Origin of the sequence: Vibrio intestinalis (assembly GCF_025195085.2) — a bacterium.
Lineage (GTDB): Bacteria > Pseudomonadota > Gammaproteobacteria > Enterobacterales > Vibrionaceae > Vibrio > Vibrio intestinalis.
The window spans coordinates 1-57,212 of the sequence record NZ_JANAVY020000005.1; the positions used below are offsets into that span (position 1 = coordinate 1).

General features: G+C 43.1%; 64 protein-coding genes and 2 pseudogenes (1 of these 66 running past the window's edge). 18 read left to right on the top strand and 48 right to left on the bottom strand.

Annotated features, from left to right (window positions below; genetic code table 11):
• Positions 1-689 precede the first annotated feature (689 nt).
• The 7 genes from phaC to MU515_RS09425 form a co-directional block, all read right to left on the bottom strand.
• Complete coding sequence (phaC, locus tag MU515_RS09395) at positions 690-2,495, bottom strand: class I poly(R)-hydroxyalkanoic acid synthase (protein WP_260260169.1); 1,806 nt, start codon at positions 2,493-2,495, stop codon at positions 690-692.
• Positions 2,496-2,561: 66 nt separating this feature from the next.
• Positions 2,562-2,909, bottom strand: a complete 348-nt coding sequence (locus tag MU515_RS09400; RefSeq protein WP_260260170.1) for a phasin family protein — start codon at positions 2,907-2,909, stop codon at positions 2,562-2,564.
• Positions 2,910-2,934: 25 nt separating this feature from the next.
• On the bottom strand, positions 2,935-4,149 hold the full coding sequence (locus MU515_RS09405) for an acetyl-CoA C-acetyltransferase (protein ID WP_260260171.1): 1,215 nt from the start codon (positions 4,147-4,149) through the stop codon (positions 2,935-2,937).
• A 10-nt stretch (positions 4,150-4,159) separates the two neighbouring features.
• A complete protein-coding gene (locus tag MU515_RS09410; protein ID WP_260260172.1) occupies positions 4,160-4,900 on the bottom strand; it encodes an SDR family oxidoreductase in 741 nt (246 codons plus the stop codon).
• Between the two features lie 585 nt (positions 4,901-5,485).
• Positions 5,486-8,542, bottom strand: a complete 3,057-nt coding sequence (locus MU515_RS09415; protein WP_260260173.1) for an efflux RND transporter permease subunit — start codon at positions 8,540-8,542, stop codon at positions 5,486-5,488.
• The gene (locus MU515_RS09420) at positions 8,539-9,591 is read right to left on the bottom strand and encodes an efflux RND transporter periplasmic adaptor subunit (RefSeq protein ID WP_279257151.1); all 1,053 of its coding nucleotides are present in this window, start codon (positions 9,589-9,591) and stop codon (positions 8,539-8,541) included. The genes MU515_RS09415 and MU515_RS09420 overlap by 4 nt, the downstream gene beginning before the upstream one ends.
• Before the next feature lie 2 nt (positions 9,592-9,593).
• Positions 9,594-10,670, bottom strand: coding sequence for an efflux RND transporter periplasmic adaptor subunit (locus tag MU515_RS09425; RefSeq protein WP_260260174.1), 1,077 nt, complete (start codon positions 10,668-10,670; stop codon positions 9,594-9,596).
• 159 nt (positions 10,671-10,829) lie between these two features.
• Here MU515_RS09425 and MU515_RS09430 point away from each other — a divergent pair, with 159 nt between their 5' ends.
• Positions 10,830-11,543, top strand: a complete 714-nt coding sequence (locus MU515_RS09430; protein WP_260260175.1) for a TetR/AcrR family transcriptional regulator — start codon at positions 10,830-10,832, stop codon at positions 11,541-11,543.
• 33 nt (positions 11,544-11,576) lie between these two features.
• On the opposite strand, the gene MU515_RS09435 is transcribed toward MU515_RS09430, so the two are convergent.
• Both MU515_RS09435 and MU515_RS09440 read right to left on the bottom strand, forming a co-directional pair.
• Positions 11,577-12,836 (bottom strand): DEAD/DEAH box helicase, encoded by a 1,260-nt coding sequence (locus MU515_RS09435; RefSeq protein WP_260260176.1) that lies wholly within the window; start codon positions 12,834-12,836, stop codon positions 11,577-11,579.
• Between the two features lie 56 nt (positions 12,837-12,892).
• A complete protein-coding gene (locus MU515_RS09440; RefSeq protein WP_260260177.1) occupies positions 12,893-13,486 on the bottom strand; it encodes an acyl carrier protein phosphodiesterase in 594 nt (197 codons plus the stop codon).
• A 495-nt stretch (positions 13,487-13,981) separates the two neighbouring features.
• On the opposite strand from MU515_RS09440, the gene MU515_RS09445 reads away from it, so the two are divergent.
• The 5 genes from MU515_RS09445 (at position 13,982) to MU515_RS09465 (ending at position 21,523) form a co-directional block, all read left to right on the top strand.
• Positions 13,982-15,196, top strand: a complete 1,215-nt coding sequence (locus MU515_RS09445) for an aromatic amino acid transport family protein (protein WP_260260178.1) — start codon at positions 13,982-13,984, stop codon at positions 15,194-15,196.
• 325 nt (positions 15,197-15,521) lie between these two features.
• Positions 15,522-16,952 carry a methyl-accepting chemotaxis protein gene (locus MU515_RS09450; protein WP_260260179.1) on the top strand — a complete coding sequence of 477 codons (1,431 nt, stop codon included), beginning with the start codon at positions 15,522-15,524 and terminating at the stop codon, positions 16,950-16,952.
• A 142-nt stretch (positions 16,953-17,094) separates the two neighbouring features.
• Positions 17,095-18,984 carry a DUF294 nucleotidyltransferase-like domain-containing protein gene (locus MU515_RS09455; protein WP_260260180.1) on the top strand — a complete coding sequence of 630 codons (1,890 nt, stop codon included), beginning with the start codon at positions 17,095-17,097 and terminating at the stop codon, positions 18,982-18,984.
• A gap of 7 nt (positions 18,985-18,991) precedes the next feature.
• Complete coding sequence (locus MU515_RS09460; RefSeq protein WP_260260181.1) at positions 18,992-19,711, top strand: 3'-5' exonuclease; 720 nt, start codon at positions 18,992-18,994, stop codon at positions 19,709-19,711.
• Between the two features lie 219 nt (positions 19,712-19,930).
• The gene (locus MU515_RS09465; protein ID WP_260260182.1) at positions 19,931-21,523 is read left to right on the top strand and encodes a BCCT family transporter; all 1,593 of its coding nucleotides are present in this window, start codon (positions 19,931-19,933) and stop codon (positions 21,521-21,523) included.
• A 114-nt stretch (positions 21,524-21,637) separates the two neighbouring features.
• On the opposite strand, the gene MU515_RS09470 is transcribed toward MU515_RS09465, so the two are convergent.
• The 9 genes from MU515_RS09470 to MU515_RS09515 all read right to left on the bottom strand — a co-directional run bounded on the left by MU515_RS09470 (position 21,638) and on the right by MU515_RS09515 (position 26,697).
• Positions 21,638-22,252, bottom strand: coding sequence for a chloramphenicol phosphotransferase CPT family protein (locus tag MU515_RS09470; RefSeq protein WP_260260183.1), 615 nt, complete (start codon positions 22,250-22,252; stop codon positions 21,638-21,640).
• A gap of 57 nt (positions 22,253-22,309) precedes the next feature.
• Positions 22,310-22,993: a rhomboid family intramembrane serine protease gene (locus tag MU515_RS09475; RefSeq protein ID WP_279257153.1), complete on the bottom strand. Its 684-nt coding sequence runs from the start codon at positions 22,991-22,993 to the stop codon at positions 22,310-22,312.
• Positions 22,990-23,397: a PH domain-containing protein gene (locus tag MU515_RS09480; RefSeq protein ID WP_260260185.1), complete on the bottom strand. Its 408-nt coding sequence runs from the start codon at positions 23,395-23,397 to the stop codon at positions 22,990-22,992. Before MU515_RS09480 ends, MU515_RS09475 begins: the two co-directional genes overlap by 4 nt.
• A gap of 41 nt (positions 23,398-23,438) precedes the next feature.
• Positions 23,439-23,987, bottom strand: a complete 549-nt coding sequence (locus tag MU515_RS09485; RefSeq protein WP_260260186.1) for a GNAT family N-acetyltransferase — start codon at positions 23,985-23,987, stop codon at positions 23,439-23,441.
• Positions 23,980-24,552: a GNAT family N-acetyltransferase gene (locus tag MU515_RS09490; RefSeq protein WP_260260187.1), complete on the bottom strand. Its 573-nt coding sequence runs from the start codon at positions 24,550-24,552 to the stop codon at positions 23,980-23,982. Before MU515_RS09490 ends, MU515_RS09485 begins: the two co-directional genes overlap by 8 nt.
• 28 nt (positions 24,553-24,580) lie before the next feature.
• The gene (locus tag MU515_RS09495) at positions 24,581-24,928 is read right to left on the bottom strand and encodes a hypothetical protein (RefSeq protein ID WP_260260188.1); all 348 of its coding nucleotides are present in this window, start codon (positions 24,926-24,928) and stop codon (positions 24,581-24,583) included.
• Positions 24,929-25,074: 146 nt separating this feature from the next.
• Complete coding sequence (locus MU515_RS09500; protein ID WP_260260189.1) at positions 25,075-25,524, bottom strand: GNAT family N-acetyltransferase; 450 nt, start codon at positions 25,522-25,524, stop codon at positions 25,075-25,077.
• Between the two features lie 132 nt (positions 25,525-25,656).
• On the bottom strand, positions 25,657-26,064 hold the full coding sequence (locus MU515_RS09505; protein WP_260260190.1) for a GNAT family N-acetyltransferase: 408 nt from the start codon (positions 26,062-26,064) through the stop codon (positions 25,657-25,659).
• Positions 26,065-26,199: 135 nt separating this feature from the next.
• The gene (locus MU515_RS09515; RefSeq protein WP_260260191.1) at positions 26,200-26,697 is read right to left on the bottom strand and encodes a hypothetical protein; all 498 of its coding nucleotides are present in this window, start codon (positions 26,695-26,697) and stop codon (positions 26,200-26,202) included.
• Between the two features lie 334 nt (positions 26,698-27,031).
• Here MU515_RS09515 and MU515_RS09520 point away from each other — a divergent pair, with 334 nt between their 5' ends.
• Positions 27,032-27,319, top strand: coding sequence for a 2TM domain-containing protein (locus MU515_RS09520; RefSeq protein WP_260260192.1), 288 nt, complete (start codon positions 27,032-27,034; stop codon positions 27,317-27,319).
• Positions 27,320-27,440: 121 nt separating this feature from the next.
• Here the strand turns inward: MU515_RS09520 and MU515_RS09525 are convergent, their stop codons facing one another.
• The 6 genes from MU515_RS09525 to MU515_RS09560 form a co-directional block, all read right to left on the bottom strand.
• Positions 27,441-28,193 carry an SDR family oxidoreductase gene (locus tag MU515_RS09525; protein ID WP_260260193.1) on the bottom strand — a complete coding sequence of 251 codons (753 nt, stop codon included), beginning with the start codon at positions 28,191-28,193 and terminating at the stop codon, positions 27,441-27,443.
• Positions 28,194-28,351: 158 nt separating this feature from the next.
• Positions 28,352-28,969 carry a LysE family translocator gene (locus MU515_RS09535; RefSeq protein WP_260260194.1) on the bottom strand — a complete coding sequence of 206 codons (618 nt, stop codon included), beginning with the start codon at positions 28,967-28,969 and terminating at the stop codon, positions 28,352-28,354.
• A 79-nt stretch (positions 28,970-29,048) separates the two neighbouring features.
• On the bottom strand, positions 29,049-29,414 hold the full coding sequence (locus MU515_RS09545) for a phosphopantetheine-binding protein (RefSeq protein WP_260260195.1): 366 nt from the start codon (positions 29,412-29,414) through the stop codon (positions 29,049-29,051).
• A 128-nt stretch (positions 29,415-29,542) separates the two neighbouring features.
• Positions 29,543-30,145 (bottom strand): rhomboid family intramembrane serine protease, encoded by a 603-nt coding sequence (locus tag MU515_RS09550; RefSeq protein ID WP_260260196.1) that lies wholly within the window; start codon positions 30,143-30,145, stop codon positions 29,543-29,545.
• 123 nt (positions 30,146-30,268) lie between these two features.
• Entirely contained in the window at positions 30,269-30,832 is a 564-nt protein-coding gene (locus MU515_RS09555; RefSeq protein ID WP_260260197.1) for a class IV adenylate cyclase, read from the bottom strand.
• Between the two features lie 282 nt (positions 30,833-31,114).
• Positions 31,115-31,468 carry a MerR family transcriptional regulator gene (locus MU515_RS09560; protein WP_260260198.1) on the bottom strand — a complete coding sequence of 118 codons (354 nt, stop codon included), beginning with the start codon at positions 31,466-31,468 and terminating at the stop codon, positions 31,115-31,117.
• Between the two features lie 79 nt (positions 31,469-31,547).
• Between MU515_RS09560 and MU515_RS09565 the strand changes: the two genes are divergently transcribed.
• Positions 31,548-32,378, top strand: coding sequence for an aminotransferase class IV family protein (locus tag MU515_RS09565; protein WP_260260199.1), 831 nt, complete (start codon positions 31,548-31,550; stop codon positions 32,376-32,378).
• A gap of 237 nt (positions 32,379-32,615) precedes the next feature.
• Here the strand turns inward: MU515_RS09565 and MU515_RS09575 are convergent, their stop codons facing one another.
• From MU515_RS09575 to MU515_RS09650, 15 genes and pseudogenes are all read right to left on the bottom strand, one after another.
• A complete protein-coding gene (locus tag MU515_RS09575; RefSeq protein WP_260260201.1) occupies positions 32,616-32,999 on the bottom strand; it encodes a lysozyme inhibitor LprI family protein in 384 nt (127 codons plus the stop codon).
• A 148-nt stretch (positions 33,000-33,147) separates the two neighbouring features.
• Positions 33,148-33,541, bottom strand: a pseudogene (locus MU515_RS09580) (ASCH domain-containing protein).
• Positions 33,542-33,688: 147 nt separating this feature from the next.
• Complete coding sequence (locus MU515_RS09585) at positions 33,689-34,291, bottom strand: hypothetical protein (RefSeq protein WP_260260203.1); 603 nt, start codon at positions 34,289-34,291, stop codon at positions 33,689-33,691.
• An 83-nt stretch (positions 34,292-34,374) separates the two neighbouring features.
• Positions 34,375-34,794 carry a GFA family protein gene (locus MU515_RS09590; protein WP_260260204.1) on the bottom strand — a complete coding sequence of 140 codons (420 nt, stop codon included), beginning with the start codon at positions 34,792-34,794 and terminating at the stop codon, positions 34,375-34,377.
• 90 nt (positions 34,795-34,884) lie between these two features.
• Positions 34,885-35,196 carry an antibiotic biosynthesis monooxygenase family protein gene (locus MU515_RS09595; protein ID WP_260260205.1) on the bottom strand — a complete coding sequence of 104 codons (312 nt, stop codon included), beginning with the start codon at positions 35,194-35,196 and terminating at the stop codon, positions 34,885-34,887.
• Positions 35,197-35,337: 141 nt separating this feature from the next.
• Entirely contained in the window at positions 35,338-35,784 is a 447-nt protein-coding gene (locus MU515_RS09600; RefSeq protein WP_260260206.1) for a hypothetical protein, read from the bottom strand.
• 117 nt (positions 35,785-35,901) lie between these two features.
• Positions 35,902-35,988 (bottom strand): annotated as a pseudogene (locus MU515_RS20075) (GNAT family N-acetyltransferase); the annotation flags it as partial.
• A 127-nt stretch (positions 35,989-36,115) separates the two neighbouring features.
• Positions 36,116-36,565, bottom strand: a complete 450-nt coding sequence (locus MU515_RS09605; RefSeq protein ID WP_260260207.1) for a GNAT family N-acetyltransferase — start codon at positions 36,563-36,565, stop codon at positions 36,116-36,118.
• 174 nt (positions 36,566-36,739) lie between these two features.
• Entirely contained in the window at positions 36,740-37,141 is a 402-nt protein-coding gene (locus MU515_RS09610; protein ID WP_260260208.1) for a hypothetical protein, read from the bottom strand.
• 152 nt (positions 37,142-37,293) lie between these two features.
• Positions 37,294-37,560, bottom strand: coding sequence for a hypothetical protein (locus tag MU515_RS20045; protein ID WP_349775432.1), 267 nt, complete (start codon positions 37,558-37,560; stop codon positions 37,294-37,296).
• Between the two features lie 124 nt (positions 37,561-37,684).
• Positions 37,685-38,005, bottom strand: coding sequence for a DUF2834 domain-containing protein (locus MU515_RS09620; RefSeq protein ID WP_260260209.1), 321 nt, complete (start codon positions 38,003-38,005; stop codon positions 37,685-37,687).
• A 121-nt stretch (positions 38,006-38,126) separates the two neighbouring features.
• Positions 38,127-38,579 (bottom strand): NUDIX hydrolase, encoded by a 453-nt coding sequence (locus MU515_RS09625; RefSeq protein WP_260260210.1) that lies wholly within the window; start codon positions 38,577-38,579, stop codon positions 38,127-38,129.
• Positions 38,580-38,869: 290 nt separating this feature from the next.
• Complete coding sequence (locus MU515_RS09635; RefSeq protein ID WP_260260212.1) at positions 38,870-39,535, bottom strand: hypothetical protein; 666 nt, start codon at positions 39,533-39,535, stop codon at positions 38,870-38,872.
• A 149-nt stretch (positions 39,536-39,684) separates the two neighbouring features.
• Complete coding sequence (locus tag MU515_RS09645; RefSeq protein WP_171341893.1) at positions 39,685-40,050, bottom strand: hypothetical protein; 366 nt, start codon at positions 40,048-40,050, stop codon at positions 39,685-39,687.
• 306 nt (positions 40,051-40,356) lie between these two features.
• On the bottom strand, positions 40,357-40,974 hold the full coding sequence (locus MU515_RS09650) for a hypothetical protein (protein ID WP_260260213.1): 618 nt from the start codon (positions 40,972-40,974) through the stop codon (positions 40,357-40,359).
• Positions 40,975-41,155: 181 nt separating this feature from the next.
• Between MU515_RS09650 and MU515_RS09655 the strand changes: the two genes are divergently transcribed.
• The gene (locus MU515_RS09655; RefSeq protein WP_260260214.1) at positions 41,156-41,710 is read left to right on the top strand and encodes a TetR/AcrR family transcriptional regulator; all 555 of its coding nucleotides are present in this window, start codon (positions 41,156-41,158) and stop codon (positions 41,708-41,710) included.
• Between the two features lie 168 nt (positions 41,711-41,878).
• Here the strand turns inward: MU515_RS09655 and MU515_RS09660 are convergent, their stop codons facing one another.
• Entirely contained in the window at positions 41,879-43,453 is a 1,575-nt protein-coding gene (locus tag MU515_RS09660; protein ID WP_260260215.1) for a BCCT family transporter, read from the bottom strand.
• A gap of 323 nt (positions 43,454-43,776) precedes the next feature.
• On the opposite strand from MU515_RS09660, the gene MU515_RS09665 reads away from it, so the two are divergent.
• The gene (locus tag MU515_RS09665) at positions 43,777-44,262 is read left to right on the top strand and encodes a MarR family winged helix-turn-helix transcriptional regulator (RefSeq protein ID WP_260260216.1); all 486 of its coding nucleotides are present in this window, start codon (positions 43,777-43,779) and stop codon (positions 44,260-44,262) included.
• On the opposite strand, the gene MU515_RS09670 is transcribed toward MU515_RS09665, so the two are convergent.
• A complete protein-coding gene (locus MU515_RS09670) occupies positions 44,254-44,466 on the bottom strand; it encodes a hypothetical protein (protein WP_260260217.1) in 213 nt (70 codons plus the stop codon). The two genes, MU515_RS09665 and MU515_RS09670, sit on opposite strands and share 9 nt — an antisense overlap.
• A 143-nt stretch (positions 44,467-44,609) precedes the next feature.
• Between MU515_RS09670 and MU515_RS09675 the strand changes: the two genes are divergently transcribed.
• Both MU515_RS09675 and emrD read left to right on the top strand, forming a co-directional pair.
• Positions 44,610-44,918 carry a DUF1289 domain-containing protein gene (locus tag MU515_RS09675; protein WP_260260218.1) on the top strand — a complete coding sequence of 103 codons (309 nt, stop codon included), beginning with the start codon at positions 44,610-44,612 and terminating at the stop codon, positions 44,916-44,918.
• A gap of 196 nt (positions 44,919-45,114) precedes the next feature.
• Complete coding sequence (gene emrD / locus MU515_RS09680) at positions 45,115-46,320, top strand: multidrug efflux MFS transporter EmrD (RefSeq protein ID WP_260260219.1); 1,206 nt, start codon at positions 45,115-45,117, stop codon at positions 46,318-46,320.
• Between the two features lie 55 nt (positions 46,321-46,375).
• Here the strand turns inward: emrD and MU515_RS09685 are convergent, their stop codons facing one another.
• Together MU515_RS09685 and MU515_RS09690 are read right to left on the bottom strand one after the other, a co-directional pair.
• Positions 46,376-46,720, bottom strand: coding sequence for a HopJ type III effector protein (locus tag MU515_RS09685; RefSeq protein ID WP_260260220.1), 345 nt, complete (start codon positions 46,718-46,720; stop codon positions 46,376-46,378).
• A gap of 61 nt (positions 46,721-46,781) precedes the next feature.
• A complete protein-coding gene (locus tag MU515_RS09690; RefSeq protein ID WP_260260221.1) occupies positions 46,782-47,633 on the bottom strand; it encodes an AraC family transcriptional regulator in 852 nt (283 codons plus the stop codon).
• A 95-nt stretch (positions 47,634-47,728) separates the two neighbouring features.
• On the opposite strand from MU515_RS09690, the gene MU515_RS09695 reads away from it, so the two are divergent.
• Positions 47,729-49,114 carry an MATE family efflux transporter gene (locus MU515_RS09695; RefSeq protein ID WP_260260222.1) on the top strand — a complete coding sequence of 462 codons (1,386 nt, stop codon included), beginning with the start codon at positions 47,729-47,731 and terminating at the stop codon, positions 49,112-49,114.
• Between the two features lie 88 nt (positions 49,115-49,202).
• On the opposite strand, the gene MU515_RS09700 is transcribed toward MU515_RS09695, so the two are convergent.
• The 3 genes from MU515_RS09700 to MU515_RS09710 all read right to left on the bottom strand — a co-directional run bounded on the left by MU515_RS09700 (position 49,203) and on the right by MU515_RS09710 (position 50,951).
• Entirely contained in the window at positions 49,203-49,457 is a 255-nt protein-coding gene (locus MU515_RS09700; protein WP_260260223.1) for a DUF4282 domain-containing protein, read from the bottom strand.
• 193 nt (positions 49,458-49,650) lie between these two features.
• Positions 49,651-50,130, bottom strand: coding sequence for a hypothetical protein (locus MU515_RS09705; protein ID WP_260260224.1), 480 nt, complete (start codon positions 50,128-50,130; stop codon positions 49,651-49,653).
• Between the two features lie 170 nt (positions 50,131-50,300).
• Positions 50,301-50,951, bottom strand: a complete 651-nt coding sequence (locus MU515_RS09710; RefSeq protein ID WP_260260225.1) for a Qnr family pentapeptide repeat protein — start codon at positions 50,949-50,951, stop codon at positions 50,301-50,303.
• Between the two features lie 387 nt (positions 50,952-51,338).
• Between MU515_RS09710 and nikA the strand changes: the two genes are divergently transcribed.
• The 5 genes from nikA to MU515_RS09735 are packed head-to-tail and all read left to right on the top strand — an operon-like array spanning position 51,339 to position 56,340.
• The gene (nikA, locus tag MU515_RS09715; RefSeq protein ID WP_260260226.1) at positions 51,339-52,889 is read left to right on the top strand and encodes a nickel ABC transporter substrate-binding protein; all 1,551 of its coding nucleotides are present in this window, start codon (positions 51,339-51,341) and stop codon (positions 52,887-52,889) included.
• Positions 52,890-52,930: 41 nt separating this feature from the next.
• Positions 52,931-53,875 carry a nickel ABC transporter permease subunit NikB gene (nikB, locus tag MU515_RS09720; RefSeq protein WP_260260227.1) on the top strand — a complete coding sequence of 315 codons (945 nt, stop codon included), beginning with the start codon at positions 52,931-52,933 and terminating at the stop codon, positions 53,873-53,875.
• Positions 53,866-54,693 (top strand): nickel ABC transporter permease subunit NikC, encoded by an 828-nt coding sequence (gene nikC / locus MU515_RS09725; protein WP_260260228.1) that lies wholly within the window; start codon positions 53,866-53,868, stop codon positions 54,691-54,693. The genes nikB and nikC overlap by 10 nt, the downstream gene beginning before the upstream one ends.
• Positions 54,690-55,448 carry an ATP-binding cassette domain-containing protein gene (locus MU515_RS09730; RefSeq protein WP_260260229.1) on the top strand — a complete coding sequence of 253 codons (759 nt, stop codon included), beginning with the start codon at positions 54,690-54,692 and terminating at the stop codon, positions 55,446-55,448. Before nikC ends, MU515_RS09730 begins: the two co-directional genes overlap by 4 nt.
• The gene (locus MU515_RS09735) at positions 55,441-56,340 is read left to right on the top strand and encodes an ATP-binding cassette domain-containing protein (RefSeq protein WP_260260230.1); all 900 of its coding nucleotides are present in this window, start codon (positions 55,441-55,443) and stop codon (positions 56,338-56,340) included. Before MU515_RS09730 ends, MU515_RS09735 begins: the two co-directional genes overlap by 8 nt.
• An 82-nt stretch (positions 56,341-56,422) precedes the next feature.
• On the opposite strand, the gene MU515_RS09740 is transcribed toward MU515_RS09735, so the two are convergent.
• A complete protein-coding gene (locus MU515_RS09740; protein WP_260260231.1) occupies positions 56,423-56,824 on the bottom strand; it encodes an NUDIX hydrolase in 402 nt (133 codons plus the stop codon).
• Between the two features lie 2 nt (positions 56,825-56,826).
• Positions 56,827-57,212: the 3' portion of a GNAT family N-acetyltransferase gene (locus MU515_RS09745; RefSeq protein ID WP_260260232.1), read on the bottom strand. It continues 55 nt past the right edge of the window; the window shows 386 of its 441 coding nt (coding positions 56-441); its start codon lies beyond the right edge, outside the window; it ends in the stop codon at positions 56,827-56,829.

Below are 57,212 nucleotides of genomic sequence, written 5' to 3' on the forward strand. Positions count from 1 at the left end.
TGATAATCATGCACGAGTTTCTCATATTTTTAACTTCATGATCAGATCGTGATTACCTTGAAAAGTTCCCAATAAAATAAAGTCTTTTATTTTCAGTGGTTAAAGTTCGATCCCACCCTTGCCAAGTATCATCTTGAGTTTCTCCTTAAAACCTCTTTGATAATTTCGCAATCACTCTAGATGAAACATTTTTTGTATAAAATATAGGCAGCAAAAAAGTGTGATGATAAAACAACCTGCACATTATGAATATTATCCTAACTTTAATCACCAAAATGAAATTAATATCAATCATTTGATTACTTATTTAACTTGATTGCATAGTTAGCCTAACCATCGACAATTATCCACATATTATCTACCACAATTAATTTACAAGCTCATATCAAAAATATCGATCAAATCACAATTTAGTTGGTAAGATTTCAATAACAGATCAGCTTATTTAATTCTTTTAAAAATTTAGTACCAATCTTTAAGTGCAACATATCGTAATTTTATAAAAAACATGTACCAATGGCCGCTCTTTTACATTGACCGATAACGTCTGAAGACACACTGCATCAAACTCTCATTTTATCGGAAGGAGCAAGCCTCAATGACATATAACCATTCTAAGAAAAACCCTAAGGCGCAAAAAAGGGAGCAAAGCTCCCTTTAGTTTATACCTTCCATTGGATGAATGACGTTTACGCTTCTACTTCTTCCTCTTGTGGCTCAACTTCTTCCACAATTGGTAAAACTTGCTTAACGTAATCGCCCGGCGCTGCGCCTAAAACCGGGAACTGCTCACTCCCTTGGTTAAATGGCTCAACTTGCTCATCTGGGTTAAAGCCCATCAACCATTGGTGCCAATGCGTCCACCAAGAACCCTCTTGATGGGTTGCATTAGTCAGCCACTCTTCAGCGCTGTCATCTAAGCTATCGTTAACCCAGTAGCCATATTTTTTCTTGGCTGGGTGATTAACAATACCTGCGATGTGGCCGGACTCACCAAGTACAAAGGTTTTGTTACCGCCAACATTCAGCGCACCACGGTATGTACCTTGCCAAAGGGCGATATGGTCTTCTTTAGTTGAGATAAAGTAACTTGGGATCTTTATCTTGTCCAAATCAATCCAAACACCACCAATTTTCACCCCTTTATCTTGGACTAATTTATTCTCAAGATAGAGTTCACGTAACATGAAGTTATGCGTTGGTGCGGCTACATTGGTGCTGTCGCTATTCCAATAAAGCAGGTCAAAATCAACCGGACTAGCGCCTTTCAAATAGTTGTCGACATAGTAATTCCAGTACAAGCTGTTTTCGCGCAATAAGCTGAATGTCACGCTTAGTGAACGCCCATCCATATAGCCTTTAGCGTTGTTCTGAATCTCTATAGCGTTGATGACAGGATCATTGATGTATGCCCCAACCTCTCCCGGCTGAGAAAAGTCGAGTAACGTAGTGAAGAACGTTGCACTTTTAATGCGTTTCTTCATACGTTTCGCGGCGTAGTACGCAATGGTTGACGCCAACACCGTACCACCAATGCAATAACCAGCAGCATTGATTTGCGGCTGACCAGTTATATCTTCAATCGCTGAGACGGCTTTCGCTACACCTTCTGTCACGTAATCACCGAACTCTACATGTTTTTGCGCCGCGCCTGGGTTGCGCCACGAGATCATAAACACGCTGTGACCTTGCTCTAGTAGCCAACGCACCATCGAGTTCTTTTCCCGCAGGTCAAGAATATAGTACTTGTTGACGAAAGGCGGCACGATCAATAACGGCGTCGCATTGACCTGCTTGGTCAGTGGTTTGTACTGAATCAGCTCAAACAACTCATTTTGATAAACCACATCGCCTTTAGTATTGGCAATGTCATCGCCTACTCTAAATGCGTTGTTGTTTGTCATGCGAACTTTGAGAATATCAGCACTTGATTCAAGGTCGTCTTTAAATTGGTCCAAACCTGCGAGCAAGTTTTCGCCATTTTGTTCGATAGTCAGCTTGAGTAACTCTGGGTTGGTCGCGACAAAGTTACTTGGGGAAAGTGCGTTGATCATTTGGCGAGAGAAGAAGATAAGACGCTCTTTACTTTTTTCGTCTAACCCTTCGATTCCATTAATCGCTTCTAAATAACTGCGACTAAAGAGTAGGTAAGATTGTTTAATGAAATTAAACACTATCTCGTTTTGCCAACTTTCGTTAGAGAATCGTTTGTCGCCTCTTTCAGCTTCTACCACGCTTTCAGTATTACCTGTCAGTGCAACTTGTTGCCAAATCTCTAGCTGTTGTTGCCACCATTTGGTTTGAATTTCTAGCAGCGCTGCAGGTTGATTCGCAGCACTTTCAAAGAGCTTTGCGGTATCTTCGAAATTCACTTCTTGCATGGCCTTGTTCAGAGGGGTGTTTACGGCTGCCCTGTTCAGTTCTAATTCTTGCCACCATTGTTGATTGGTTTCTTGGAGCTTCACAAGGTAGTCCGAAAAGAAGTGTTGAAACATGTTTGCAACTCCTATAATCGGAAAAAAGCCGCCTTGGGAACAAAGGCGGCAAAAGTAAGTCAGTGGTTATGCGGGAGTCACTGTCTTAAGGTTTTCCGATGTTAGCTGCTCGACATCATCTTTAAACTCTTTAGCAATGCTTTGCAGCTTGTTGCTGTCATCCATCATTTGCTGTGACAGTTTTGACAACACGCTAAGTTGTTGACCGTTAAATGCCGTTAACGATGTAACATCTTTAACTTCACTTGCGGCTTTCATTTGAGTTAAACCCATCTCGCTGTAAGTGCGAATTGCGTTTAATTGCAGTTCTGTTAGCACTTCGACGTTTTTAGTCACTAACTTATTGAACTTGAAGTACGGTTCTAGGCCTTTTTCTGTTTGGTCAGTGAAGCTTTTGAAAAAATCGGTGTACATGAGTATTACTCCTAAAAATAAAAAATTAATTCCATTCGACAGATTTAACGATGACAGCGGTACCCATACCTCCGCCAACACAAAGTGAGGCAACGCCGTACTGGCCGCTACTTCGGTTTAGCTCATGAATCAGTGAAACTAAAATACGGTTTCCTGATGCGCCTAAAGGGTGACCCAACGCGATTGCGCCACCATTTGGATTCGCCTTATCTTGGATGCTCGCAACCGAGACTTTATGCTCTCGCGCTAGCTCATGAATGACGCCTAATGCTTGCGCGGCAAATGCTTCGTTAAGCTCATAGACATCAATATCATTGGTGGTTAAATTGGCTTTCTGTAGTGCTGTAGTTACCGCTGGTACTGGCCCTAACCCCATTACCTTCGGATCGATTCCCGCTTGTGCGTAACTAACTACCTCTGCCACTGGTTTTAAGTTGTACTTATTAACCGCGCTCTCACTCGCCAGTACAATTGCACTTGCACCATCATTGATGCCAGATGCATTACCAGCTGTGACTGAGCCTTGCTTATCAAATGCTGGACGTAGTTTCTGTAAGCCCTCAAGGGTTGCATTCGCTTTTGGATATTCGTCAGTATCGAAGTGAACAATTTCACGACGCTGTTTCACTTCAACAGGTGCGATTTCAGCTTTGAAATGACCCGCTTCAATTGCGGCGACGGCCTTTTGTTGGCTACTCAGTGCGTATTGATCTTGCTGTTCGCGGCTGATGCCCACTTGCGATGCAACGTTTTCGGCCGTTACACCCATGTGATACTGATTAAACACGTCGGTCAGACCGTCATTAATTAATAAGTCGGTGGTGACCAAGTTGCCCATTTTGTGGCCGTTTCGCACCGATGCTGGAATCACGAAAGGGATTTGAGACATCACTTCGACGCCTGCGGCAACGATGACTTCACCATCACCATTACGGATATGACTAACCGCGTCCATTACGGTTTTCATACCACTGCCACACACCATATTGACGCTATACGCTGGTGTTGTTTCTGGTACGCCCGCGTACAAAGCAGCTTGGCGGCCTACGCTCATGCCTTGCCCTGCACCAATTACGTTACCAACGATCACTTCGTCTACTTGTTCACCGGCTAAGTTTGCATCAGCAAGCGCGGCTTTGATGGCAACCGCAGCAAGATCGCCCGCAGCCACGTCTTTTAGTGAACCGCCAAAAGCGCCAATTGGTGTGCGTTTTGCAGTAACTACAAATACTTTTTCCATTGTCATTCCCCTATTGCATGTACAAGCCGCCGTTCACCGACAGGGTTTCGCCTGTGATGTAGGCACCAGCATCACTCACTAAAAAGCTCACTGCTTCTGCGATTTCTTGTGGCTCGGCTAGTCGGCGCATAGGGATTTGGTCTTTGATAAATTCGAGAGCTTCAGGCTTCATCATCTCAACCATAGGTGTCAGCGTATAACCAGGAGCAACGACATTAACCGTCACGCCCGAACGTGCGCCTTCGGCTGCTAACGCTTTAGAAAAGCCAATCATGCCAGCCTTCGCTGCGCAGTAATTGGTTTGACCAAATTGGCCTTTAATACCGTTAACTGATGAAATATTGATGACGCGTCCACCGCCTTTTTCGCACATGGTAGCGAACAGTGGTTGAGTCACATTGAACACGCTGTTGAGGTTAGTATCGATGACATCTTTCCACGATTCTGCGGTCATTTTCTTAAACACACCGTCGCGGGTAATGCCAGCATTGTTGATCACAACATCGACCGTACCTTCTTCGTTCAGTAACGCTGCTAAGCGCTCTGCACATTGATCGGTATCGGTTACATCCAGTTCAAATAAGCGAACTTGTTCTTGGGTGAATCCGTTTTCTTTAAACCATTTCTGAGCGCACTCATGCTTACCTGTAAAATAAGTAGCAATAACGCGATAACCTTGTTCAACAAGTTTATTTGAAATAGCAGATCCAATTCCGCCTTTAGATCCCGTGATCAAAGCGATCTTTTCCATTAATAGACTCCATTCATAACAGCAAGTTAAATAGCAAAGCTAATTCTTATTTTGGCACTCTGTAATTGATGCCAAACTAAAATAAGTCATTGTCGATATTTAATTTTCGACTTTATCTATTTATTAAAATTAATCGGGAATTATGACACTTCAAATATTTTGTCAAACAATATGCATAAGGTTGAACCAGATCTCATAAAGAGTGAAATGTTATCCATATGTTATAGACAGCATAAGCAATTGAATTAACTGAAAATCAATCAATGACAAATTAGTCAAAATAGACATAACCACCTGAAAAACAAAACATTATTACGTTATGTTTGATTTTCATGACATTATTTCAATTAGTTAGCGTTTTTATTTCAATTGATAATTTAGGTAATATCAGTCGCAAAGGGAGAGTTTATTTATATCGACTTTAGTATTAGACAAAAGAAATTAACAAGCATATCAATACAACGACAATTCTTTATTAATTATGCAGATAGCATTCATTATCAGGATTTATACTTAAGTCGAATAAAAAAGCCCCAACACTGAATGCTGGGGCAATATTCAAATCGTCTAATTTAAGACAATTAATTAGGCAGTAATGGGTTTAATTTTGTAAATGATGGCAAATAGCACTGGTACAACAATCAAAGTTAGGACAGTTGCAAAGCCCAAGCCAGCCATAATTGTGATGGCCATTGATCCAAAGAACGCATCAAATACCAACGGAATCATACCGAGTATCGTAGTCAAAGCGGCCATACTAACTGGACGTACACGAGAAATCGCACTGTCATACACCGCTTGGTATTTGTCCTTACCCGCACTTAACTCAATATTGATTTGGTCTAGCAGCACAATACCGTTTTTCAAAATCATGCCACTTAAGCTGAGCAAACCAAGGAAAGCGGTAAAGCTGAACGGCATGTTTGTCACTAACAGGCCAATGGAAACACCAATAATCGACAACGGCACAGTAAACCAGATCACCAGTGGTTTTCTTACTGAGTTAAACAGCAACATAGTAATAATGAACATCAGCAAATAGCCCATTGGCATTGAACCAAATAGTGCTTCTTGCGCATCTTTGGACGACTCGTATTCTCCACCCCAAGAGATGCTATAGCCTTCAGGCATTGGAATCGCTTCTACTTGAGGTTTGATACGGGCAAACAAGCTCGCTGCAGTTTCATCGCCTAGCACATCATGATCAGCTAGCACGGTTAACATACGCTTACGATCGCGGCGCTGAATAAGAGGCTCTTGCCACTCTAACGCAACGCCATCAATCACTTGTTCCACTGGAATGTACGTTTGTAACGTAGGGCTCCAAAGTTTCACATTCGACAGTGACCCAAAATCAACACGCTCTTGCTCTGGCAAACGCGCAATGATTGGTAGTGTATGCGTACCATCGCGTAGCAAACCAATTGGGTTACCACCAAACGACATTTGCAGAGTTTCAGAAAGGTCTTGCTTAGAAATACCTAAACGGCGAGCTTTCGATTCGTTAAATTGAGGCACTAACTCTTTGGTGCGTTCACGCCAGTCATGACGTACGTTACGTGCACCTGGGTCAGCCAATAGTACGTCTTCAATTTGTACCGCAAGCTCACGCAAGATTTGCGGATCTGGGCCAGTAATACGTGCCTCAATTTTCGACGCTGGCGATGGGCCAAACTCCATCAATTTGAACTGGAAGGTCGCATCGTTAAAACGCGCCGGAAGTTCTTTATCTAACTTCTCTAACAGCTCGAACATGTTGTCGCGATCTGTCGTACGCACCTGTAACTGTGTATACGCTTCGTAACTTTTCTCTGGTTGATAAGTTAGCGCAAAACGCTGTAAGCCTTGACCGGTTGTGGTCGAAACAAACTCTACGTTCTCCTGTTGGCGAATGTACTGCTCCACCTTTTTGGTTGAGTCGATCGTTTGGCGGATATCCGTACCTTCAGGCATCCAAAGGTCTACATAAAACATCGGAGTATTTGATGGCGGGAAAAACGACTGTTTTACCATACCAAAACCAACCACAGCACCGACTAATAGCACAACCATGCTACCCACTGTTAGCCAACGGAAACGCAGCGCAAACTTAAGAATTGAACCAAAGACAGTAAACAACACACCTTTGTATGGATCTTCATCTTCACCCGCTTGCTTGTCTTCTTCCTTCAGGAATAGATCGGCAAGGAAAGGCGTTAACGTTAGTGCAGTGACCCAACTTAAGAATAGCGAGTAACACAGTACCCAGAACAGCGAGCCCATGAACTCACCCGTCGCATCTTGCGATAAGCCAATTGGTGCAAATGCAGTTATCGCAATTACTGTCGCACCAAGCAGCGGCCACTGAGTTTGCGTCACAATATCTTTCGACGCTTGTAGTTTAGTTTTGCCCTTTTTAAGACCAACCAGAATGCCTTCAACCACGACAATGGCATTATCCACCAGCATACCTAGCGCAATAATGAGTGCACCTAGCGAGATACGGTGTAGCTCTACATCGTTGTACTTCATCAAGATGAACGTACCAAACACGGTCAAAAGCAGCACAGCACCAATAATCAAACCACTGCGCAAACCCATTGCAAACAGCAGTACGATAATAACGATCGCCACCGCTTGACCCAAACTAACAACGAAGTCTTGAACCGATTTATCAACCTCTGCTGCTTGGTTGTAAAAATGGTTAATTTCTACACCCGCTGGTTTGATGCTTTCTAGCTCAGTCAGTTTTGCATCAATTGCGTTACCCACTTCAACCACGTTCACGCCCGAGCCGAACGAAATCGCTAGGTTGATCGCTGGTTTACCGTTAAAAGTAACGACATTTGATGGTTTCTCTTGAATACCGCGTGTTACGGTTGCCACATCTTTTAGACGAATGAGGTTACCCGTGTCTCGGCCGTGAATGATTAAGTCTTCAAGCTCTTGCTCGCTGCTCATTGTACCGTTAGGACGAATCGTCAAAGATTGACCATTCACCATCACTTCACCCGCCGATTGAACACTATTTTGCTGCGCCAGTAAGCCCACTACCGTATTCATATCTAGGTTTAGTGCGGCAAGGCGCTCTAGCGATACTTCAACGAACAATTGCTCTTGCTGATCGCCTGCGATAGAGACTTTACCCACACCATCAACTAGCTCCAGCTCGCGGCTTAAGTAGTCTGCGTAGCGCTTTAGCTCGATGTAATCGTAATCTTCTCCTGTCAGCATCAACATAATGCCGTAAACGTCACCAAAATCGTCGATGATTTGTAGCGAGTTAACACCAGAAGGTAGCGTCGGCTTTAAGTCATTAATTTTACGACGCATTTCGTCCCAAATCTGCGGTAGCTCGTCAGGACCGTAATCCATCTCCATGCTGACCATAATTTGCGACATACCGTTAGAAGAGGTCGACGTAATCTTGTCGATGTACGGCAACTTACGGATCTCTTTCTCTAATGGATACGTCAGTTCTTCTTCCACTTCTTGCGATGTTGCGCCCGGATACGTTGCAATCACCATCGCATCTTTAATGGTGAAAGCAGGGTCTTCCAGACGACCCAAGTCCATAAATGATGTTACGCCACCTACAGCAAGGATAACGAGGAAAAGCCAGCTGATGACTTTGTTTTTTATTGAATACTCAGCGATGCTCACAGCTGCGCTCCTTTAATTTCCATGCCTTCTCTTAACTTGCGTAAGTTTGAGTTGATGATGATGTCGCCACTTTCAATACCACTGGTAGCAATCGCACCCGTACCATTGATTTGCTCGATTTTGATTGGGTAACGGTGGGCGTTTTCATCTTCCAGCTTCCAAACAAAAAACTGGTTTACTTGTGAACCGGTATCAATTGCGGTCATTGGCAACTGGTAGCCATGCTGAGGGCCAATGCCTGCAGCCAGTAAATCAACCGACACTTTTACACTTGTGCCCGGTAGAATTTGCGGCTCTACCTGCGGCATTGTTAACCAAAACTCATAAGATTGGCTTTGAGGATGAAGCTCACTTGTGTGCTCTAAATATGAAAGTGTGTAAGACTGATCGTGGCCAGAAAAGCTCGCTTGAGGCTGGTACTGACGGTGATTCATACCCGGCTCAATCATCGCTAAAACCGAATCGGACACGCTGACTTTTACGTACACTTTGTCATCTTTATACAGTGACACTACCGTCTCACCCGGCGAGATATTTTCATATTTTTTCTTATCAACATCAGAAATTTTACCGGCAAAAGGCGCGCGTAAACGGGTATACGTTACCTGAGCTTTCGCAGCGCCTAGCTGAGCACGCGTTAACTTAAAGCTTGCCGCAAGCTGGTCTAGCTCCGCTTTTGACACCATATTCTTCTTGTGCAGCTCTTGGCCACGTTGGTACTGCTTTAGTGCTAGTTCATAGCGTGCTTGTGCGTCAAATACATTCTGTTTCGCTTTGGTATCATCAAGCAGCGCAATCACTTGACCTTTGTTCACGCGATCGCCTTCTTGCACCAAAATTGCACTGATTTCACCATCAGTTCTAAACGCAAGCGGCGTTAATTCCGCAGGCATCGCTTGGCCGTTGATCACTCGATATTGACTAGTAATAGGAGCCTCTACTTTGTAGGTATCTACCACTAACGGACTCTTCTCACGGTGCGCCATTTCTGCCTTACAACCAGCAAGTGCAACCACTGCCAGCGCAACCGAGGTATATTTCATACGCATGATTAAATGCCCCCTTCTTTAACCCATGCTTTTACTTGTTGGCCAGAGACAAGCTGCTCTACGCCCGCTTCAACCACCCAGTCACCCGCGTTTAAGCCAGACACCACTTTGCCGCTGTTGTCTAACCCAACGGTTACCGCATTAATGATTTTGCTTTGGCTGTCATAACGGAAAATCGTACCGGTAGAGTCTGATTTGCTAACCCATGCTGAATCGCTCAAAACAATGCCCTGTGCACCTTGTTGTTTGAGTAATTGAACCTGCCCTGTCATGCCTGATAACAAATTGAGAGATTGTGGACGTTCAATAGTCACACTCGCGCGGTAGCTATTGGTGTCAGCATCTGGTTTGGTCGAGATTTCTTTAAACGTGGCTGGGATTTGAATTTGCTTATGGCTATCCATCTTCACGCTCAACGAAGATTGAGAAACATGTTGTAAGCCGTGGGATTCCACATACGTAACGGGAATGGTAAACACCACATCCATCACTTTGTTATTGATAAGATTAAATACCGGTTGATTAGCGCCCACTACCTGATGCTCTTCACTGAACGAGATAGAAATAACCCCATCAAATGGCGCAACAATATGCGTGTAAGTTAGGTCAGTTTTAGCTTGCTCTAATGCCGATTTCGCAGCTTTGTATTCTGTTTCGCGTTGGTCAAAATCATCAGTACTGATCAGCTTTTTACCAAACAAGGTTTTCGCGCGTTGGTAAGCCGTGTTCGCTAAATCAAATTCTGCTTGCTTGGCATCTAATGCCAATTGGTAATCAGTTGGGTCGAGCTTAGCTAAAGTTTGCCCTTTGCTAACTTGAGAGCCCATCTTGACAAAAATATGTTCTATTTCTCCCGCCACTTGGAAAGATAAACCTGCGCGTTCGGTTGCATCTATTTTGGCGATGAATGAATCGTATTGATGCTGTGCGTTGTCTGGTACTTGCATCAACTTAACGGGTTTTACGATTGGTGCGGTCTCTTCTGAATTCGCTTGGTTGCAGCCACTTAAGAACAGGCTAATAGCGCCCATACTGAATAGGGTAGCGAGTGGCTTCAACTTCATTTTGTTGTTGAGCATTGGAAAATCTCTTAATTATATTTACTACACACATGTGCAGTATATTCATGAAAGAAATGAGATCAAGATTTATTTTCCAACTGTGCAGTATTTATTTGTTGATGAAAAAGGATTACATTTCTGGTAGAAATACGTCGCGATACAGAGGTTGGTAAGAGTATGACCGAAAGAAAACAAGGGCGTAGAAGCGCACAAGACGCAGAGAACACGAAGCGTGAGATACTAAAAGTAGCTGCGGATATGTTTTGTACTCTCGGGTATGAGCGTGTTTCTATCCGTAATATCAGTGAGCAAGCTGGTGTTTCCCACAGCTTGATCCGACATCATTTTGGTAGCAAAGAGAAGATTTGGCATGCGATCAGCGACAGTTTGCACGATTTCATGCAAGAGTATTTGAAGACCATCATTGAGCATATCCCGCAAAATGCGCCAGCCAATGAAAAACTCTACTTCTTCTCTGTTCGTCTACTTGCGCATATGTTGACATTTAAGCGACCAATTCAGCTGATCGCCGATGCGGTGCGCCAAGAAGAAGGCCTGTTCGACTACTTCATTGATAAATCAGGCAGCTTGCAGGCAATCATTGATGAGATTGCCGCTGAGTACAATCGAGATTTTCCTGACTCACAAATTAAAGTGTGGGAGATCAAATGGCAGATGATCATGTTTGCTCATGGGGCTGCTAGCCTAGAGCCTTTCATGCGTGAAACGTGGGTGGATGAAACCGACAGCTACGATCAATGCTTACTGAATCACTGGCGCTTGTTCAATGATCTGATGATGAACAAATACCACATCCCTGCTGAAAAAGGACTTAAGCCGAGCAGCGTTGCTGAGCTTATCTACAAAACAGGTTATTGTGACAACTGTTAAACTAAAAAGCGCCAGCAATTGCTGGCGCTTTTGTTATCTCTTCTTACCACGGTTGGCGTGAATCTTAAGTTTGGCTTTCATTCTTCGCTTATCTGAACTGCGCCCTTTACGACGTTGCGCCTGTTCTGGCTCAATATCTTCAATCAAACTTGGCTCGAAACCCTCTAACCATTGCTGTGGTAAGCGGGTATCCAATAGTCTTTCAATTGCCTCTAGCAAGTACTCTTCATCTCGGCTCATTAGCGAGACAGCCAAGCCTTTTTGCCCTGCACGCCCAGTACGGCCAATACGGTGAACGTAGTCTTCCGCTTTGAATGGCATTTCAAAGTTTACTACTTGCTCTAATTGCTGAATGTCTAGTCCACGTGCGGCTACATCGGTAGCGATCAAAGCGCGTACTTTGCCTGATTTAAAATCATCCAACGCTTTTTGACGTGCGCCTTGGCTTTTATCACCATTGATTGAGGTGGCTTTAATGCCATCTAATTTGAGCTCTTTGGCAAGTGCATCACTGCCTTGCTTGGTTTTAGTAAAGACCAACACCTGTTGCCAATTACGAGAACCAATTAGGTATGCAAGTAGCTCTGCTTTGCGCTTTTTATCAACCGGAAACACCATCTGCTCGACCGTATCTGCAGTACTGTTTGATGGGCTAACTTGAACCTCAACCGGTTCGTTTTGCATTTTGTACGCGATCGTTTTGATTTTTTTATCAAATGTCGCAGAGAAGAATAAGGTTTGGCGCTCTGGGTTAAGCTTTTTGAGAATGCGTTGTAAGTCCGGCATGAAACCCATATCAAGCATGCGGTCAGCCTCATCTAACACTAATGTTTTCGTGCGTTGCAACGAAATGTTTTTACAAAACAGATGATCAAGCAATCGACCTGGCGTGGCGATAAGAATATCACAGCCATGAAGCAAGTTTTTAGTTTGCACGTTCATACTTGTGCCGCCATAAGCGGTAACTATGTGCAAATCCGTCTCTTTGGCATAAGAGGTCATGTTATCAAACACTTGTTGAGCCAACTCACGAGTAGGGACAAGTACCAATGCCGTTACATCACTGCGCTGAACATCTCGTTCAATACCCTGCTCTACAATCGACTGAATGATAGGCAGACCAAACGCAGCTGTTTTACCTGTGCCTGTTTGAGCGCCAGCGAGTACATCTGCACCGCGTAAAACATGCGGAATCGCTTGCTGTTGTACCTCTGTCGGCTGAGAAAAGCCCAACTGATCGATGGTGGCAAGAAGTGCAGAAGAAAGGCCGAGGTCGGCAAAGGCTTGAGACATAATAAACTACCCATAATAAAGACCGGGCGATTCTATAATGAATATGGGGTGTGATGCTATAAGCTTTGCATGCTTTGAAACTGCTTACTGGCAGCAATTAACGTCGGATAAAACTGCTCGAAACACTGATTGAGCTCATGATAGTGCGCATCGAGCACTTGAGCGCACTCTGCCACGGGCTCAAATTTCGGCCTACGTTTGGAAATACGCTCCAAGGCAAAGTGAATGTTATCCATCTCTTGATAAGATTCGAGCCACTGTCCCTGAACCATCCGCGATACGACTGCCAAATACGTTTGCGGAAAATCAGCTTGTTGCGCTTCGAGCAAACTATTACCCGTCGAGCGCGCAAATGACGCCAGACTTTGGTCGTGATATTGATGCCAATGGGTCGCCAAGCAGTGATCCCAAAACACATCCAGAGCAATGCCTGCAAATCGTCTGGTTCGTTGACTAAAAAACACTTTCGCATCCGTAAGCATGGGATGGCTATCTGTGTAAGAGTCCACAAAGCGGTGCAAACGAATACCATTGACGATATCTGCCGACCAACGACCTTCAGGATTACCTCGTACGAAATCCCCAAGCAAGTTTCCAGTTAAACTCGATTGGCATAAATGGGCGATGTGAAGATGAGCGAGATAGTTCATGGGGATAACACAAAGCCAGTGCGGAGCACTGGCTTAACTGGGACGCAGACTGCTTATTCGCTGCCGCTTTCTTCTAGAGACTGCTCATATTCTGAGAGTGCGATACCTATTTCCATCGCATCTAGCAGCTCAAGACATTCATCGTTGAATGTTTGGTCACTCATGGGACCTCCTTACTTCAAATAAAAAGCCCAACATTGCGTCGGGCATCTCCTTTATATCGACTTTATATGACAGTTTTTTGAACAGGGGAAGCCTTTTTAATCACTTTTGCGTCACTTTCGATGAGTAAACGTTTGCCTAAGCGGTTGAGTGTCGTTTCGGCATCACCGTAAACAAAAAATTACACCACCGGATAATAATGTTTACATACCGCTTGATCTTAAGTCCATTTTCTCACAATATACGACAATTCCAGTATTTATAACCAATCATGAACATCTAACTGGTATATAAACACTGCCAACCTCAACCTTAGTAAAGAATAGTGTACAGATGAGTAAATCAAAGATTTTAGGAAGCACTTTGATCATCGCCGGTACTACCATTGGCGCGGGCATGCTCGCATTACCATTGGCATCGGCAGGCATAGGCTTTTCCACCTCCCTTTTAATTATGGCTGTTTTATGGGCTGTAATGGCTTATACCGCACTCATCATGATCGAGTTGCATCAGCACGCTGACAGCAGCGCGACATTACATACGCTTGCTAAACAAATCTTGGGCAAAAAAGGAAAATGGCTTGCGAGCTTCGCTATGCTGTTCTTGTTTTACTCGCTCTGTGCAGCTTACATCGCAGGTGGCGGTGCACAATTTGGTGACCGCCTAGCACAATGGTTTGGTGTAGAAGTGTCAGCCACTCAAGGCGTGGTTATCTTTACTATGCTGGTGGCTGGTGTTGTCACTATTGGTACATCAACCGTCGACAAGGTGAACCGTTTATTGTTTACCCTAAAGCTGATTGCCATGGCGAGCGTGCTAATGTTCCTTGCGCCAAATGTCACTCAATCTTACTTACTTAGCATGCCGCTGCAGCAAGGTTTGATCGTCGCATCTATTCCCGTGATTTTCACTTCATTTGGGTTTCACGGCAGTATTCCTGCAATAGTTCGCTACTTAGACGGTGATACGCCATCGCTACGTAAAGCCATTGTTATCGGCTCTGCAATTCCACTAATCATTTACGTGTTTTGGCAAGTCGTAACGTTAGGTGTGGTTAATCAATCAACTCTGCTAGAAAACCAAGGCTTAAGCGCGTTAATTGGCACATTATCGTCAACCGTAAGTGAATCGAATCTAGCAGGTACTATTGGAATTTTTGCCGACTTAGCGCTTTTAACATCATTCTTAGGTGTGAGCTTAGGTTTGTTTGAATTTTTAGGCGATACGCTGAAGAAAAACAGTGCTAACCGCTCACAAGCATTAAATCGTAGCATCACAGGTTTAATCACCTTCTTGCCACCAATGTGCTTCGCGCTGTTCTACCCACAGGGCTTTATCATGGCACTTGGCTACGCTGCGATTGCGCTGGCAATTTTGGCCATCTTCTTACCTATTGTGATGGTTTCAAAAACACGTAAGTTAACAACCGATGTTGCTTACCGAGTGAAAGGTGGTCATATCGGTTTGGCGACTTGTTTCACTTGTGGTGTGGTGATTGTCTGCGCACAGTTGCTGATTAGCGCCGGCGTGTTGCCCGCACTAGGTTAACGCTCACGTTATCTGTCCTGCTTCTCAGCGGAGAATTAATCCGCTGAGTCGCTTTTCTCGCTTCTAGCTCCTAACACCCTCTTCTTTACGCGCCTCTTTTTAGCATCCTTTTAAATGAAGCACGTTCGACTAACTTGATGTTTTGCTTTCACCTTCCGGCTGCCGTTCGATAATTTTATGAACTCGATCACCTAGTAAGCCGATCAACTTCTCAATATCGATTAATTATCTAACATTAGTTTCATGTTTTTAGTGCTTCAACGCATACTTGGCGTCTGTCAATTTATAGATTGACGCTGACATAAAATAATAAAATGGAGTTCACATGAAAGAAGTTCAATTTAGGACAATTGACCGTCTATTCATAAAAATGTCTATTAACGACAAAATGTGGGCGATTTTCGCTCTCTTCGTTATTTCGCTCGCTTGTGTTGCCGGTAACCGTTATCTCGACCAAATCTCTCATGCCGAACAACTAGCCATGGTGAAGGTCGAAGCTCGGCTCGATGGCATATTGAGCGCCGATGCCTCAGCACATAACGCACCTGGTCTTGAAGCCGTGAGCACAGCAACGCTTGGCGCACCTTCAATTAAGGGCACTACCGTTACCGCATACGGGCAAGACAAACAAGGTCAGTACTATCGCTTAAGCGAAAACCACGCTCAAACCATCGAAGCGGCAAAAAGTGAAGCCACAACAAGCTTGTTGCTTAGTCTGCTGCTTATCGCTCCATTTGCGTTGTTCCTGTATTGGGTAGCAACCTTCCTTGGCGGCGCACTTTGGGTGCTTTACACTACTACGGTGAAGATTTCAGAAGGTGATTTAACCTCTCGTTTAGGCTTCCACCCAGGCCGTGACGAGTTCGGCACGATTGGCTGTGCGCTAGACCGCGCAATGGACACGTTAACTGAGTTGGTTGTAACCGTGAAAGAAAGCGCAACCACATTAGGTGAAACGTCCTCTTCATTTGAAGATGAGATGAAACACAGCGAAACAGAAATCAATCGCCAACATACCTCTTTAGATTCTGTTGCAACCGCGATGGAAGAAATGACTGCGTCAGCGCAAGAAGTGACTCAAATTGCGAATCGCGCTTCAAGTCAATCGGAACAAGATAGCCAACACGTTCGCGACAGTGCTGATCGCGTACAAAAAGCAATTAATGAGATTGCTACGTTATCGGCGTACATAGAACAAACTTCTTCTTCGGTATCGTCGCTTAATGACAACACTAGCCAAATCAGTGAAGTCATCACCACCATCAATGGCATTTCTGAGCAGACCAACCTACTTGCACTAAACGCAGCAATTGAAGCCGCGCGAGCAGGCGAACAAGGCCGTGGTTTTGCGGTGGTTGCTGATGAAGTGCGCACGCTTGCTAGCCGTACTCAACAAGCGACAGTTGAAATCCAAGCCATGATCGAAAAGCTGCAACAAGAAAGCACAAGCATTGCGACCATTACCGGACAAACGGTGACCCAAGCTCAGGCGAGCAGTGAAATTGTCTCTTCAATTGGTAACGATATCGAAACGATTTACCAATCTGCGCAGGCTGTGAATGATATGAGCTTGCACATTTCGACCTCCGCGCAAGAGCAAAGCTCAGTCGCGACTGACATTGCCAAAGAGCTGAGTGACATCCGCGCGCAATCAAACAATATTAAAGAAGTGGCCGAGCAATCACTAATCGGTGTACATAACCTGACAAAGGCTTCGCAAAACTTAGGGGCAATTTTGAGTCGTTACCATACTTAAAATTGCAGCATCACGTGAAAAGGCTTGGATATTCCAAGCCTTTTTTTATTGGGTTTAGAGTCGCTTATTTTGCCCTGTGCCATGCAGAGCGCGTCGTTATCATGTAACATTGAAGCAGAAGTTGTATTACACGGAATAGCTCATGGAAGTAGAACTGTTGGAAATCAAAAATTTCCTATCACAGCACCCCCCTTTTGACGAACTTGAAGATGATATCCTCAACTACGTTAGCCGACACATCGAAATCTCCTACTACCGCGAAGATACGCCCATCATCCACTTTGGTGACCATATTCATGATCTCTACATGGTGCGCAGTGGCGTGGTTGAAGTATATCGTCGTAAAGGTGAGCTCTATAACCGCATCGATGAAGGCGCGCTATTTGGCCAAATGGGTTTGCTGACCAATAACAAGGTCAAGTTTCCAGCCAAGGCCATCAAAGATACCTTGATTTACTGCATCCCTGAAAACGTATTCCAAGAGCTGTATGACAATCACGAATCGTTTGCTGACTTTGTCGAATTAGAAGGTAACGCGCGACTGCGCCAAACCGTTTCAAGCACTAAGCAAGAAAACGATCTCACCACATCCAAAGTAAGAACCTTGCTGACTCGTGATGCGCCTTATGTGTACACCACTGAATCGATTCAAAATGCAGCCATCAAGATGGCAGAAGAAAACGTCTCTTCCCTGCTGATCATGGACCCAGACACCGTTGACAATGATGACGACGATTCTAACTCGCTAGTTGGCATCATCACTGACCGTGATCTTTGTACCCGCGTATTGGCCGAAGGTTTGGATATTAACGATGACGTCGCCAGTGTCATGTCGACCGATGTGATCTCGCTTGATCACAACGCCTACGTTTACGAAGCCATGTTGACCATGCTTCGCTACAACGCGCACCACCTTCCTGTACTGAAAGACAAAAAGCCAATTGGCATCATCGAAGCGACTGATATCGTTCGTTATGAATCGCAGAACTCTCTGCTGTTAGTAAGCAGTATTTTCCACCAGCAGAGCATTGAAGAGCTCACTTCCCTATCCGAACAACTTAAAGACAGTTTTGTTCGCCTAGTTAACGAAGATGCAAACTCTCACATGGTCGGCAGCGCGATGTCAGTGATTGGTCGAAGCTTTAAGCAGCGCATTATTGAACTCGCCGAAGAGGAATTGGGCCCTGCGCCAATTCCTTATTGCTTCCTTGCCCTAGGCTCAATGGGACGTGACGAGCAATTACTCGTAACCGACCAAGACAACGCCATTATTTTAGATAACAGCTACGACGAAAAAGAACACGGCGAATATTTCGCAGAGCTCGCAAAGCGTGTGTGTGATGGCCTAAATGAATGTGGCTACAGCTATTGTACCGGCGACATCATGGCAACGAATCCAGAATGGCGTATGACGCGCACAGAATGGGAAGAATGCTTCGCCGATTGGATTGATAACCCAAACCCGAAAGCACTGCTTAACGCTTCTATCTTCTTTGATCTTGATGGTGTGTATGGCCGTCTAAAATGGGCAGAACAGCTCAATGGATTTATCGTGCGCCGCGCACGTAAAAATAACCGCTTCTTAGCCTGCCTTGCACGCAATGCCATGAACCGCACCCCACCTTTAGGCTTCTTTAAAGATTTCGTGATGGAAAAAGATGGCCGGCACAAAAACTCCATCAATCTAAAACGTCGCGGCACTGCGCCACTCGCGGATTTGATTCGCGTACACGCACTTGCCGTAGGCTCACGTTCTCAAAACTCATTTGAACGTTTAGATGACATCCATGACGCCGGAATCTTACCAAAAGGTAAAGCTCGCGCCCTGCATGATGCACTAGAGTTTATTTCTATGGTGCGTATTCGTCACCAAGCCTACGACGTGGAAAATGAAATCGAGCCAGATAACAACATCGAACCGGAAAACCTGTCCGATTTTGAACGTCGTAACTTAAAAGATGCATTCCAAATCTTGAGTAATGCGCAAAACTTCCTCAAGTTCCGCTATCAAGCCAGCAATAACTTTAAGTGAGAAACGCATGATTAAAAAGATAATGCGCGCTCCGATAATTGATTGGCCCAACAAGTTTGAGCGCAAGCTGCAAGTCACTCAAAACCAGCAGTTAAAGGAATACTACGGAGAATCATTGCCCGATACCGAAACCCCGCTCGACGAGGTATTGTTTCTGGCAATTGATTTCGAAACCACAGGTCTGAACGCTGTAGATGATGACATCATCACCATCGGCACTGTGCCGTTTGATTTGAATCGAATCTATATGAGCCAAGCTAAACACTGGACTGTTAGACCACGTAAACAGCTTGAAGAAGAATCGGTTGTCATCCACGGAATCACGCACAGTGATGTACTCGGCGCGCCTGATTTGAGCGCGGTTTTCCCTGAAGTGCTCAAAGAGATGGCGGGGAAAATTATGGTGGTTCACTACCAGCGCATCGAGCGAGAGTTTTTTGATTTAGCCTTGCGCGATCGCATTAAAGAAGGCATCGAGTTCCCTGTGCTTGATACGATGGATATTGAAACTAAAATTCAGCAAGCGCAATCAGGTGGCTTTCTAAACAGGCTGACCGGTAAAAAACCTGAGTCTGTTCGATTAGGCTCTAGCCGTACTCGTTATGGTTTACCGCAGTACACGCCTCACCACGCGCTAACCGATGCAGTCGCTACCGCTGAGCTGTTACAAGCACAAATCGCTTACCACTTTAATCCTAAAGATCCCATCAGTAAGCACTGGCTATAAGTTAGCTATATCAATGAGAGATTGGATCTCTCGATCGACCGCAAACTAAAGCGTGTTAGGGTTTCTCTAACACGCTTTTTCATTAGAGTTCTGTCTAAATTATTGAACAATAAGTGATGACGATTCAGTCAATTTTGTGAGATAGCTTTAGTTTTTGTCTCATTCCTGTTAATCTTGCGCCCGAAATATATTTTGAGCTCTAAACAATTGCGAGGATTAATGAGTAATACTAAGGATAGGTATAGTATCGAGAATACTGACTATACAATTGGCCAAGACAATATCCAGAAATGGGGTTTTGACGTTCACAACCCAGTATTTGGTATTAGCGCTGGCGCTATCATTCTATTTCTAGTTGCCCTTCTAGTGGCCGATGCCGAAACGGCAAAAGCAGCATTAGATGGCGTTAAATGGAAGATCATCAACAACTTCGATGTAACTTTCATGTGGGCAGCAAACATCTTTGTTATTTTCTGTTTTGCCCTCATCGTCTCCCCTTACGGAAAAATCCGAATTGGTGGCAATGATGCCAAAGCAGAACACACCACACTTTCATGGATGTCGATGCTATTTGCCGCAGGCATGGGGATTGGCCTTATGTTCTGGGGTGTGGCAGAACCTGTCGCTTACTTTACTGGTTGGTATGAAACGCCACTTGGTGTTGAAGCACACTCTCCTGAAGCGGTGAAATTGGCACTTGGCGCGACCATCTACAACTGGGGTATTCATGGCTGGGCCATTTACGCAGTTGTGGCGCTTGCTCTTGCCTTCTTCTCTTTCAACAAAGGTTTACCACTTTCAATTCGTTCTATTTTCTACCCACTATTGGGTGACAGAACTTGGGGTTGGTTCGGACATATTGTTGATATCGTAGCCGTATTGGCGACTCTATTCGGCCTAGCAACCTCATTGGGCCTTGGTGCTCAACAGGCGGCAAGTGGTATTAACCACGTATTCGGCACTGAAGGCGGCATTGGTATGCAGCTTGGTGTGATTGCGGTGGTTACGCTACTAGCAACCATCTCAGTAATTCGCGGAATTAATGGCGGCGTAAAAGTACTGAGTAACATCAACATGGTGGTTGCGTTCTTCCTATTGGTGTTCGTGGCGATTGCTGGCGGTATGGTGGCACTAAAATCAGTACCAACGGCGCTGATGGGCTACATTGAAAACTTCATTCCACTGAGTAACCCACACGGCCGTGAAGACGAAACCTGGATGCACGGTTGGACTGTATTCTACTGGGCTTGGTGGATTTCATGGTCACCATTTGTAGGCATGTTCATCGCGCGTATCTCTAAAGGCCGCACAATCCGCGAGTTTATGGTTGCTGTACTATTTATCCCAACAGCAGTTATCGTAATTTGGATGGCAGTTTTCGGCGGTATCGCAATTGACCAAGTGATCAACAAAGTCGGTGAAATTGGTCTAAATGGCCTGAAAGATATCACCCTTTCGCTATTCCACACTTACGATGCACTTCCAATTAGCTCTGTGTTATCTGTCGTTTCTATCGTGCTGATCATGGTGTTCTTTATCACCTCTTCAGATTCAGGTTCGCTAGTAATCGATAGTATTACATCAGGCGGTAAAGTGGATGCTCCAGTTCCTCAGCGTGTGTTCTGGGCAGTAATTGGCGGCGCTATCGCAGCCGTGCTACTTTGGGTTGGCGGTACGGAGTCAATTCAGGCGCTACAAGCAGGCACAGTATCAATGGCATTGCCATTCATGTTCATCTTGCTACTTATGTGCTGGAGTTTAATCCTAGGTCTGAAAACCGAGATGGAATTTACCAAAGCTAGCTACGCTTAAGTTTAGATAGCTATCTAATAGTGACAAAGCCACTTACTTTCGTAAGTGGCTTTTTGTTTTGTGGTGCCAAGAAAAGTACGTGTCATGGTTTAGGTAGTGAGATGTAGACGTACGTTAGGCCTGTTTCCTCATTTCACTCTGAAGCATAAGCGTTTCAAATGCCGAAGGTTTCGAACCCGATTCAATGTACTCAACAATTTTTGACACGCAGGCTTCAACGCTCAAACTTGATGTGTCTAATTCAAGGTCATAAGTACGATGACTATGTACGCGATTAAATTGAAAACGGGCGGCTCCTAGTTTGCGATCCCCCCTAGACTCTTCTCGCGTTTCTAGCACGTCAAGAGGACAGTGCACACCTACGAACACCACTGGCATACCTTCAAACGCTTTAACACAAGCGTCTAACCATTCAGGCTGTTGAAGTACGTAGTCTACGATAACGTTATTTCCTGCACGTGCAATGGCTGCTGCCGATTCATGAAAACCATTAACAATATTTGCAAATCGCTCTTCCATGAGTTTGGCATTATTTAGGTCACATTGCGCAATTTGAGACAAGTAAGTATCAACTGAGACATGTAGATAAACATCAGCCAGAGCCTGTTGAAGTGCATGACTTAATGTCGTTTTTCCAGAACTGGACGTTCCATTTAAAAATATAACCAAACCAAAACACTCTTTTTTAAAATCAATACGATAGCGCCTATTTGCTTCATCGCAAAACACCGAAAAACCAACGTGGGCACGAAGCCGAAGTTCAAGGTTTCCAGTGCTTGTTCTTTTTCAGCGCAGTGGCTTTAAGCGGCAATACAAAATTGCGCCTAATGCTCCCAAAAAATGACCAATGTGATCAATTTTTACATCTAACGCGTTATTAAAACCACCGTTAAACTCTGAATCTAGGGCAAAAAACATTGCCGAAAATAGGAACAGTAAAATCGCTAAAAGCCACTCTTTGGTGGTTAATTCCTTTTCATCGGTAAAATAAGCCGCCGCCAAACCGAAAACGCCACCCGATATCCCACAGACCAAAACACTTTCCGAATAGAATAATATAGATGGTATGGATGCCAAGCTACCCACAAGAAGAACTTCAAGATACCTTTTGGCTCCAACCCTGCGTTCATAGGCGGACGCTAGACCTAAGCCAAATACATTTGCAACGAGATGAATCAGGTTACCATGGAGAAATAGGTGCGTGACTGACTGTAACGGCCAATTTAAGAACTGATCAACGTCATTACTCAATGCCAACTTTCGATACAGGCCCTCATTGACCGAAATGAAATCAAAGTTTGTTGTCAGAAGGAATATAAGAAGAACTATAACCCCTGTACAAATAGAAGCCCAAACAGACTTAAAGTTTTCACTGTAGGTAATCGGCGCAGCCTTCAAGCTACTCGGAGCAGGCTTTATGAAAATCAATAAGCCGACATACATTACAACTGAGATAATAAATATAATCATTGGACTAAAGGAATATTGCTTTCAATATGCTGTTGAACATCTGGCAACAATTTTGCGACCTTTTCTACGCCCTTTAATTGGGCTTTTATTTTAATCTTTCGGTTGTTTTTGAATGTGAACTTCATAGGCCTTTGTAATAGCCCTTTTCCTATTTTTACACTTTCAATGTCATCAAACTCAAAGAAATCATTTTCCTTGAATTTACCCATCATGCTCAACTTGTAGAAAGATATACCTTTCTCAGTAACAGCTAAAAAATATACTTTCATCGTTAAAATGAAAAAAGGGCCAATTAGGAAGACTAACCAATAATTTGGAGGGCTTATTGCCTGAAAGAAACCTATTAGCGAGTCCCCATCATTCAGATTCTCTTCAATGTGCTTTTTAGCCTGTTCTTTGTTCATTATTACTCCTGATTATGTTTCAAATTCTCTGCGAATCTGTATTAAACGCTTTGTTGTGCCTTGATCCACTCGGTTCGAAGGACTGCCAAAACCACTGTATCCCACCACTGTTCTTTGAAAAAACGATGCTCTCTAAAGTAAGCTTCTTGCCGCATACCCAAAGATTTACAGAGCTTAATCGCTGGCAAGTTTTTACTGATTGTCTCCGCATAAATGCGATGAACACCCAACTCCGAAAAACCAAAATCTGCCAGAGCCAAGGCGGCTTCGTAGCTTAACTTGTTACCTTGAGAAACTCTGGAAAATGCACATCCCATCGAAGCCTGCTGATTATCTTCTAAACGTAAACAAACAGTCCCGATGAACTCTCCAGATACCTTACATTCAACAGCTAATTGGTATGATTTTCTTGGTTGCTCAGAAGCCTGAGCGATAAACAAACTTGTTAACTCTCGGTATTTGTTAGGGTCGCAATCGCTTTCATCATAGAAACGCTGATATTTAGCATCCTGAGACATGGTAACAAAAGCATCTTCATCGTTTGGAGACATATTCCTAATAATCAGACGTTTAGTTTCGATTTTAAACATCGAAAGTTCCTTTTTCTTTGTATTCACTCTGAAGCAAACCAAAGCATTTTAGATCATGAAATTGCCCTTTCCAGTAGCCGCTTTGTCTACGAAGGCCTTCTTCTTTTAAGCCGACTTTAGCAAGGAGCTTCTCAGAACTAACGTTACCTAATACGGTATCAGCTTGAATACGATTTAGCTTTCCACACGGCAAATCACCCAGAAATGCTTGCCTAACAATTTTATTAATCGCCTCTGCCATAATGCCCTGTCCCCAGTATTGAGGTAACAAGTCATAGCCAATTACTGCGGACTTCATTTTCTCATTCCATGAGTTAAAACCGCACGTTCCAATTAGGTTACCTGTTTCTTTAAGAACGATTCCCCAACGAATACCAGCTTTAGTAATAAACCTATGTCTCATTTGCTCAATTATCATCGCAGCCTGAGAGGGCTTTGTTATCGCTTCCATGTCGTAATAAGCGATAACTGCTTCGTTGGAAAATAGATTGAGAATACTGCTTGTATCGGTATCGTCTAGCTGTCGAAGAATTAATCGCGTTGATTCATATTCTGGAAATTCCAAGTGACCCCCTTTGAAATATAAAGCTCTGTTATGTCGTGAAGCTCATAACTACGCACGTCAAAAACGCTGGTAACCCCGAAACAAAAAGCTTGATACAAAATATCGTATTTGAGGAAAAGCGCTCATCATCAATTTCGCTAGCTACTGAGCTATCGACCATTGATCCAGCTACCCTTTCAGCTTTATCACCCTGAAAATCACGCTCTGGTGGATACATGAAAAACAACGCTGCTATTCCCCAAAGAATAATCAGGACAAAGAAAGCGTAATCAGACCAAAAGTTAAGACCAAAGAACCCCGTAGACTTCTCTAGTACAACTACTATCGCGGCTGAAAGCAGATTGCTAACAACAAAGAACCTTATTAAACCTAGCAATTTAATCTCCCTATCGTCCCTAGTAATATAACGCCGCATTAGGTGATGATCAGCGCTGTCACTGCACTCAAGACATTATGAAAAATACAGATGCATATCATCGAACTAAAGCTGCCCACCGTTTGCCCGCCGCCTTAAACACTTTGCTATACCTGAAGTTTCAAGAAGTAATGATACGTTCCTGACTCTCGTTCATAACCTAAAGACTCATACAGTTTTTGAGCATTCACATTGCTTTCTGCCGTTTCCAAAGTAAGACCTTTTACTTGAGTATCTAGCCCCATATTTTTCGCCGCAATCATCAATTTCGTAGCCACACCCATCCTTCTAGCTGTATCAGCAACAAACAAGTCATTTAAAACCCAAGTCTTACAAGCCGAAACTGAAGAAAAGCTTGGATACAGCTGAGTAAAACCTAAGCCATTGCCCTCATCATCAATTGCTAAAAATATCACTGATTCATTATTGTTAATGCGTGACTGAATAAATTCGCGGGCAACATCAGGGTTGCTATCTTGACCATAAAACACTCGATAAGAATCAAATAGAGGTGAAATTACGTCTAGATTGTCGATCTTTGCTTTTACTATTTCCATGTAAAAAGTCCATTTTTGTTGAAAGGCTTAACGCCACACCAAGTTGAATGAAATCTGTGGCGTATAATTTGGCGAAGCAAAACGCCACGTGTTGGAGGTGAGTTTGAGCGCCTTGTTATGTTAATTTTGCCATCACTCTATTCTCAAATACATGCCAGATGCATTAGGCAATTCAGCATATTTGAAACCGAAATTAGCATAGAATTCAGGCGTACCGTGATGAGCCATTAGGCTTACATACGCTGTTCTCGGAGCATTAATCTTGAGCCAGCCTGTTAATGCTTCCATAATTAGCGACCCTACACCTTTCCCTTGATGTTCAGGTAGGACGGCTATATCTGTGATTTCAAAGAAACACCCGCCGTCACCAATAACTCTACCAAGCCCGATTGGTGAGTTGTTAGCATATACGACCACAGAGTAGAGGCTATTACTTAAGCCAATGGTTGCTGCTTCTATCGACTTTTCTGATAGACCAGCACGTAGACGAATTTGGATGTAATTCTCTGGGGTTGGTATTTCTTGTTCAACGTTGTACATAGTTTCCTCTCTTCAACATAACGCCCTGTCAAGGTGTGAGTAACGCAATAAAGAAGCTTCCACATGTCGCCTTAACCACTTAAACCAACGCATAGTAAAAATGCCACGCGTGCCGAATCACTCTTGAACAATTTGTTAATCTACTTTTTCGTATACGACCTTTGCCTTAGGCACATGATAATCTTTCCAGTTGATAAGATGGTTGCTCAACAAATCCTTGGCAGCGATATTTTTATAAAAAACAACTAATTGCCCATCAGAGCAAATTTCAATTTCACCGGAATGACTTTCACAAAGATATGAAATGATTGCAAAAAGTTCTAAGTCACCGTTTGTAACATACGCAGATTTTTCAATACAAGAGTGGTGTCGACAAGCACTGACAATATATGTATTGGCTCCAAGAGCTTTTACTAGATCGGGAGCACCACCAAAACCAGCCTTAACCTGTTCAGAAATTTTTGCATTTGACCAGAAATATTCCTTACTCTTACTGCCAAAATATTCATCTATATGCGATTTGAAATTATCATCCCAGATCAGCTGATTTGCGTTTTTGAACTCTCTGATCTCGAATGTTTTTGCACTAATAGGCAGAGAAAAAATCACAATTATAAACAATAAAATACGCATAACTTACCTTTGTAACTTAACGCCGCATTAAGGGTGAAAGACACCATCTCCCAGAACTAAGCTATTGTGACATAAACACTTAATTAAAACTATGACGCTAAACCGCCAACCGTTTTGAGCCTCTCTTAGGTGCTTTACTCGCTTACTAGCTTGGGAAAAAGAGAAACGCAAAAATGTACGTTTTTGTTCGTACCCCTTAAACGTATGCACTTCATCCTAGTTATTGACTCTTCACTCCCCTATACAGCAATTCGTCGCAAAGAAACCTCAAGACCCACACAACAATTTATCATTCTCCGTATTCAATACTTACGTTAAAAGAAAGGACAATAAAATGGAGCAAACAATGCACTCACCAAATCAACAAGAACAAGTAGTGGCTCAAGTTAAAAAGATAAAAGAATTCTATAACCACTTAACCAAATACTTGTCGGTAATATCCCTATTATTTGTGATTAATTTCGTAACGGGTACTGAGGAGCTTTGGGCTATTTACCCGGCCTTAGGCTGGGGCATTTTTATGGTCTCACACGCTATCAATGCATTTGAGGTTTTTAATTTTTTAGGGGATGACTGGGAGCAAAAAGAAATAGAAAAGCGCTTAAAGAAGACACGAAAGTGAGAGATTAGAGTTGAGGCTTTCTATGGTACTTCCCCATCAAAAAGTGCACAAAATCAATGGTGATTCCTTAGAAAGCTAACGCCGAGTGTTGCGAGCCTGCCTTAAACGCTTGGTTATGCATCTAGAGGCCTCCACACAGATCTAAGTAGTTTCCCGTAGAGAATGATGCCTTTTCTGGTGAAAGCCAATAGATTGCTTCTGCTACTTCTTCAGGGCGTCCACCACGTTGAAGAGGGATAATACTTTTCAACCGCTCAACTCTTTCAGGTTCACCACCATCAGCGTGCATTTCCGTATGAATGAGTCCAGGACGAACACAATTAACCCTAATTCCCTCAGAGGCAACTTCTAGAGATAGGCCTTTTGTTAATGTATCGATAGCACCTTTTGATGCTGCGTAATCAATATATTCATTTGGTGAACCAGAACGAGATGCACCTGATGAAACATTCACGATCACTCCGCCCTTTCCTCCATGACGAGTAGACATTCGCTTAACTGCCTCGCGACAGCAAAGAAAATAACTCGTCACATTATTGGACAGAATGCCGTTGATTCGATCAGCTGTCATATCTTCGAGTCGAGATTTTGTGCGAAGAATTCCCGCATTATTTACAAGCACCGACAAGGAGCCTAGCTCATCATCGATTGTCTCAAACAACCTTGAGACATCAGCTTCATTTGAAACATCCGCTTGAACCACAATACACCGCGCACCAGTTTGCCTAATTTCATGAGCTAGTGCTTCGGCCGCACCCGTGTTTGACTTGTAATTAATGCAAACTGCATAGCCGTTAGAAGCAAATAACTTTGCTGTAGCCGCGCCGATCCCTCTACCACCTCCGGTGACCAGAACTACTTTTGATTCACTCATATATCATCCTTGAATATCGAAATTGGAGAAGTGCATAACGCCCTGTTAAGGTGTGAGCAACGCAACACCGGAGCCACCACATACCAGCTTAATAACTAAAATCAACGCATAGTAAAAAAACCACGCGTGCCGAATCACTCTTGAATTTTTTGCTAGTTTTATTGCTCGCGAGTCAGTAACAAGCTTGCTCCAGACATAGCCAAAAAAGTTGCACAACCTCTATTGAAGGGCTTTGCCATTTTCGGCTTCGTAAACCACTGCCTTAAGTACATTCCAAATAATGCATAAATTGATATAGCACCCATTTCTAAAATAAGGAACGTACCCCCTAAAAAGAAGAACTGTTCATTTACACTTGCTGAAACATCGACGAACTGTGGTAGAAAGGCAGTAAAGATCAGTATCGCCTTTGGGTTACCAGCCGCTAACAAAAATTCTTGTTTCGCTAAACCCAATCGATTACGAGTGTTTTCTAGCTCAGAAACAGGGCTTGCTTCCGAACGCCAAAGATTAAAGGCAATCCACAACAAGTATGCTGCGCCCACAACTTTGATCATTAGAAATACAGTCTCAGAAGCATAGAGAACAACGGCTAAACCGGAAGCAGCCAAAGCGATCATTGCAGCGAATGCCGCAATACGACCAAGACCAGCAATGAAAGCGGATTTAAAACCGTAACAACGTGCGTTGTTCATGGACAATAGATTGTTTGGCCCAGGAGTCATATTGAGCGCAAAACACGCAGGTATAAAGAACAACAACGTCCAGATTTCCACAATATTTCCTCAAAAAAACTAATGCATAGTAAAAATGCCACGCGTGCCGAATTACGCTTGAACAATTTGTTTTTTATTTCTAACCCAAAGAGTTAACACACGCTTTGTGAACTATCTCTTGATACTCTCGGACCGTTACTTTGTCTTTGATTTTTAGCTCAAACTGTTCTTCAGAAACTACGGGGTCAACTACATCTTCGTCTCTAAGCTCAACTCCAATAGCTTCTTCCATATCTACAACTATGGTTATCAGGTCTAAAACATCAGTCTCAAAGTTTTGTTCATAGAATGTCTTATCAATAGCAATTTCATCCACACGAACATCGAGAGTTTTAGCCATTGCATCTAATACTTTATCACCTACTGCATCACAGCGATTGGACCAAACCAAGTTTGAATACGTAATTGCTAACACTGAACAGAACACACATTTGAGATATTTCATATTTTCCTCTTTGGCACCTAACGTCCTTTTAAGGTGTAAGCCACGCTACCTAAACCATTGTGACATAAATACTTAAAATGAAGTAAGCCGAAAATGCCAAGCGTAGAGAAGACTTTCTAGACGCTTTGTTAGTAGCAAGTTTTACCCTGTTGCTGAAAACTATATAAAAGCAAAACACCTAAACCAAAGCTAACCACATGACCAACCTTTGGAAGATGATGCTCGCTAAAAATTAAATCTAGAGCGAATGCTGGAACAATAGTAAGTACCAAAACAGTCAACGCTAACTTCCCTTCGATGTGTCGCTTTAGATACATTATGATCCCGGCAGCGGCCAAACCTAAAATGGCTTGGGAACCGCCCGTTCCCAAATTCCATGGTTCAGGTACCGTGAATGTACTAGCAAAGGTGCCAATCGAGCCCGCAATAAACCAAATTAGTAGGAAAACACTAGAACCGAGTTTTCGCTCAAGCACATAGCCCAAAGCAAGCAATGAAAAAGCGTTGTAAATCATGTGAAACTGCTTCACGTGAATGAGTTGAGAGACGACTAAACGCCATAGCTCTAAATCTAAAATGTGCTTGTATGTAAACCCACCAAAAGGCTCGAGTTCTGTAATCTTAATCTTTCCGAATAGCGATCCTGATATTTGGAAATTTACAACCAAAGATACCACTACAGTGGACAACACTAATACTAACGTGGCGTAGGGTATGTACCTTTTGGTCACGCTTGCCTCCTTGCTACTAACGCCCTGTTAAGTGGTAAGCAACGCAGACCACCCTACCTCATCCATTGTGACATAAATACTTAGAATCAAGTAAGCTGCAATGCCAAGCGTCGAGAATCCTTTTTAAACACTTTTTTCTTCGCACTTTTCCATGAACATCTGTTTATAGGATTTTGTCTGCAATGCTGATTCTGTTAACCCAAACTCACTTGCTAAGGCTTCAAGGTCTGACTTATAAGCACTTAACATCGATTCATCATCTGTCATGATGGCAAACTCAGCAAAGTCACCAATGTCATCTAAAGAGTCAACGGTAATATGAAACTTGTCGACAAAATAGATACTTCGAGTTTTGGTCGCTTTTAATGTAATTTCATATCCCATTGTTTCAAGCATACTTCTTGCACTTTCCGCATCGGTGATATTCGTCGCTTCACATCGGTCTACCTCTGGGCCTTTAACAATCCAAAGTTTTATACCTGATGGCTGCATAGTACGAATACAGACGCTCTTATTCTGTCGGGACAATAATTTATCAGCAGTATCAAAATAACAGTCGGACTCTAGGTTGTCCTCAAGCATTATTTCATGAGGTATAAATGACAAAACGTTCAAAAAATCAGTTTTCGACTCAAGGCGGTACTTAAGCTCTACCTCATATTTACCTTGAAAATGCTCATTGCTCATTTGGTTATCCAATTTTAAAATGCGAACTTTATCATAATCGTGATTACCTAAACATGACCGTATGCTTAATACCGCATTAACTGGTGAGCAAAATCACACCTTACCTAACCCTTTGTGCCGTTAACACTAAAGCCGAATTAAATAAAAAATGCAAAACGTTACGAATTTGTCTTAAACCCTTTGTTATGTGTAACATGGAATATTACTTTGTTATATTTATGTTCTTTAAGGTATATAAAAAATAGGTCGTGACGTGCTTTATAAATATTAGCTAACACCAACTCAATGTTTTTCTATCTCTGATAGAAAGCTATCAAGTATTTTCCGACTTTCAACCAATTTAGCCGCCTTCTGATCGGCAATTCGAATTTGTTCATACAAAAGATTTCTAAGTTCATCACAAGGTTCAAAAACAAGTCCTTCACCTCTTATGCATGGCAAAAACAGCAAAATTGTGGCCAAGTTCATACCCGCAGAGCTAAGTAGTTTGATCCTCTCTAATGTACGTACCTCTTTCTGGTCAAACTCCCGATACCCCGAAACTGTCCGCTTCGGTTTTAACAATCCTTGCTCTTCGTAATAACGCAGCATACGTATACTCACACCCGTTTTTTTAGACAGCTCACCTATTTTCACTTTTACTCCTTGCCCCTCACAGCGCTGTAAGGGTTTAAGCTAATAGCCCACAAAGTTTATTCTATTAGGGCCTTAAAACATGACGGCAAAAATCCTCACCGACCAAACTTTTTTAAATGGACAATCGATACCAAGCTCTGAAATAACTAACTTAGTATTTGCTGGGTTTGCACACTTCACCGCACTACAGGTTCGAAACAAAATGATCAAGGGACTGGATCTGCATCTAGACAGATTACGTAAAGCTTCCATTGAGCTTTATGGCATGGCATTACCCGATGCACTTGTAGAGTCTTACATTACCTCAGCAGTTGAGAGTGGTGCTAGAGACCAATCACTAACCGTTACCATATACTCTCCCAAAGGTGAGTTTACAGCCGACAGCATGGACATTGAACCCAAAGTGTTAATCCGTAGTACTCCAGCAGAGAATGGCCCTACAGGCCCACTTCGTTTAGCAACAATTAACCATGAGAGGCCACTTGCTGAAATTAAGCACGTTGGTGAAATAGGCAAGACTTACTACTTGCACCAAGCCGTACGGCAAGGCTTTGATGACGCTGTATTTATGAATAGTAACGGCTATCTGAGCGAAGGAACTATATGGAATCTGGCGTTTTGGGATGGAGAAACCGTTATATGGCCAAAAGCGCGTATACTCAAAGGTACTATGATGGCTATGGTGCAACGACAGTTAAACCAGCTTAAGATTCCACAGCGCAGCGAATCTATAACCCTTAACCGACTTTCAGAACTAACAGGTGCTGCGGTTATGAACTCATGGACTCCAGGTGTTAGCATTTCTGAAATTGCATCGAATATTTTCATCAATTCGGATCAGCTCATTTCGCTACTTCATAGAGCTTACTATACTGAGCCCGCAAGGAAAGTCCTAGAGAACACTAACTAAATTTAATTATGTGGCATTCAGCGTATAGTTCTATGCTTGCGCTGAATTTAAACATTTTTTTTTGTCCTTACCTGATGTTTTAAGTTACGTAAAACATATAACGCCCAGCTCAGAGGTGAGCAACGCAATACCAACGCCACCGATTACCACATTGATAACTAAAACCAGCGCATAGTAAAAATGCCACGCGAGCCGAATCACTCTTGAACAATGTGTTATGTGTGTACTCAAACCAAGTTAGTACCACCTTCTTAAATATTTAGTACGTTCCTTGGTCATTTCTATTTCACACTCCATTCGAGATTCATTTCGCTGCCTACCTCCACTATTGAGTACATAAAATGCATCACAATTGGACTCTTTGAACTTGAGCCAACTTCGTTGACTGCTAAGCAAACTTTGCTTAAGTTCAGCTGAATCCACAAGAGTTCCATCAGACAACTCACCTGAATTGATACGATTCATTATATGTTTATAAACATCATTCAACTCTTTATCTGCCGAAACAAAAGTCGCCTCAAGCTCGCACAGATAGCCAAATAACATGCAATCTTCGGCGTTATTTTCCGCAGAAAGTGAGAACGATGAGCAGCAAAGAATTAAAACCAAAAACCTACGCACTTAACCTACTCCTATTCATTAGTACATAACGCAGCACTAAGGTGTGAGCAACGCTACCACCTGACCTAAACCATTGTGCTGTACACTTGAGTTTAGGCAAACCTAAAATGCCGAATGTTGGAGAGCCGTCTAAAAGACTTGTTAGAAATTACTTGTGTACCAACTTAAACGTTACAAGAACTAACTCTGTCGATTCGTTGAATTCAATACCATAAGATGATTTACAGTCTTCTATGAAAAAGTCATTATGTGCTTTGTACCACCACTCATACGTACCATCCCCTTCACCTTCAGACTCGGCAAACTCTCGGCTAACCTGACCAAAGGGACAAAAGTCCACATTAGTTATTTTTACTATACAAACCGGATTCTTTGCCCAATCAAGCACGCTTTTGACCAATTGAGACAAGTCGAGCACACTCATTTGTATTGTATTCGTCGTCACAAAAATAAGTCGTTTCGACTTCTTCAATCTCAGGAAGTTGAGATTTAGGCAATGTGCTTAAATAGGCTCGGAAATAGTCCAGATACCTTGCTTCCATGATTAATTCTCCATCTAACGCCACGTTACGTTTAGTGGTGTGCAACATCACCACCATAGCTATCCAATTGTTCCGTAAAAACTAAAACCGAATGAACCCGAAAATACCAAGCGTTGGGAATTCATCTAAAACGCTTTGTTATGATGGTTATTCAAACACTTTAGCTAAGTATGGTTCTAACTCTTGGGCTTCATCTATTTTTGGGGTGTAAGCTGCATAATATGTGTAAGTTCTATATAGAGTATTGTGCAAGAACCACCTTCCTGAATTTAAATCTAGAAGCAGCTTCAGAACTCTTAGTAGTTTCACAATTATAAAAGCCACCGTAGCAATACCTACGCTTGAATACACTATTTGGTGCCAGCCTTGAAAACTGAAAAAAATATCCGACGCATTTGTTATCGATAACCAAAGCAAACCCAAAACAATGATTAATTTAGTAGTCAGCAGTTTCATGTATCCAGACCTTGCTGCTCGTTCACTTTTAAAGTGTATATTGGAAAGTGAGTCTGTAGATTCCTTAACAGGAATGCCACGAAAATTGATTTCCAACCGTGTTTCTGTTGTCTCTACGAGAATTTTTTCATTGTTTTCCCAACTTGAGATGACAATTGACACGAACAAGCTATATAAGAATTTAATCAATATAAGGTATAAAAGCACTGCTGGTGCTCCTACAAAAACACCAAATGCAGCAAATAACAAAAATAAAAAATTAATTACTGGCTTATCATAAAAAATTACAAACATTTCGAGTATCCCTATATTTTCAATTCATCATAATGCCTTGCTAAAGTGTGAGCCACTCTTAACTGCTTTGTTATGCGATATATTCAAAGGTTCGACGAACTTGTACGCCCATTAGGATAAACTGGTAAATCACCGTACAGTTCACACCAATTAGCCTTATAACCAGTGTAAATCTGAGCATCGACTTTTACAGGTATATCTACATCAAAGACTGAAATAGCCAATTCGATGCTTTCTAAAGACTCACCTTTTACCCGAAACCCAAGACTAGAACCACAGTTAGAACAAAATGTCCTCGTGGTTCCATTGGATGCCACAAACTCTTTGAGTAGATCCTTACCTTTCAGCCAGCTTAAACCTTTCACGCTAACCAGTGTTCCAAATGCAGCGCCGTGAAATTTCCGACACATAGAGCAATGACAATTAGCTACTTTGTCACTAAACCCACAAACAGAAAATCGGACGCCGCCGCATAAACATGAACCTTTAAATCCCGCACTCACCCTGAGTTTTCCTCCCTATTGCATAACTCTGCGTTAAATGGTGAACAACACATACCGCTAGACCTAAACCGTTGAGCTTTGGACGCTTTGTTATAGCCACATGTTCTCACGGACTTCGTAGTGGCTTACATGACGTTCTGGATTCAATTTGTACTTTTCATCCTCTGGATACAATTTAGCAACGCTAATGTCTTCTCCTGAGAATGCTTTGATACATTCAAGATCTTCCCAATAGGTCAACAACGTGATTTCAGCATTATCGCCTAAATTCCGATTTAGGATTTGAGCACCAAGAAAACCTTTTGTCTCAGATGTATCTTTGATTCCTGTCTCATAGAGGTATGCAACAAACCCTTCCTCATACTCTTTAGGGCAAGTCGCTTTCCATTCTCTTGCTATCATAAATACTCCATTTTATTCTGAGGTTATAACGCTCTATTAAGGTGTAAGTAACGCAATACCGATGCTCCGTATTCCACCTTACCTTTTAACACAGCGCATAGTAAAAATGCCACGTGTTGCTAATTACTCCTAAACAGTTTGTTAGACATTTGCCTTAGTTAACCTCGACCACTCTTGCTTTATACCGACTGCAAACAAACTACCTATAAACAAACAGATAGCTGAACTTATCAGCCAAAACGTTAAGGAATTATCTGGAAACATTGGCTTGAGTGCTGAAAATGAGAATGCTCTCAGGAGAAAAACACTTGTAATCACAACTAAAATGGAACGCGTGAATGGAAGCTTCCTTATTACGCCCGCACCCGCCAACGCAAAAGTACCCCAGACACACAAAATTGCAGCGATTGTAAGTGTGACCAATGTCGGATACCAAAGCCCTTGCTCTGCCATTTGAGCCATCTCTTCTCCGGCCCCGAACATTCGATACCAGTCAGCTCCAAATACAATACATCCCAAATGAGCGAAGGCCGCTAAAAAGCAACATCCTGAAGATGCGATGAGATATTTGTTCTTTCGACGATGCATTCATCCTCCTTGATGACTAGTTCCGTATTAAGATGTGACCAGCGCTAGGCTATACTTGAGCGAAACAAAACTGCCAAGCGGTGCGAATCACTCTTAGGTACTTTGTTAGCAGACCGCTTACAACGTGAGTTTAAACCCTTCATGGGTTGCTTTGAATCCAAGTTTTTCATAGAACCGGATTGCATCTGGGCGCTGCTTATCGCTTCTGACTGCTAACGCCGCATTAATTGGTGAGTAACGCAAACCACTCTACCTAATCCATTGTGACAAAACACTTAAACTGAAGAAAGACGAAAATGAAAAGCGTTAGGAATCTATCTAAAACCCTTTGTTATGCCTGTAGTTTCAAGAAGTAATGATACGTCCCTGACTCTCGCTCATAACCCAGAGACTCATACAGTTTCTGAGCATTTACGTTACTATCTGCCGTTTCCAAAGCAAGCCCCTTTACTTCGGTCTCTAGTGCCATCTCTTTCGCTGCATTCATCAGCTTCTTGGCCACCCCCATCCTTCTAGCATTATCAGCAACAAACAAGTCGTTGAGAACCCATGTCCTCGCAGCAGAAACCGAAGAAAAGCTTGGATACAGTTGAACAAACCCTAAAGCATTACCTTCATCATCAAGTGCTAGAAATATCACTGATTCATTATTACTAATGCGTGATTGAATAAATTCACGGGCAACATCGGGGTTACTTTCTTGACCATAAAACACTCGATATGAATCAAAAAGAGGTGTAATAACATCTATGTTATCGATTTTTGCTTTTACTATTTCCATGTAAAAAATCCATTTTTTGTAGAAAGGCATAATGCCCTGTTAATGGGCGGGCAACACTACCACCAAACCTATAACATCGCACCATAATCACAAAAGCCACTGAAACCAAAGTCACCGAGCGTTGCAAATCTGTCTTAAACGCCTTGTTAAGCTGGCTTCGTGTCGAAACGGCTGTTATATCTGAATTTCTTTCAAGTCGTGATAAGACCCGTAAGCTACGCGCTCAAAATTACTGCGCACGCAAAACAAACCTTCCTTTGTTTTTGTTCTATTCCATGCGACACGTGTACCACTATATGTATGAATAAGCTCAGCATGAGACCAATCAATACAAACAAGAATCTTTTCAAATTGACTGATAAAATCTTCTCCTACACACCAATCATCTTTCTGATCCATACCAAAAGTTATCATATTCATATAATAGGAGAACCCTCTAGAACGAGGGATTACGTTGAATAAATGCTTAACAAGCAATTGACCACTTTCGGGTAAATTCGCTATAACTTCGACCGCCTCTTCGTAACTCTTTTCACCTGAGTTACAAGCGATAAATCCATAAATTGTCGATGACATATTTCTACCTTTAGTCTAACGCCTTATTATGGTGTGAGGCACGCAATACCTAAGCTACCGCACACCACCTTAATCACTTAAACCAGCGCAAAGTGAAAACACCACGCGTTGCGCACGCATGTTGAACAGTTTGTTAGACGCGTAGCCACATTTTATAACTTAATCTCGACGTTGTTCCGTACATATGTTGGTATAGACAACTGCTCATCTATATCTTTGAACTTTGTCTGTTGAGGCATCGATTCTATTATCGTATTCAGTGCTTCAAAACTGATACCTACAACTCGACAAGCAGTCATCAAACCATTAATAAAGCACTTTTTATCCCGCTTTTGCTGTCGCTCCGTCACAGCAATAGATGAATACAATTCGCACTCTTTCGTTAATAAGGCTAGAAGTTCTTCTTTCGAGGGTTCCATATACAAACTCAGTTGCTAAGTAGTTTGAATACATTATCAATGATTTAAGACACAACTTCCAAGAGCTCGATCTTACGATTCAAACCGAAAACGCCAAGCGTTGCGAATCTGCTTAAATTTATTGTTAGGGCTGTACCTGAAGGGACTGTTTTTCTTTGAAGTAAAGATACATTGGGAGCCCAAACGACACACCAACAGACAAAGTTCCCAACACTGCAAAATATCGATACTTCACTTTATGTCTGTGTCCGTCTACTAAGATAAATCCTATCAGAGCAATCACCCCAACCAAAACATCAAGCCAAGCCATTATACTAATGGGGTTTACCAACGCATCATTGAGCAAAAGGCCAATATCTAAGCCATTAGTAATTAACCAAGGAACCAACGCGCCATACGGTAGCAATATACCTAAAAAAGTAAGAACTAGATAAAACCTCACCATTTTGCCATCCTTGCAAATTTATTGTACTAAGCCCTGACGCCCAGTTAAGGTGTGAGCCACGCTTGGCTATACTTGAGCGAAGCGAAAGCGCCAAGCGTTGCGAATCACTCTTAATGCTTTGTTAGCCGAGTTTTATACGACATAGCTCATTAATAGGCTTGTCTACAAAATACTCCCAAACGTGCTTGAACGCTGCATGTTGTGTTGGAAAAGGCGATAACTCTAACGCTTCTTCTAAGCTGCACCATTTAAAATCTGTGTGTTCGTGATTAAGAACGACCTCTTGATTCGCTTGGCACTTAACAACAAAGACTGGGATGACTTCAATAATGTTCGAGTAGGACTCATAAAACTGTTCTAAGAATTGACCATTGTACAGTTCTGTCACTTCAATCTGGGTTTCTTCCTGAAACTCTCGAACGATGGTTTGCCAAGGCAACTCACCTTCTTCCATTGAACCTGCAACATGGCACCAAAAGCCACCTTTCACTCGCTTCATTAGAAGCATCTTTGTTTCACCATTAATTTCCGACAACGCCACACCAGAAACAATTGAATTATTTATTGGAATCATTTTTATACTTAGAAACTACGATAGTCGGCTAACGCCCTTTTAAGGTGTGAGTAACGCAATACCGAAGCTCTCGCATAACACCTTAATCACTAAACGCAACGCATAGTAAAAATGCCACGCGTTGCGAATCACTCTTAAACAGTTTGTTAAATGCCTTTACATCCCACTTTTCTCAATAATTTCTAACAAAAGCAATATAAATGTTAATAATTTTATCGCCAAATCAAGCAATAACGACATCACTTTTTCTCCTAATTACGTTTCGACATAATTAGGTTACAACTGGAAAACTAATTTCTAGTGGGGGGAATTTCGACACTTGATAAGTTCAGCATTAACGACTTTTCCGAAACTACTCGTAAACGATGATCAAAAAGTCGACGACCTTGTATCGAGGGGTTAACTGCAAACAACGTCAACTTTGCGCCCGAATCTTCTACAACATCCTTAAGCCAATGACTGTAACCACGACATGCCGAGATGATGTCCAAAGGTATACTGTTTTTATCTAGCAAGCCGATACCAACCGTAGCAAAAGAGAAAGCTAGATGAAGTACTGGCTTAAAGGGAGAAAACACCTCTTTCCGAGCTCTTTCTCTTACATCAACGCCATAATCTTTCCATCTATCCCATAACACGCACATTTCGGTACCAGTCAAGCTGTGTGTTTGTATCCAAGATACAGTTCGAAAGACTTTATCAACCAAGATTTTATTTGCAGTTTCTAATCGAGCTTCGAATCTTCGCAATGCAACTTTAGAGAGGTCTTCGCAAGCAAACCCTTTGTAGCCCATCATATCGACAGGCTTGTAACCGTCTTGTCGAGCACCAAGGTACATAATTGAGTCAATTAACTGGTTTCTCTTTTCAAAGCTTCTTTCAGTCTGCTCTGGATACACAAGTATCGCAAAGAATGCTGCGGCTCCAATTATGTCATTCGATACTTCGATCTTCATACAACCTCTGGCATTTAACGCCCTGTTAAGGTGTGAGCAACGCAAGACAAAAGCCTCCGCATACCACCTTAAACACTAAAACCAACGCATGGTAAAAATGCCATGCGTTGCGAATCACTCTTAAACAGTTTGTTATGCTCATATTTCAGTCAAACTTCTGTAGAGTCAATAATTCTAGTTGTTTGGGATTCACGCACAACGTTTTTAATAATTGACTCTAGCTCACTCCTCGAGTCAAACATGTCACTAGAAGCCAAAATGTTATCTCTAGACATACTTCCATTCATACTCAACATAAAATAAAAGCTCTCCTCTTCTTCCATTTCATATATATGGTAATTCGACTCAGCATTGCCGAACTCTCGAATCTGTTCAATTCTTATCTCAGCATCTTCTTTATTAGAGATAAAGCCGACAAGCAGTGAATCATCTGCCAACTTCAGCGATACATTGTATCCATCACCATAACCTGGCTTTGATATTTCGTATTGAGATTTAATACCATTCTTATCCATTTCGATTCCTCAATAATTTTATGTTTTCGTCATATATGTGGTGATATTACGTGCTCGAATGGTCGCTAGAGCATAACACTAACTAGACGACTAACAGCTGCCTTTAGTTCTCACATAATGCCGTTTTTTATTTACTGACTCAATTACAAATCAATACCTTATCATTAATACAACAAAGCTAGACTGCAAATAGCTCAATAACCCCTAAGTGAGCCAGTAAATAACTGGCTCAATGATAGACAATCACTCCTCACCGTAGGTTTCCTGTTTCTCGCAAGCTACGAAATGCCCCTCAATTTCAGTAATTTACTCTGTCAATGTTGGTCGATACGGCTCTTCACGCACACCATGAGAAAGTACTAGCTTTATCATAAAGATTGGTGCAAGCCACTCTAGACCTACTGGCGCTGGAATTAACGTTGCTAGAATAATTGATAACATCACAATCAGTAATGCGATTGGGCGATGGAGATACATTGGTACAAAGTGCAACAATACAATCGAACCCATCATCATTGCGTACCAGAAAAATGCATACGACCACGTGATATCAAAACAGAGTGGAACCGCAAACAACTGAAAATGAATAGCAGGGAACAGAAATTTACTTCCAACCAGTTTGCCTAGTATTGTTAGTTCTAACGATTGATCCGTATGCAAAAATCGCTTCATGGAACCTAAAGAGTTGCTTAACACCCCACCTATCATATCTAGCGTCAATGCCGCAGCTACAACAATTTGTAACCAGCTCCATTCTAGTTGCTGCCAAGCAAAAAAGTAGAGAATAACCGGAGCAATAAATGCTGCGTAGTTAGCAATTATCGATTCCGCTTTGGTTGCTCCAAATCCGGTAGTGAAATTGAATTTACCTTCGCACTCCCAATTGATGTGCGCGTCTTTTATTGTGAGTTTACTGTTTGACATCACTTACTCCCATTGATGTTTTTGGGTCTTAAACTTTAAAAGACCACTCGGTCTATAAAACACTACTCGATCAAAACTTAAGCTGTCAAACATTTCAGACCAGACGGACTAAATAAATTTTTTATTGGACTCACGTGTGAATTATTAATATAGTCCACACGGACTTTAAAGGAGATTCCAAATGCCGAAGATTGTTGATCACCAAGCCTACCGCCGAGAGATTGCCATTAAAGCTGTCGATATATTTACCGAACATGGTGTTAACGGCTTAGGTATGCGCGGTATTGCCGAAGCGCTCGGAATTTCCAAAAGCGCGCTTTATCACTATTTCCCGAGTAAAGATGAACTGTTTAAAGCCAGCACAGAGGTATTTTTGGAGCCAAGTTCACTCTATGGTTTAGCTGATGGAGAGTCGCTCCCTGAGAGTAAAGAGGAAAAGTTAACAAAACTGGTCACCACATTAGATAGCCGTTTTCGTGGTGAAATGACCCTAATGCTTGAATACACCAAAGCCAAAGATACTAAACAAATTAGCAATGACAGCTTACTTGCTCTCGCAAACCAACAGTTCAAGATCGAACTTGGTAAAGCCGTTGGTACTAGCAATGCTGATCAGGCTTTTGCGCTTCTTTATGGTGGGCTGACCATGCGCCTACTTGATGGTGAAAACACCGACCTATCAAGCATTGTCGAGTGGATGTTGGCCCTAACAAAGCGCACTCCTGAAGAAGCTTGATTAAACAAAATCGTGGCGTTGGGTAATTATGACGCTGCTAATCTTGTTAGCTGTTTAAGAATAAAGCGTCTATATCTTATCACTACCCTATCCGTACTCTTTATTACCTCTCTACCAGCAATAAAAAAGGGCGATATAATCGCCCTTTCAATCAAATTACTACTGAGTTTATTTGTAGCGCTCTGTGCGCATACCCATTAGTAGGCTGACACACATCAGCAGCAACACAATGGTAAACGGCAGTGCGGTTGAAATTGCGCCCGCTTGCAATGCTTGAATGGCTTCTGTACCACCAATCCAAAGCAATGCCACTGCGATTGCACCTTCCATAAATGCCCAGAACACACGTTGTAGAACTGGCGCATCTACTTTACCACCCGCGGTAATACTATCGATTACTAGCGAGCCTGAGTCTGAAGAGGTAATGAAGAATACCAGCACAAGTACCACTGCGATAACAGACAATAGCGTGCCGTATGGCAGTGCATCAAACATCTCAAACATTGCAAGTGACACATCGGTTAGGCCTTTCGCGCCTAAGATGCCCTCGCCTTGTATCACTTGGTCAATGGCAATGCCGCCAAACACAGACATCCAAACCAGTGTTACCGCAGTAGGAACAATAAGAACAGCAGTAATGAACTGGCGAACAGTACGGCCGCGAGATACGCGCGCGATGAACATACCAACAAATGGTGACCATGAAATCCACCAAGCCCAGTAGAATACAGTCCAACCTTGGAACCAAGCTTCGTCTTCACGGCCATGTGGGTTACTAAGTGGGATTAGGTTTTCAACATAAGCCATGAAAGTGTTTGGAATATTCCCCAGAGCTACCGCCCACCCAATCAGCGCAACAAGAATTAGCAGCAAGAATGCCACCACCATGTTGATGTTACTGATCACTTTTACGCCGCCATCAATACCACGCAAAACAGACACAACCGCCAGTAGTGTTACGATAGTAATCACCACAACTTGCAGACCTAGTCCGGCTTCAAAACCAAATACGTGCTGAATACCACTTGCTGCTTGTTGCGCGCCAAGGCCAAGTGATGTTGCCAAACCGAAAAGCGTCGCCAATACCGCAAGGATATCCACAACGTGGCCTGCCCACCCCCAAGCGCGATCGCCAAGTAATGGGTAAAAAATAGAGCGGATAGATAGAGGCAAGCCTTTGTTGTAAGCAAAGAAGGCCAATGACAGCGCAACAACACCGTAAATAGCCCAAGGGTGAAGACCCCAGTGGTACATAGTTGCGCCCATCGCTAAGCGCGCGGCTTCTGGTGTATTGGCTTCAACGCCTAACGGGGTTTCATACCAACCGGTAAAGTAAGCCACTGGCTCAGCCACACTCCAGAACATAAGGCCGATACCCATACCTGCTGCAAATAGCATTGATAGCCATGAAATGAAGGAGTAATCAGCCGTTGCATCTTGACCACCAAGACGAATTTTACCTAGCGGTGAAACAACCAGTGCTAAACAGAAGATAACGAAGATGTTACCAGACCAAATAAACAGCCAGTCGAATGCACCGATAATGTCCCACTTGAAACCATCTAAATGGGTTTTGGCTACTTCTGGGTCAAGAACCAAAGCAGCTAGTAGGAACAAGGCAATAAACCCGGCACTCACACCAAAAACAGGGTTATGAACGTCAAAACCCCATTTCTGCACATTATCCTGCCCGATCGTATAATCGGTGCTATCGATACTGTATTTATCGATTCCTTTTGTCATATTTTCTCTCTTACTCTTTTCATCTTCTTTAGAGCTATAAGCGAATTAAATCAGCATGAAAATTTGATTAAACTCTCATTAGTTTACGCCTCTGAATAAAATCTGCCACTTCACGAGGGGTTTTTGGTCGATAAATCTGCAATTTAGCTTTCAGTTGAGTATTTTTTATTCGACACGTGCCGCAATCTGTAAACGAACCATCTGAAAATATGGTTAGTGGTCTAATGTTTTGACTTCAATAATATTATTGGTCTATGGGTTCTCATTACCCTAGATTTAAGGTATGTTTCACGCTTATCAACCGCTATCTGTAAGGTCTCAAGTTGGAAAAACACGAAGAAGTTCTTGTCTCTATCAGACAAATCATCCGCGCCATCGATTTGCACTCTAAGAAATTGAGTAAAGAGTCGGGTTTGACTGGGCCTCAGCTTATTCTGATGCGCTCGATTCGCGACCTAGGTGATGTAACGATCAAAGAACTGTCTAACCATACCAACATGAGCCAAGCGACTGCGACAATCATTCTTGACCGTCTTCAGCGTAATGAGCTAATCGAACGTCGACGCAGTGAAACAGATAAACGAAAAGTACACGCCTACCTTACTGAGAAAGGTAAGCAAGTTCTCAATGATGCTCCTATGCCGTTACAGCAAAACTTCATTAATAAGTTTCAAAAGCTCGAAGAGTGGGAACAAACATTGTTGCTTTCGTCTGTGCAACGTTTGTCATCAATGATGAATGCGGAAGATATTGAAGTGGATGCGGTTCTTGAGCTTGGTAGTATTACCAAGCCAGCAGAATCACACTAAAGTATAAGCTAGGGTTGCGGTGCTTGGTAACAGTAGCGCAACCCAGAATAGGCTGTGAACTAGGTTAAAATTGCGCAGGCGCACCACGAAAGGCGCTGCAACAAACAAGCACAGCAGCGCGTAAAGCGCGATCTCTGATGCCAACATAGTCAACCCGACAACAAATGCGATGGCGGTGATGATTTCTATATTGTTCAGGTGCAACTTTTTACCTAAACCAAAAATAAACAAACAAGCAGCAAGCGAAGGTATCATTATTACGTTATATAGGTATTATTTACTTAACAACGATAATAATGAGAATCGTTATCATTAGCAAGTGCTTAGTGTAATTTCTGGAACAATCAATGAAAACTCCTTGTATTGGCGCCTGTAAAAATAATGGCGGCGTTTGTAGCGGCTGCCATCGCACCATCAATGAAATCACGCAATGGCGTCATTTTGATGAAGCCGAACGTCAATCCATCATGGATCGATTAGCGCGTAAAGACACCACTCACGTATGCCCTAAGTGCAATAACAACGCTTATTGCGACATCAGTGCTGGAAAATCCACATGTTGGTGTCTCGATCTAGAGAAACGCGATCGCTCAGGTATTGAAAATACTGGGACTTGTATGTGCCGTACTTGTCTTTCTGAATTACCGATTGAATAATTATTTTTAATTAGAAAATCTAATGAATCACATAGATTTTTATCTTGCGTGACTTCACACTTTTAGATTGCCATCCGCTCCAACCCACTCTAATATCGCGCCACTGTAAATTCCCTTTACCGTTTTATTTATTAGCTGAGATAAGGCTTTCTTGTCTCGGCCGTCGCTGTTTTGTTTATTTTGTGGGTATCGACTAATGTCTGCGTCTTCTCAAATCATTAAATTCACGTTCCTAATTGCCATTTTGACTGCGGTTGGTCAAATGACCCAAACCATGTATGTGCCTTCAATAGGTCAAATGGCGAATGAGTTTATTGTGACCCCTGCTACCCTGCAGGCAGTAATGGCCTGTTACCTAATCCCTTACGGTTTTTCTCAGTTCATTTACGGCCCACTATCAGACAGATTAGGCCGTAAACCGATCATTATTGCGGGCTTGGTGATCTACATCGTGGGCACTATCGTTGCGCTGTTCGCAGGTGAGTATCACTGGTTTTTGATTGGTAGTTTTGTACAAGGCTTAGGTATTGGCTGTGGCGGTGCTATGTCTCGTACCCTAACTCGTGATTGCTTTTCAGGCAGCGAACTGCACCGTGTGAATAGCCTAATCAGCATGTGTGTGATTTTTTCTCCGCTTATTGCACCTGTATTGGGCGGCGTATTAACTGAATCATTTGGCTGGCGTTCTAGTTACCTATTCTTAGCGCTATTTGGTATCGCTGTGGCTATCACTATGATGACCAGCTTTGATGAAACACTACCAGTAGAAAAGCGTCGCTACGAAAAAGTGACCACCAGCTATAAGTTCGTGTTGTCTGATAAACGCTTCCAAGGCTTTTTGATCTGCTTGGTTGCAACCTTCTCTGGTATTGCGATCTTTGAAGCGGCTGCTGGCGTACTTTTGGCCGGTGTACTTGGCCTGCCTGCAACAACGGTTAGCCTATTGTTTGTCTTGCCGATCCCTGGTTACTTGGTAGGTGCTGCGCTTTCTAGCATCATTGCTGCAAAACGTGGCGAAAACGCGGCTCTAATGTTTGGTTTGTTTGCGATTGCATTAGGGGCATTTGTTATTCTTATCCCTGGTGCAATGGGCTACACCACGGCTGAAACTTTGGTAGGTGGTGCTGCACTGTACTTTTTGGGTGCGGGTATCTTGTTCCCAGCAGCCACAACACGTGCGCTTTCTCCATTCCCTTACCATGCAGGAACGGGGGGCGCGCTATTGGGCGGCATCCAAAACTTAGGCGCAGGTATTGCAACGCTAGGTGCATCGATGATTCCTGCTCATGATCAGTTCCCACTTGGCGTACTAATGCTATTGATGGCTGTTTTGGCCATGATTGGTCTAATGCGTGTGAACCAAAAGCACGATCCATCAAACGAAATGCCTTTGGCAGTGTAAAGCAAACATAAAAATGGGGAGCCGCTTGGCTCCCCTTGTTTTATCTTTAACTCGATTATTTCTCAGTTAAGGCAACACCTTCAAACTTAACCCCTTGCCACCCATGGGCAATGAAGTTACGAATGTTTTGATGATCGTCACCTTGAGGGTTCTGCAATACATCTTGGCGGTAAAAACGCCCAAACAGAGCCAGTGTGTCTTGCTCACTCAAGCCATGCAGTTTTGCAAAAGCAAAAATCTTACATGAGCCATTATTCTCATCAGCTTTATTGCGCGTTGTACCATTACTAAAAGCGGTTGGCGTAAATTGATAGTGCCCTTCTATCACTTGCATTGTTTGTTCAAATCCAATGTCGGCTGGTGTGGCTTTTACGCACTCAATAAAGTTATTCAATTCCATGTGATTCACTTACTTAATAAACATTCTGTTGATAGTTGGCTTAGTGTATTCCATATTGCGGTTACGAGTCTAACGCTGTTGGGTTGGCTCTGTATTCTCGCGGTGTTTTGCCACTCCAAGTTTTAAAGCGTGCGCAAAAGTTCGCAGCGATTGGGTAACCGACCATCTCTCCGATGTGTTGCACCGCCCAATCCGTCGAAAGCAACAGCCTTGCCGCGTATTCCATTCGCATACGAGTGATGTGTGCCTTCGGGCTATGACCATAATACTGTTTACACAAACGATGAAAGTGTGGCGGCGAACAAGGGAACAATTCTGACACCTGCTCTACATCCCACTCTTTATGTAACTGCCGCTGTACCACATCAAATACACGCCTCAACCTTACCTGTTTGCTGTTTAGCTCATCATCTAACCGCGCATTCACTAGCCAATCAAGCTGCTGAATGGTTGATTCGATCACCTTACCACTGAGCTCGATTGGTAACATTCTTGCCCTGAGTAGCATTAACACTGCCGCATAGACCGCTTCAGCCGTGGAGCTTAGTCGATAATCAATTTTATCTGCGATTAACCCGTTCCAATCCCAATCCGGTGAGAGAAACACCCAGGCGATTTGCCACTCCTCTTGTTCAATACCAAATCGGTTTTCAAACCCTGCTGGTACAATCGCCAATGAGCCTGTTTCAAGCTTGATGTTGGTATCTTTACCCTTTAGCCACCCTTGCCCTTTTACAGTGTAAAGCAGCATGTGTTTGTACATGTTGGTTCGGTGGATAGTGAACAGTTCGCGGCAATGTGCGATACCACACTGCACAATGCCAAATCGCTCGAGTTCAAGAATATGATGGTCACTTAAAAACTCGTGCTGAGTTTTGTCAGAGATATGAAGGCATTCTTGCTTGTCACTCATAATGATAGTTTCGCATAACAATTAGATATTTAGAGAAAATACGTTTTTCTGATAAAGAGATAAACTGAACCGCGTAAACCAATAGGAGTAATGCGATGTTCAACACAAGTCTTGATAAAGATTTTATTCGAAACCTAATAAAGATAGGCTTGCCTGTGTCATTGCAATCAATGCTGTTCTCACTTTTGGGTGTGATAGACATCTTAATGGTCAGCCAATTAGGGGAAGCCGCAACCGCAGCAGTTGGTGTCGGTAACCGTATTTTCTTCTTCAATTTGATTGTGGTTGTGGGTATTAGTGGAGCAGTCAGCGTGCTAGCTTCGCAATACTTTGGCGCAAAGAATCTCGATGGCGTTCGCATTACCCTGTTTCAATCTTTGGCGGTAGCCGTTTTGGTCACCACCCCATTTTCTATTTTTTATATGCTCTCACCTGACACTATGGTGTCGTTCATCTCTGATGACGCCACCTATGTGCATCTCGCTAGTGACTATCTTTGGATAACCGCGACCACGTTGCTCGGTACTGCACTCGTTGTGCCGCTAGAAAGTGCACTTAGATCAGTAGGCGAAGCGAAACTGCCTACCGTAGTTGGCATTTGGGCCATCCTTTTGAATGCAACGCTCAATGCGCTACTCATCTTCGGCTTGTTTGGCTTTCCCGAGCTAGGAGTAGTAGGCGCTGCGATTGGTACGGCTGTTTCAAGGCTATTCCAAACTGTGCTTCTGATTAGCATTGTGTACAAACGCCATACCTATTTGATTCCAACGATTACTAACATTAAACAGAGTTTCGAACGCTCCAACTTACGCCGATACTTTAAGATTGGTCTACCTATGATTATTCACGATGCAGCCTGGGCTGGCGGCATCTTGGTGTATAACGTGTTAGTTGGCCAATTGGGCGTTACTGAGCTTGCGATCATTTCATTGCTCGCGCCAATAGAAAGTGTCGTGATTTCCGCTTTCTTGGGCTTTGCTGTAGGTGCTTCGGTTATTCTTGCCAACGAAATAGGCGCAAAGAACTATCAACGCGTTGAACGTACCGCATGGTGGTACGTGAATATCAGTTGTTCGCTGGCTTTTGTCGTCGCTCTACTATGTTTCATTGCTAAGCCACTAATATTTGCTCTGCTATCGATGACGCCCCTCTCAGACCCTACGATGGCGACCAATACTTGCCTAGTGATGATTTTTGGTATGGTGTTAAAGGTGTTCAATATGGTGGGTATTGGCGGGGTATTAAAAAGTGGTGGCGACATTAACTACTCTATTTTTATCGACCTATTTGGCCAGTGGGCCATTGGGATCCCGCTCGCCTACTACACCGGCTTAGTATTGGGATGGTCTTTAGAGTGGGTACTAATGATCATTTGGTTAGAAGAGATAGTGAAGATAGGCCTGACCACGCAGAGAATACGCAGTAAAAAATGGATCAATAATCTAGTGGACGATTACCAAGCTGAGCCATCAACCACATAATGAAATACCGAACCCATAACTTGCCAGTTACACCGCTGGCAAACAAAAAGCCCAACGATAAGTTGGGCTTTTCTTTGTCTGCTCGGATTTATTTTTTGTCCGCGATTTTTTGTAAGTTTGAATTGATTTTGAAGATGACAATCATCAACTCACACCAGATACGCGCACCGATAACACCACCCGCAATCTGTAAAATGCCGAAAACCACATCAGTAGGGTGGAAGTAGTAACTACCAAAGATGGTGTAAACGCCGTTTACCACAGCAACTAATAGCAACACCCAGTAAATCAATGTGATCAACTTTGGTGCCAACATCTTGTCAAAAAAGAACAGGTTTTTCATTTAGTGTCCCAACTACGTTCAGTTTATAACTAATTATTTTCCAATGACTTAGATTGCCTTTGGATTTAAGAACGCGAATCCTAACATAGTTACCTAATGATACAAAAAGGACATTTGTCCGCAGTTATCGCTAGATTTCTCGCAGTGGGCAGTGAGTCACACAAATACCGTTCAGTCCCACCAATTATTACGCTCAATCAATACAGGTAGGAGTAAGCGCTTGATACATTTCATCAAACCCATTAAGTGACAACGTCACACTGTCGTTATTCATATCACCTTGAAGTTCAACCGTTAACTGTGAACCATCATTAAACTGTTCGAGGTATTCATAAGGTACTGTCGCCCAATGTGTCGACCCCTTGATCCAAACATCCATCGTAAATGAAGCATTTGAGTCTATACGTGTTTTAGCGCTATACCCCAATTCTTCACGACTCACCGAGTTAAAGAACAAAAGATTAACCCCTTCCGTCGTACAACGAAGTGCGATCGCATCACTAAAGCCCGTTTTACTCGGTTCAGTAACCCCTAACATCACTGTGTTTTTGCCATCGAAGCTTTTGGCTTCATACCTTTGCCAATCTTGATATTGTTGCGTGAGTTCAAGTTGAGCTGCGCTTGAAAAACTAGCAAGTACGCAACAAGCGGTGATAAGTGTTTGTTTAAGCATAATGATTCAATTGTTGTGGCTCTTACTCTGCTCATTGTTCGAAATTTAAATGAGATTAATGACAATATAAGGCCTATCGTTGTTAGAACCGTGAATCATACTCTCGACAAACAAGAATGCAAATCACTCTCGATTAATAACAAGACTAACGCGACGTTACGAGATCACCGCTAAATCACAATGATACCCAGCGGCTCAAGCAACTGCTCTTGCTGCCAATCACATATTTTTACACCTGTAAGGTCGACTCTGCGAATGTTTAAGCCCGCGAGATCAGCGTGGCTAAGATCACACTCTTGCATATCAAACTGCCCCCACAACTCAGGAGAAAACTCGCCTCGGCTAAGATCTGACCCTTTAAATGACGCGCCCTGTAAGTTTGCTCCTGTCCATCGGTTTTCAAATAGCTCACACTTTTCTAAGCATTGACGCTCAAAGTTACTGTAAGACAAATTACAACCCGTGATATAGGCAGAGCAAAAGTAGACGTTATGACTCACTTGGTTTGAAAATTGAGTACGAACAAAGCTCGCACCTTTTAAATCACAAGCACGCAGTTCAATACCAAAACCATTTGCGCCATAGAAATTACTCATCGCTAATTGGCAATGTTTAAAACTGGCATCTTTGAGATTTGCGTATTGAAACTCACACCCTTCAACTTCACCAGACTCAATAAAACTGCACTTTTCAAAACTCGCCTCTACAAGCTGAGCACGGCTAAAATCACAGCGGTAAAACTTACAGTTAGTGAATCGCTCATAACTTAAGTCTTGCCCTGAAAAATCATGGTTTTCAAATAGTTGATTGTCAAAGCTCATTCATTCCCCCTTTTCGTTGCGCTAAGACTATCAGCAACCAGCCCTTCAAATCACTAAAAATAAAACCAATAAAAACAACGAGTTAAAAACGTTAATTTTGCTATCAATTTGAGCTTCTACGCCCCTCTAGAGACGAGTTAAGCTTTCAAAGCTACGCTTACGCGAAAAAAATAGTTTTGCCCAACCAATAAGCTTATAGAGATTTCACACCCTATAAAATCGTCCTACCTCAAATGCTCCTAACAATAGAATCGTTAGTTAAATGCCCCTGTGTCATTTAATAAACAAATTGATTATTTCAACCAATTTCATTGACACGACACATTCGCATTTGATACTCATTATCATTTGGTATGTTATAACAAGTCATTTATTAAAGGAGTGATAATGAAATTTCTAGGTTGCCTACTTTCTATAGGTTTAGGCATCGCGAGCTTCCAATCTGCCGCGCAAATTAACTTTTCTTGGACAGTGAATGCTGGGCCAATTAACCCTCATCAAACATCGCCTAATCAGATGTATGCGCAAGCCATGGTTTATGAGCCGTTAGTCAAATACGCTGAAGGTGGCAAGTTAGTTCCGTGGCTGGCGAAGTCGTGGACTCTATCTGATGACGGCACAGAATACACATTCAAATTACGTGAAGGTGTAAAGTTTTCAAATGGTGAAGACTTCAACGCGCAAGCGGTCAAACTGAACTTCGAGCAAGTGCTTAAGAATATCGATAAGCATCGTTGGTTAGAGCTGATCAACCAAATTGATAAGGTGACGGTTGAAGATGAACTGACCATTACCTTACACCTAAAAACGCCATATTACCCTACCCTACAAGAGCTAACGTTAGTGAGGCCTGTGCGCTTTATGGCGCCTTCGGCTATGCCTAAAGAAGGCCATACTGGTGAAGGAATTAAGCAACCTATTGGTACTGGCCCTTGGCAGCTCAAAGAGACAGTGTTGGGCGTGAAAGATGTGTTTGAGCATAATCCACACTATTGGGGTAAAAAGCCAAACCACCAGCAAGTAGAAGTAGCGGTAATCGCCGATCCTAATGCGCGCGCTTTAGCATTTGAAAGCGGCATGGTTAATTTAATCTATGGCCTTGAAGGTCAGATTTCACCTGATACCTTCGACCGTTTCAGTAAAGACCCATCGCTACATACTGGCTTATCCGATCCTATTTCGACTCGTTTGATTGCCCTCAATAGCGCCCGCTCGGCAACTCAAGAACTGCCAGTTCGTCAGGCGATGAACCACGCCATCAACCGAGATGCGATTGCTAAAGGTATTTTTTACGGCACTGAATCCCCGGCACATACGTTGTTTGCCAGAAATGTGCCTTATTCCGACGTTCCTCTTACTGACTATCAATACAGCCTGCAACAAGCAAAAAGCTTACTTGATAAAGCCGGCTGGAAACTCGCGTCAGGTTCAGAATATCGAGTGAAAGACGGTGAGCAACTGGCTGTTGAGTTGATTTACCACGGTCACGATGCGAACCAAAAGGCGATAGCGGAAGTGATCCAAGCAAACTTTAAGCAAGTGGGTATCAAACTAAACCTAACTGCGGAAGAGAGAAGCCGTTTCTACAAACGCCAAAAAGCGGGTGAATTTGATCTGATCTTCAACAATACCTGGGGCGCACCATACGATCCGCACTCTTTTGTTAGTGGAATGCGCAGACCATCACATGCGGATTATATGGCGCAGGCAGGCTTAGCCATGAAGCCAGAAATAGATAAAAACATCGATGCGATTTTATCTAGTACGAACGAAGTTGAGCGTAAAAAACTGTACGCCCAATTACTCACTACCCTGCATGAACAAGCCGTTTACCTGCCTGTCACTTACATGCGTATTACCGGCGTCGCTTCGCAAAAGCTCGGTAAATTAAATATGGGCGCAACCGTATTTGATATCCCGTTTGAACAATTAAAATAAAGTGATTAAATGCCAGCCGCGAGGCTGGCAAAGGATTCATCATGTTATCTTTTGTTGTAAAGCGGCTACTGCTTGTCGTTCCCCTATTATGGGCAGTATCGCTTATTATCTTCCTCTTCTTACGTTTGAGTGGTGCCGAGCCCGCGCTCGCCTACTTGCGCGCTTCTAACATTCCGCTTTCTGATCATTCCATCGCTGAAGCAGAACGTTTTCTTGGTTTAGATAAACCATTATGGGAGCAATATGGCGAATGGCTCTATAACGCCATTCACCTTGATTTTGGCACGTCATACATGACCGGTCGGCCTGTTCTTGAAGATTTAATGTACTACCTTCCCGCGACGCTAAAACTGGCCTCATTTGCTTTGATGCTCACTTTACTGCTCTCAATTCCACTAGCGATTTGGGCAGCACGGTATCGTGACAAATGGCCTGATTTTACTATCCGTGGTTTGGCGTTTATTGGGGTTTCAATCCCTAACTTCTGGTTAGGCTTCTTGTTAGTGTTGCTGTTTTCTATTCAGTTAAATTGGCTACCACCGATGGGATATGGTGGTTTATCTCACATGTTACTACCAGGCTTTGCTATCGCATTTATGTCGCTATGTATTAATGCCCGACTACTGCGAGCCAGTATGCTTGAAGTCAGCGGACAGCGACACGTTCGCTATGCGCGTATTCGCGGCATTTCAGATAGCCGAGTAGAACGAACGCACATATTACGCAATAGCCTATTGCCGATAGTGACTGCGGCAGGCATGCACATTGGTGAGCTAATTGGTGGCTCACTGGTCGTAGAGAGTATCTTCAGTTGGCCCGGCGTTGGCCGCTACGCCATCACGGCGATCAGCAATAACGATTACCCAATCATTCAGTGCTTCACCTTGATGATGACGACGATCTTCATCCTTTGTAACTTAGTGATCGATATTATCTATGCGTGGCTTGACCCAAGAATTCGCTTGGAGGCCGCAGAATGTCAGTAATTCGAAACACACCTATCAGCGCCTTATTAGGCTTTGTTGTTCTGGCGATACTGCTATTTATCGCTATATCCGCCCCATGGCTTGCCCCTTATGACCCAAACGCGATTGATCTCACCGAACGATTGCAAGGCATGAGTAGCGAACATTTACTTGGTACCGATCATCTTGGCCGAGACACGTTTTCTCGCCTAATTACCGCCACATCAGTATCCCTTGGTGCCGTATTCGCCACGTTAGCCCTTATGTTGATCATAGGTGTTGGGCTTGGCGGTTTAGCGGGCTTTGTAGGTGGCCGTACCGATCAAATCATCATGCGCACTTGTGATGTATTTATGACTTTCCCAACGGTTGTATTGGCGCTCTTTATGGTTGCGATTCTTGGTACAGGGTTAGTCAACGTCATCATCGCTATCGCCGTTACCCACTGGGCTTGGTACGCACGTATTGCGCGCAGCCTCGTGTTGTCAGTACGTTCAAGCGATTACTTACGAGCGGCAAAACTGGCTGGCGTTCCGCCCATTGCTCGCTTTCGGATTCATGTTTTACCCAACATCATGGTTCAGTTAATGGTACTCGCCACATTAGATATCGGCCATGTCATGTTGCATGTGTCGGGTTTGAGCTTCTTAGGTTTAGGAGTGCAATCTCCAACGCCTGAATGGGGCGTGATGATTAACGATGCTCGTCAGTTCATTTGGAGTAATCCGATGTTGGTCATCTGGCCGGGATTGGCGATTCTAATCAGTGTTATGGCCTTTAACTTGTTAGGCGATGCGCTAAGGGACAAACTTGACCCTAACTTGGAGCACAGCGGATGAAACTCGAATTAAATAATCTCTACGTCAACGCTGGCGACACTCGGTTAGTCGAAAACATTAGCCTCACCATTGAATCAGGCTCTGTGCTCGCTTTAGTCGGCGCTAGTGGCTCCGGCAAATCAATCACCTGCTCTGCGCTGTTTGATTTACTGCCCAACAACTTACGCTATGAGTGTGATATTCGACTTGATGATCAGGCTATCAATGTTCGTTCAATTCGCGGAAAACACCTCTCCTGCATCATGCAAAATCCAGCTAGTGCATTTAATCCATTGCAGACCATGAAACAGCATGGGGTTGAGACCATGCAAGCAAGTGGGCAGAAATTTGAGCAAACAACCTTAATTGAGGCGATGCGAGATGCCGGGCTGCAAGATTGCGAAAACACGCTCACACTCTATCCGTTTCAAATGAGTGGCGGCATGTTACAACGCATGATGCTTGCACTTGCCCTCGTCAGTTGCGCTGAGTTGCTTGTGGCGGATGAACCTACAACTGATCTCGACTTAGTAGTGCAAGCGCATATTCTCAACCGCTTAGAGCAGATCAGTAAAAAGCGCAATCTCGGTGTATTGTTGGTAACCCATGATTTTGGGGTAGTGGCAAGAATGGCTGACCACGTGGCGGTAATGTCTGACGGTCAAATTGTCGAACAAGGCTCCGTTGAGCAGATCTTCCACCAGCCTACCCATCCTGCAACAAAAGCGTTGCTTAATGCACACCTTTCTCTGTACAAGGAGGTCAGCAATGGTTGATAAAACGTTTATCTCGGTTCAAGGCGTCGCTAAACGCTACCAGCCGCAAGGCCTACTTACCAAGCAAGCCACTAAACAAGTGCTGACCGACATTAATCTTGAAATTAAGCAAGGTGAATCGGTCGCTTTGGTTGGCGCAAGTGGCAGCGGAAAAAGCACGTTATGTCGACTGATATTAGGCTTAGAACCTACCAGTGATGGCAGTATCTTCTATCAAGGGAAACCAATCTCGAACTTTACTAAACAAGATTGGATTGACTATCGCCAAGAGGTTCAATTGGTATTTCAAGACGCAATTGGTGCGGTAAACCCACGCCAAACCATTGGCCAGATATTAGCAGAGCCTTTGCGTTATCTACGCAAGCTTTCTAAACAAGAGATTGAATCTGAAAGTCAGCAATTAATGGCCAAAGTTGGACTCGATGCTGATTTACTAGCTCGAAAAGCAGGACAATTAAGCGGAGGTCAGTTGCAACGGGTTGGTATTGCACGCGCTCTAGCGGTAAAACCAAAATTGATCGCTCTTGATGAATCCCTATCAAGTTTAGACTTAGTGCTCCAGCAGCAAATGATTGCCTTGCTCAAATCGATTCAACAAGAATCCGGCACGGCATTTTTACTTATCACCCATGACTTGCGTTTAGTCGATCTGTTCTGCCATCGAGTTATCGTGCTTGATCAAGGTGAAATTGTTGAAAGTCGCCCAGCAAATACCAATGCACCTTGGCAAAGTGAGATGGGCAAAAAGCTCAATGCCGCGATTCTACCCGCTATGCCGGTTGTTAAAGCGAAAGAGCCTGAATCAACCGTGGAAAGGCCACAAATTAAAGAGCGACCATTAAATGCAGGTACAGCGAAGCAGAATACTAAACCTCAATGTGATTATGCTTAGTTATACCTTAGGCATTACTAAAGCTGTAAAATAACTTTCAATACCAGTGACTAGTTAAAGGAGAGGCACTATTGCCTCTCTTTCATTTCAGTATTAGGTGAGCACTTAAACGTTGATACTCTTTTAGCGCAACTTTATCAGCATCAATAGTGACATTGTCTGGATTGATATCGAACCATTCGACACACTCCGCTTCGAGCGCGGTTATTTCCCCTTGCCACTGAGTAACGACGTAATAGTGAATCAGTTGTAGTTCCGAAGTTGGGTGGTAAAGAGAGCACAGATATTGAGAGCGCACTGGCGTCACTTGCAGTTCTTCCATCAGTTCTCGCATCAACGTATCTTTCTGCTCTTCTCCCGATTCCATATGACCACCGGGAATGTTAGTCATACCGGCATCTGTATCTCGTTCAGCACCACGCTTTTCTAGCAATACCCTATTTTGACTGACAAGCATAAACGAAACGCATTGATGAACATCCATTTCTATACTGCCTCTCTTCGCATTAAAAGCTCCGACTCACTTTCTTCGACAACCTTAAAGCCATGTCGCGAATAAAGCTTTCGTGCTGGGTTCGACTTAATCACACTTAGGCCAACTTTTGAACGGGTTTGCGTTGCGCAGTCAATCAAATGTTCAAGCAACTGACTACCAATACGCTTGCCTTGATATTCGGGTAAAACCTGTAGCTGAACCAAATACCAATAATTCGTATCCTGATCGTAAGTTGCTTTATACAACCCCACAGATTTGCCCTCGTACTCTATGATCTGTGCGTGTTCGAAATGGTAATGGATCCGCTTTTGATACGCTTCATCACTGATTGGCATGTTGGCACCAATCAAGTATTCCCTCATGGTTCGATCTCTTA

Bases quoted from the DNA above. Each gene is read 5' to 3' on its own strand.
- phaC (WP_260260169.1), bottom strand. From the start codon at position 2,495: ATGTTTCAACACTTCTTTTCGGACTACCTTGTGAAGCTCCAAGAAACC.
- MU515_RS09400 (WP_260260170.1), bottom strand. From the start codon at position 2,909: ATGTACACCGATTTTTTCAAAAGCTTCACTGACCAAACAGAAAAAGGC.
- MU515_RS09405 (WP_260260171.1), bottom strand. From the start codon at position 4,149: ATGGAAAAAGTATTTGTAGTTACTGCAAAACGCACACCAATTGGCGCT.
- MU515_RS09410 (WP_260260172.1), bottom strand. From the start codon at position 4,900: ATGGAAAAGATCGCTTTGATCACGGGATCTAAAGGCGGAATTGGATCT.
- MU515_RS09420 (WP_279257151.1), bottom strand. From the start codon at position 9,591: ATGCGTATGAAATATACCTCGGTTGCGCTGGCAGTGGTTGCACTTGCT.
- MU515_RS09425 (WP_260260174.1), bottom strand. From the start codon at position 10,670: ATGCTCAACAACAAAATGAAGTTGAAGCCACTCGCTACCCTATTCAGT.
- MU515_RS09430 (WP_260260175.1), top strand. From the start codon at position 10,830: ATGACCGAAAGAAAACAAGGGCGTAGAAGCGCACAAGACGCAGAGAAC.
- MU515_RS09435 (WP_260260176.1), bottom strand. From the start codon at position 12,836: ATGTCTCAAGCCTTTGCCGACCTCGGCCTTTCTTCTGCACTTCTTGCC.
- MU515_RS09440 (WP_260260177.1), bottom strand. From the start codon at position 13,486: ATGAACTATCTCGCTCATCTTCACATCGCCCATTTATGCCAATCGAGT.
- MU515_RS09445 (WP_260260178.1), top strand. From the start codon at position 13,982: ATGAGTAAATCAAAGATTTTAGGAAGCACTTTGATCATCGCCGGTACT.
- MU515_RS09450 (WP_260260179.1), top strand. From the start codon at position 15,522: ATGAAAGAAGTTCAATTTAGGACAATTGACCGTCTATTCATAAAAATG.
- MU515_RS09455 (WP_260260180.1), top strand. From the start codon at position 17,095: ATGGAAGTAGAACTGTTGGAAATCAAAAATTTCCTATCACAGCACCCC.
- MU515_RS09460 (WP_260260181.1), top strand. From the start codon at position 18,992: ATGATTAAAAAGATAATGCGCGCTCCGATAATTGATTGGCCCAACAAG.
- MU515_RS09465 (WP_260260182.1), top strand. From the start codon at position 19,931: ATGAGTAATACTAAGGATAGGTATAGTATCGAGAATACTGACTATACA.
- MU515_RS09475 (WP_279257153.1), bottom strand. From the start codon at position 22,993: ATGATTATATTTATTATCTCAGTTGTAATGTATGTCGGCTTATTGATT.
- MU515_RS09480 (WP_260260185.1), bottom strand. From the start codon at position 23,397: ATGAACAAAGAACAGGCTAAAAAGCACATTGAAGAGAATCTGAATGAT.
- MU515_RS09485 (WP_260260186.1), bottom strand. From the start codon at position 23,987: ATGTTTAAAATCGAAACTAAACGTCTGATTATTAGGAATATGTCTCCA.
- MU515_RS09500 (WP_260260189.1), bottom strand. From the start codon at position 25,524: ATGGAAATAGTAAAAGCAAAGATCGACAATCTAGACGTAATTTCACCT.
- MU515_RS09505 (WP_260260190.1), bottom strand. From the start codon at position 26,064: ATGTACAACGTTGAACAAGAAATACCAACCCCAGAGAATTACATCCAA.
- MU515_RS09515 (WP_260260191.1), bottom strand. From the start codon at position 26,697: ATGCGTATTTTATTGTTTATAATTGTGATTTTTTCTCTGCCTATTAGT.
- MU515_RS09520 (WP_260260192.1), top strand. From the start codon at position 27,032: ATGGAGCAAACAATGCACTCACCAAATCAACAAGAACAAGTAGTGGCT.
- MU515_RS09525 (WP_260260193.1), bottom strand. From the start codon at position 28,193: ATGAGTGAATCAAAAGTAGTTCTGGTCACCGGAGGTGGTAGAGGGATC.
- MU515_RS09545 (WP_260260195.1), bottom strand. From the start codon at position 29,414: ATGAAATATCTCAAATGTGTGTTCTGTTCAGTGTTAGCAATTACGTAT.
- MU515_RS09555 (WP_260260197.1), bottom strand. From the start codon at position 30,832: ATGAGCAATGAGCATTTTCAAGGTAAATATGAGGTAGAGCTTAAGTAC.
- MU515_RS09565 (WP_260260199.1), top strand. From the start codon at position 31,548: ATGACGGCAAAAATCCTCACCGACCAAACTTTTTTAAATGGACAATCG.
- MU515_RS09585 (WP_260260203.1), bottom strand. From the start codon at position 34,291: ATGTTTGTAATTTTTTATGATAAGCCAGTAATTAATTTTTTATTTTTG.
- MU515_RS09595 (WP_260260205.1), bottom strand. From the start codon at position 35,196: ATGATAGCAAGAGAATGGAAAGCGACTTGCCCTAAAGAGTATGAGGAA.
- MU515_RS09600 (WP_260260206.1), bottom strand. From the start codon at position 35,784: ATGCATCGTCGAAAGAACAAATATCTCATCGCATCTTCAGGATGTTGC.
- MU515_RS09605 (WP_260260207.1), bottom strand. From the start codon at position 36,565: ATGGAAATAGTAAAAGCAAAAATCGATAACATAGATGTTATTACACCT.
- MU515_RS09610 (WP_260260208.1), bottom strand. From the start codon at position 37,141: ATGTCATCGACAATTTATGGATTTATCGCTTGTAACTCAGGTGAAAAG.
- MU515_RS20045 (WP_349775432.1), bottom strand. From the start codon at position 37,560: ATGGAACCCTCGAAAGAAGAACTTCTAGCCTTATTAACGAAAGAGTGC.
- MU515_RS09620 (WP_260260209.1), bottom strand. From the start codon at position 38,005: ATGGTGAGGTTTTATCTAGTTCTTACTTTTTTAGGTATATTGCTACCG.
- MU515_RS09625 (WP_260260210.1), bottom strand. From the start codon at position 38,579: ATGATTCCAATAAATAATTCAATTGTTTCTGGTGTGGCGTTGTCGGAA.
- MU515_RS09635 (WP_260260212.1), bottom strand. From the start codon at position 39,535: ATGAAGATCGAAGTATCGAATGACATAATTGGAGCCGCAGCATTCTTT.
- MU515_RS09645 (WP_171341893.1), bottom strand. From the start codon at position 40,050: ATGGATAAGAATGGTATTAAATCTCAATACGAAATATCAAAGCCAGGT.
- MU515_RS09650 (WP_260260213.1), bottom strand. From the start codon at position 40,974: ATGTCAAACAGTAAACTCACAATAAAAGACGCGCACATCAATTGGGAG.
- MU515_RS09655 (WP_260260214.1), top strand. From the start codon at position 41,156: ATGCCGAAGATTGTTGATCACCAAGCCTACCGCCGAGAGATTGCCATT.
- MU515_RS09660 (WP_260260215.1), bottom strand. From the start codon at position 43,453: ATGACAAAAGGAATCGATAAATACAGTATCGATAGCACCGATTATACG.
- MU515_RS09675 (WP_260260218.1), top strand. From the start codon at position 44,610: ATGAAAACTCCTTGTATTGGCGCCTGTAAAAATAATGGCGGCGTTTGT.
- emrD (WP_260260219.1), top strand. From the start codon at position 45,115: ATGTCTGCGTCTTCTCAAATCATTAAATTCACGTTCCTAATTGCCATT.
- MU515_RS09685 (WP_260260220.1), bottom strand. From the start codon at position 46,720: ATGGAATTGAATAACTTTATTGAGTGCGTAAAAGCCACACCAGCCGAC.
- MU515_RS09690 (WP_260260221.1), bottom strand. From the start codon at position 47,633: ATGAGTGACAAGCAAGAATGCCTTCATATCTCTGACAAAACTCAGCAC.
- MU515_RS09695 (WP_260260222.1), top strand. From the start codon at position 47,729: ATGTTCAACACAAGTCTTGATAAAGATTTTATTCGAAACCTAATAAAG.
- MU515_RS09700 (WP_260260223.1), bottom strand. From the start codon at position 49,457: ATGAAAAACCTGTTCTTTTTTGACAAGATGTTGGCACCAAAGTTGATC.
- MU515_RS09705 (WP_260260224.1), bottom strand. From the start codon at position 50,130: ATGCTTAAACAAACACTTATCACCGCTTGTTGCGTACTTGCTAGTTTT.
- MU515_RS09710 (WP_260260225.1), bottom strand. From the start codon at position 50,951: ATGAGCTTTGACAATCAACTATTTGAAAACCATGATTTTTCAGGGCAA.
- nikA (WP_260260226.1), top strand. From the start codon at position 51,339: ATGAAATTTCTAGGTTGCCTACTTTCTATAGGTTTAGGCATCGCGAGC.
- nikB (WP_260260227.1), top strand. From the start codon at position 52,931: ATGTTATCTTTTGTTGTAAAGCGGCTACTGCTTGTCGTTCCCCTATTA.
- nikC (WP_260260228.1), top strand. From the start codon at position 53,866: ATGTCAGTAATTCGAAACACACCTATCAGCGCCTTATTAGGCTTTGTT.
- MU515_RS09730 (WP_260260229.1), top strand. From the start codon at position 54,690: ATGAAACTCGAATTAAATAATCTCTACGTCAACGCTGGCGACACTCGG.
- MU515_RS09735 (WP_260260230.1), top strand. From the start codon at position 55,441: ATGGTTGATAAAACGTTTATCTCGGTTCAAGGCGTCGCTAAACGCTAC.
- MU515_RS09740 (WP_260260231.1), bottom strand. From the start codon at position 56,824: ATGGATGTTCATCAATGCGTTTCGTTTATGCTTGTCAGTCAAAATAGG.